The organism is Sulfolobus tengchongensis, assembly GCF_036967215.1.
GTDB lineage: Archaea > Thermoproteota > Thermoprotei_A > Sulfolobales > Sulfolobaceae > Saccharolobus > Saccharolobus tengchongensis_A.
Map to the genome: position 1 here is coordinate 210172 of NZ_CP146016.1, position 56837 is coordinate 267008.

General features: G+C 34.2%; 65 protein-coding genes (2 of these 65 only partly in view). 37 read left to right on the forward strand and 28 right to left on the reverse strand.

All coding sequences use genetic code 11. The features are described 5' to 3' along the window. A protein-coding gene (locus tag V6M85_RS01185) for a hypothetical protein (RefSeq protein WP_422398131.1) crosses the window boundary here: on the forward strand, positions 1–262 show its 3' portion. Its footprint begins 242 nt before the window's first position; 262 of the gene's 504 nt are visible here — the last part of the coding sequence; its start codon lies beyond the left edge, outside the window; it ends in the stop codon at positions 260–262. 38 nt (positions 263–300) lie between these two features. Beyond that, on the forward strand, positions 301–1062 hold the full coding sequence (locus V6M85_RS01190; RefSeq protein WP_338601953.1) for a CoA transferase subunit A: 762 nt from the start codon (positions 301–303) through the stop codon (positions 1060–1062). On the opposite strand, the gene V6M85_RS01195 is transcribed toward V6M85_RS01190, so the two are convergent. Then, on the reverse strand, positions 1037–1771 hold the full coding sequence (locus V6M85_RS01195) for a CoA-transferase subunit beta (protein WP_338601955.1): 735 nt from the start codon (positions 1769–1771) through the stop codon (positions 1037–1039). The two genes, V6M85_RS01190 and V6M85_RS01195, sit on opposite strands and share 26 nt — an antisense overlap. A gap of 38 nt (positions 1772–1809) precedes the next feature. Between V6M85_RS01195 and V6M85_RS01200 the strand changes: the two genes are divergently transcribed. Beyond that, a complete protein-coding gene (locus tag V6M85_RS01200; RefSeq protein WP_338601958.1) occupies positions 1810–2127 on the forward strand; it encodes a hypothetical protein in 318 nt (105 codons plus the stop codon). Here V6M85_RS01200 and V6M85_RS01205 read toward each other — a convergent pair. Next, on the reverse strand, positions 2109–3041 hold the full coding sequence (locus tag V6M85_RS01205) for a tRNA (guanine-N1)-methyltransferase (protein WP_338601960.1): 933 nt from the start codon (positions 3039–3041) through the stop codon (positions 2109–2111). The genes V6M85_RS01200 and V6M85_RS01205 overlap by 19 nt on opposite strands. Next, positions 3038–4108: a VWA domain-containing protein gene (locus tag V6M85_RS01210; RefSeq protein ID WP_338601963.1), complete on the reverse strand. Its 1071-nt coding sequence runs from the start codon at positions 4106–4108 to the stop codon at positions 3038–3040. The genes V6M85_RS01205 and V6M85_RS01210 overlap by 4 nt, the downstream gene beginning before the upstream one ends. Before the next feature lie 54 nt (positions 4109–4162). Here V6M85_RS01210 and V6M85_RS01215 point away from each other — a divergent pair, with 54 nt between their 5' ends. The 3 genes from V6M85_RS01215 to V6M85_RS01225 are packed head-to-tail and all read left to right on the forward strand — an operon-like array spanning position 4163 to position 6731. Continuing rightward, entirely contained in the window at positions 4163–4768 is a 606-nt protein-coding gene (locus V6M85_RS01215) for an FHA domain-containing protein (RefSeq protein WP_338601965.1), read from the forward strand. After that, the gene (locus V6M85_RS01220; RefSeq protein WP_338601968.1) at positions 4765–5574 is read left to right on the forward strand and encodes a metallophosphoesterase; all 810 of its coding nucleotides are present in this window, start codon (positions 4765–4767) and stop codon (positions 5572–5574) included. Before V6M85_RS01215 ends, V6M85_RS01220 begins: the two co-directional genes overlap by 4 nt. A gap of 11 nt (positions 5575–5585) precedes the next feature. Further along, a complete protein-coding gene (locus tag V6M85_RS01225) occupies positions 5586–6731 on the forward strand; it encodes a VWA domain-containing protein (RefSeq protein ID WP_338601970.1) in 1146 nt (381 codons plus the stop codon). On the opposite strand, the gene V6M85_RS01230 is transcribed toward V6M85_RS01225, so the two are convergent. The 3 genes from V6M85_RS01230 to acnA all read right to left on the reverse strand — a co-directional run bounded on the left by V6M85_RS01230 (position 6718) and on the right by acnA (position 11525). Further along, positions 6718–7269: a hypothetical protein gene (locus V6M85_RS01230; protein ID WP_338601972.1), complete on the reverse strand. Its 552-nt coding sequence runs from the start codon at positions 7267–7269 to the stop codon at positions 6718–6720. The two genes, V6M85_RS01225 and V6M85_RS01230, sit on opposite strands and share 14 nt — an antisense overlap. A 436-nt stretch (positions 7270–7705) precedes the next feature. After that, on the reverse strand, positions 7706–8974 hold the full coding sequence (locus tag V6M85_RS01235) for a DUF402 domain-containing protein (protein WP_338601975.1): 1269 nt from the start codon (positions 8972–8974) through the stop codon (positions 7706–7708). Continuing rightward, positions 8958–11525 (reverse strand): aconitate hydratase AcnA, encoded by a 2568-nt coding sequence (acnA, locus tag V6M85_RS01240; RefSeq protein WP_338601977.1) that lies wholly within the window; start codon positions 11523–11525, stop codon positions 8958–8960. Before acnA ends, V6M85_RS01235 begins: the two co-directional genes overlap by 17 nt. 133 nt (positions 11526–11658) lie before the next feature. Here acnA and V6M85_RS01245 point away from each other — a divergent pair, with 133 nt between their 5' ends. After that, complete coding sequence (locus V6M85_RS01245; protein WP_338601980.1) at positions 11659–12387, forward strand: hypothetical protein; 729 nt, start codon at positions 11659–11661, stop codon at positions 12385–12387. 34 nt (positions 12388–12421) lie between these two features. Beyond that, the gene (locus V6M85_RS01250; RefSeq protein WP_338601983.1) at positions 12422–12886 is read left to right on the forward strand and encodes a DUF2258 domain-containing protein; all 465 of its coding nucleotides are present in this window, start codon (positions 12422–12424) and stop codon (positions 12884–12886) included. On the opposite strand, the gene V6M85_RS01255 is transcribed toward V6M85_RS01250, so the two are convergent. Continuing rightward, positions 12887–13189, reverse strand: coding sequence for a hypothetical protein (locus tag V6M85_RS01255; RefSeq protein ID WP_338601986.1), 303 nt, complete (start codon positions 13187–13189; stop codon positions 12887–12889). Between the two features lie 55 nt (positions 13190–13244). Between V6M85_RS01255 and V6M85_RS01260 the strand changes: the two genes are divergently transcribed. After that, positions 13245–13565 carry a hypothetical protein gene (locus V6M85_RS01260; RefSeq protein WP_338601988.1) on the forward strand — a complete coding sequence of 107 codons (321 nt, stop codon included), beginning with the start codon at positions 13245–13247 and terminating at the stop codon, positions 13563–13565. Here the strand turns inward: V6M85_RS01260 and V6M85_RS01265 are convergent. Together V6M85_RS01265 and V6M85_RS01270 are read right to left on the reverse strand one after the other, a co-directional pair. Next, the gene (locus V6M85_RS01265; RefSeq protein WP_338601990.1) at positions 13553–13738 is read right to left on the reverse strand and encodes a TRASH domain-containing protein; all 186 of its coding nucleotides are present in this window, start codon (positions 13736–13738) and stop codon (positions 13553–13555) included. The genes V6M85_RS01260 and V6M85_RS01265 overlap by 13 nt on opposite strands. Positions 13739–13762: 24 nt before the next feature. Continuing rightward, positions 13763–14146 (reverse strand): helix-turn-helix domain-containing protein, encoded by a 384-nt coding sequence (locus tag V6M85_RS01270; RefSeq protein ID WP_338601992.1) that lies wholly within the window; start codon positions 14144–14146, stop codon positions 13763–13765. 432 nt (positions 14147–14578) lie between these two features. Here V6M85_RS01270 and V6M85_RS01275 point away from each other — a divergent pair, with 432 nt between their 5' ends. Together V6M85_RS01275 and V6M85_RS01280 are read left to right on the forward strand one after the other, a co-directional pair. Continuing rightward, the gene (locus tag V6M85_RS01275) at positions 14579–14899 is read left to right on the forward strand and encodes a hypothetical protein (protein ID WP_338601994.1); all 321 of its coding nucleotides are present in this window, start codon (positions 14579–14581) and stop codon (positions 14897–14899) included. Between the two features lie 4 nt (positions 14900–14903). Further along, positions 14904–16031 carry an MFS transporter gene (locus V6M85_RS01280; protein ID WP_338601997.1) on the forward strand — a complete coding sequence of 376 codons (1128 nt, stop codon included), beginning with the start codon at positions 14904–14906 and terminating at the stop codon, positions 16029–16031. On the opposite strand, the gene V6M85_RS01285 is transcribed toward V6M85_RS01280, so the two are convergent. Together V6M85_RS01285 and V6M85_RS01290 are read right to left on the reverse strand one after the other, a co-directional pair. After that, complete coding sequence (locus V6M85_RS01285) at positions 16024–16347, reverse strand: hypothetical protein (protein ID WP_338602000.1); 324 nt, start codon at positions 16345–16347, stop codon at positions 16024–16026. The two genes, V6M85_RS01280 and V6M85_RS01285, sit on opposite strands and share 8 nt — an antisense overlap. Continuing rightward, positions 16337–16759, reverse strand: coding sequence for a glycine cleavage system protein H (locus V6M85_RS01290; protein WP_338602003.1), 423 nt, complete (start codon positions 16757–16759; stop codon positions 16337–16339). The genes V6M85_RS01285 and V6M85_RS01290 overlap by 11 nt, the downstream gene beginning before the upstream one ends. A gap of 53 nt (positions 16760–16812) precedes the next feature. Between V6M85_RS01290 and V6M85_RS01295 the strand changes: the two genes are divergently transcribed. From V6M85_RS01295 to lrs14, 3 genes are all read left to right on the forward strand, one after another. Then, the gene (locus V6M85_RS01295; protein WP_338602006.1) at positions 16813–17310 is read left to right on the forward strand and encodes an HAD family hydrolase; all 498 of its coding nucleotides are present in this window, start codon (positions 16813–16815) and stop codon (positions 17308–17310) included. Between the two features lie 521 nt (positions 17311–17831). After that, positions 17832–18182, forward strand: a complete 351-nt coding sequence (locus tag V6M85_RS01300) for a hypothetical protein (protein ID WP_338602008.1) — start codon at positions 17832–17834, stop codon at positions 18180–18182. Between the two features lie 78 nt (positions 18183–18260). After that, positions 18261–18638: an HTH-type transcriptional regulator Lrs14 gene (lrs14, locus tag V6M85_RS01305; RefSeq protein ID WP_338602011.1), complete on the forward strand. Its 378-nt coding sequence runs from the start codon at positions 18261–18263 to the stop codon at positions 18636–18638. 18 nt (positions 18639–18656) lie between these two features. Here lrs14 and V6M85_RS01310 read toward each other — a convergent pair whose 3' ends face one another. Then, positions 18657–18821, reverse strand: coding sequence for a YHS domain-containing protein (locus V6M85_RS01310; protein WP_338602013.1), 165 nt, complete (start codon positions 18819–18821; stop codon positions 18657–18659). Between the two features lie 47 nt (positions 18822–18868). On the opposite strand from V6M85_RS01310, the gene V6M85_RS01315 reads away from it, so the two are divergent. Further along, complete coding sequence (locus V6M85_RS01315) at positions 18869–19129, forward strand: sulfurtransferase TusA family protein (RefSeq protein WP_338602015.1); 261 nt, start codon at positions 18869–18871, stop codon at positions 19127–19129. On the opposite strand, the gene V6M85_RS01320 is transcribed toward V6M85_RS01315, so the two are convergent. Continuing rightward, complete coding sequence (locus V6M85_RS01320; protein WP_338602017.1) at positions 19112–19447, reverse strand: helix-turn-helix domain-containing protein; 336 nt, start codon at positions 19445–19447, stop codon at positions 19112–19114. The genes V6M85_RS01315 and V6M85_RS01320 overlap by 18 nt on opposite strands. A gap of 32 nt (positions 19448–19479) precedes the next feature. Next, complete coding sequence (locus tag V6M85_RS01325) at positions 19480–19944, reverse strand: CoA-binding protein (protein ID WP_338602019.1); 465 nt, start codon at positions 19942–19944, stop codon at positions 19480–19482. A gap of 107 nt (positions 19945–20051) precedes the next feature. Between V6M85_RS01325 and V6M85_RS01330 the strand changes: the two genes are divergently transcribed. Genes V6M85_RS01330 through V6M85_RS01350 form a run of 5 tightly spaced genes read left to right on the forward strand, consistent with a single transcriptional unit; the run spans position 20052 to position 24860 of the window. Next, positions 20052–21086, forward strand: coding sequence for a lipoyl protein ligase domain-containing protein (locus V6M85_RS01330; RefSeq protein ID WP_338602022.1), 1035 nt, complete (start codon positions 20052–20054; stop codon positions 21084–21086). Then, the gene (locus tag V6M85_RS01335; RefSeq protein ID WP_338602024.1) at positions 21083–21976 is read left to right on the forward strand and encodes a radical SAM protein; all 894 of its coding nucleotides are present in this window, start codon (positions 21083–21085) and stop codon (positions 21974–21976) included. Before V6M85_RS01330 ends, V6M85_RS01335 begins: the two co-directional genes overlap by 4 nt. Before the next feature lie 7 nt (positions 21977–21983). Further along, the gene (locus V6M85_RS01340) at positions 21984–23039 is read left to right on the forward strand and encodes a radical SAM protein (protein ID WP_338602027.1); all 1056 of its coding nucleotides are present in this window, start codon (positions 21984–21986) and stop codon (positions 23037–23039) included. A gap of 2 nt (positions 23040–23041) precedes the next feature. Further along, positions 23042–23878, forward strand: a complete 837-nt coding sequence (locus V6M85_RS01345; RefSeq protein ID WP_338602029.1) for a hypothetical protein — start codon at positions 23042–23044, stop codon at positions 23876–23878. After that, positions 23823–24860, forward strand: a complete 1038-nt coding sequence (locus tag V6M85_RS01350; RefSeq protein ID WP_338602031.1) for a histone deacetylase family protein — start codon at positions 23823–23825, stop codon at positions 24858–24860. Before V6M85_RS01345 ends, V6M85_RS01350 begins: the two co-directional genes overlap by 56 nt. On the opposite strand, the gene V6M85_RS01355 is transcribed toward V6M85_RS01350, so the two are convergent. Then, on the reverse strand, positions 24825–26084 hold the full coding sequence (locus tag V6M85_RS01355) for a DUF1641 domain-containing protein (RefSeq protein WP_338602033.1): 1260 nt from the start codon (positions 26082–26084) through the stop codon (positions 24825–24827). The genes V6M85_RS01350 and V6M85_RS01355 overlap by 36 nt on opposite strands. A gap of 47 nt (positions 26085–26131) precedes the next feature. Here V6M85_RS01355 and V6M85_RS01360 point away from each other — a divergent pair, with 47 nt between their 5' ends. Continuing rightward, on the forward strand, positions 26132–26467 hold the full coding sequence (locus V6M85_RS01360) for a hypothetical protein (protein ID WP_338602036.1): 336 nt from the start codon (positions 26132–26134) through the stop codon (positions 26465–26467). On the opposite strand, the gene V6M85_RS01365 is transcribed toward V6M85_RS01360, so the two are convergent. From V6M85_RS01365 to V6M85_RS01380, 4 genes are read right to left on the reverse strand one after another with little or no spacing between them, the layout of a single operon-like run. Further along, positions 26436–26993 (reverse strand): thioredoxin family protein, encoded by a 558-nt coding sequence (locus tag V6M85_RS01365; protein WP_338602038.1) that lies wholly within the window; start codon positions 26991–26993, stop codon positions 26436–26438. The two genes, V6M85_RS01360 and V6M85_RS01365, sit on opposite strands and share 32 nt — an antisense overlap. Then, positions 26990–27334 carry a hypothetical protein gene (locus V6M85_RS01370; RefSeq protein WP_338602041.1) on the reverse strand — a complete coding sequence of 115 codons (345 nt, stop codon included), beginning with the start codon at positions 27332–27334 and terminating at the stop codon, positions 26990–26992. Before V6M85_RS01370 ends, V6M85_RS01365 begins: the two co-directional genes overlap by 4 nt. Continuing rightward, a complete protein-coding gene (locus V6M85_RS01375) occupies positions 27321–28658 on the reverse strand; it encodes an NAD(P)/FAD-dependent oxidoreductase (protein WP_338602043.1) in 1338 nt (445 codons plus the stop codon). The genes V6M85_RS01370 and V6M85_RS01375 overlap by 14 nt, the downstream gene beginning before the upstream one ends. A 12-nt stretch (positions 28659–28670) precedes the next feature. Further along, positions 28671–29072 carry a DsrE family protein gene (locus V6M85_RS01380; RefSeq protein WP_338602046.1) on the reverse strand — a complete coding sequence of 134 codons (402 nt, stop codon included), beginning with the start codon at positions 29070–29072 and terminating at the stop codon, positions 28671–28673. Between the two features lie 159 nt (positions 29073–29231). Between V6M85_RS01380 and V6M85_RS01385 the strand changes: the two genes are divergently transcribed. The 10 genes from V6M85_RS01385 to V6M85_RS01430 all read left to right on the forward strand — a co-directional run bounded on the left by V6M85_RS01385 (position 29232) and on the right by V6M85_RS01430 (position 37075). Then, complete coding sequence (locus V6M85_RS01385; RefSeq protein WP_338602049.1) at positions 29232–29663, forward strand: DsrE/DsrF/DrsH-like family protein; 432 nt, start codon at positions 29232–29234, stop codon at positions 29661–29663. Positions 29664–29675: 12 nt separating this feature from the next. Continuing rightward, on the forward strand, positions 29676–29918 hold the full coding sequence (locus V6M85_RS01390) for a sulfurtransferase TusA family protein (RefSeq protein WP_338598535.1): 243 nt from the start codon (positions 29676–29678) through the stop codon (positions 29916–29918). 69 nt (positions 29919–29987) lie between these two features. Then, positions 29988–30830, forward strand: coding sequence for a 4Fe-4S dicluster domain-containing protein (locus V6M85_RS01395; protein WP_338602051.1), 843 nt, complete (start codon positions 29988–29990; stop codon positions 30828–30830). A 234-nt stretch (positions 30831–31064) separates the two neighbouring features. Continuing rightward, a complete protein-coding gene (locus V6M85_RS01400; RefSeq protein ID WP_338604522.1) occupies positions 31065–32375 on the forward strand; it encodes a heterodisulfide reductase-related iron-sulfur binding cluster in 1311 nt (436 codons plus the stop codon). A gap of 57 nt (positions 32376–32432) precedes the next feature. Next, positions 32433–33539 (forward strand): CoB--CoM heterodisulfide reductase iron-sulfur subunit A family protein, encoded by a 1107-nt coding sequence (locus tag V6M85_RS01405; protein ID WP_338602054.1) that lies wholly within the window; start codon positions 32433–32435, stop codon positions 33537–33539. Between the two features lie 43 nt (positions 33540–33582). Beyond that, complete coding sequence (locus V6M85_RS01410; protein ID WP_338604525.1) at positions 33583–34266, forward strand: hypothetical protein; 684 nt, start codon at positions 33583–33585, stop codon at positions 34264–34266. Next, a complete protein-coding gene (locus V6M85_RS01415) occupies positions 34253–34945 on the forward strand; it encodes a 4Fe-4S dicluster domain-containing protein (protein ID WP_338602057.1) in 693 nt (230 codons plus the stop codon). Before V6M85_RS01410 ends, V6M85_RS01415 begins: the two co-directional genes overlap by 14 nt. Further along, the gene (locus tag V6M85_RS01420) at positions 34942–35859 is read left to right on the forward strand and encodes a CoB--CoM heterodisulfide reductase iron-sulfur subunit B family protein (RefSeq protein WP_338602060.1); all 918 of its coding nucleotides are present in this window, start codon (positions 34942–34944) and stop codon (positions 35857–35859) included. Before V6M85_RS01415 ends, V6M85_RS01420 begins: the two co-directional genes overlap by 4 nt. Positions 35860–35881: 22 nt before the next feature. Further along, on the forward strand, positions 35882–36532 hold the full coding sequence (locus V6M85_RS01425) for a hypothetical protein (protein WP_338602062.1): 651 nt from the start codon (positions 35882–35884) through the stop codon (positions 36530–36532). A gap of 36 nt (positions 36533–36568) precedes the next feature. Continuing rightward, positions 36569–37075: a hypothetical protein gene (locus V6M85_RS01430; RefSeq protein WP_338602064.1), complete on the forward strand. Its 507-nt coding sequence runs from the start codon at positions 36569–36571 to the stop codon at positions 37073–37075. 253 nt (positions 37076–37328) lie between these two features. On the opposite strand, the gene V6M85_RS01435 is transcribed toward V6M85_RS01430, so the two are convergent. The 5 genes from V6M85_RS01435 to V6M85_RS01455 all read right to left on the reverse strand — a co-directional run bounded on the left by V6M85_RS01435 (position 37329) and on the right by V6M85_RS01455 (position 45186). Next, complete coding sequence (locus V6M85_RS01435; protein WP_338602066.1) at positions 37329–38462, reverse strand: MFS transporter; 1134 nt, start codon at positions 38460–38462, stop codon at positions 37329–37331. A gap of 35 nt (positions 38463–38497) precedes the next feature. After that, positions 38498–42319 (reverse strand): protease pro-enzyme activation domain-containing protein, encoded by a 3822-nt coding sequence (locus V6M85_RS01440; protein ID WP_338602069.1) that lies wholly within the window; start codon positions 42317–42319, stop codon positions 38498–38500. A 182-nt stretch (positions 42320–42501) separates the two neighbouring features. Beyond that, positions 42502–43617 (reverse strand): OFA family MFS transporter, encoded by a 1116-nt coding sequence (locus tag V6M85_RS01445; RefSeq protein WP_338602071.1) that lies wholly within the window; start codon positions 43615–43617, stop codon positions 42502–42504. A 38-nt stretch (positions 43618–43655) separates the two neighbouring features. After that, the gene (locus V6M85_RS01450) at positions 43656–44369 is read right to left on the reverse strand and encodes an ABC transporter permease (protein WP_338602073.1); all 714 of its coding nucleotides are present in this window, start codon (positions 44367–44369) and stop codon (positions 43656–43658) included. After that, positions 44359–45186 (reverse strand): ABC transporter ATP-binding protein, encoded by an 828-nt coding sequence (locus V6M85_RS01455; RefSeq protein WP_338602075.1) that lies wholly within the window; start codon positions 45184–45186, stop codon positions 44359–44361. The genes V6M85_RS01450 and V6M85_RS01455 overlap by 11 nt, the downstream gene beginning before the upstream one ends. Positions 45187–45303: 117 nt before the next feature. Here V6M85_RS01455 and V6M85_RS01460 point away from each other — a divergent pair, with 117 nt between their 5' ends. Further along, entirely contained in the window at positions 45304–46590 is a 1287-nt protein-coding gene (locus V6M85_RS01460; RefSeq protein WP_422398109.1) for a TrpB-like pyridoxal phosphate-dependent enzyme, read from the forward strand. Between the two features lie 19 nt (positions 46591–46609). Continuing rightward, entirely contained in the window at positions 46610–47707 is a 1098-nt protein-coding gene (locus tag V6M85_RS01465; RefSeq protein WP_338602079.1) for an MFS transporter, read from the forward strand. On the opposite strand, the gene V6M85_RS01470 is transcribed toward V6M85_RS01465, so the two are convergent. Both V6M85_RS01470 and V6M85_RS01475 read right to left on the reverse strand, forming a co-directional pair. Continuing rightward, complete coding sequence (locus tag V6M85_RS01470) at positions 47704–48744, reverse strand: arginine deiminase family protein (RefSeq protein ID WP_338602081.1); 1041 nt, start codon at positions 48742–48744, stop codon at positions 47704–47706. The genes V6M85_RS01465 and V6M85_RS01470 overlap by 4 nt on opposite strands. Before the next feature lie 39 nt (positions 48745–48783). Next, entirely contained in the window at positions 48784–49203 is a 420-nt protein-coding gene (locus V6M85_RS01475) for an SRPBCC family protein (protein ID WP_338602084.1), read from the reverse strand. A 146-nt stretch (positions 49204–49349) separates the two neighbouring features. Here V6M85_RS01475 and V6M85_RS01480 point away from each other — a divergent pair, with 146 nt between their 5' ends. Further along, on the forward strand, positions 49350–50159 hold the full coding sequence (locus V6M85_RS01480) for a hypothetical protein (protein ID WP_338602087.1): 810 nt from the start codon (positions 49350–49352) through the stop codon (positions 50157–50159). Positions 50160–50306: 147 nt separating this feature from the next. Here V6M85_RS01480 and V6M85_RS01485 read toward each other — a convergent pair whose 3' ends face one another. Both V6M85_RS01485 and V6M85_RS01490 read right to left on the reverse strand, forming a co-directional pair. After that, the gene (locus V6M85_RS01485; protein ID WP_338602090.1) at positions 50307–51473 is read right to left on the reverse strand and encodes a hypothetical protein; all 1167 of its coding nucleotides are present in this window, start codon (positions 51471–51473) and stop codon (positions 50307–50309) included. A 183-nt stretch (positions 51474–51656) separates the two neighbouring features. Beyond that, positions 51657–53108 (reverse strand): PQQ-binding-like beta-propeller repeat protein, encoded by a 1452-nt coding sequence (locus V6M85_RS01490; RefSeq protein ID WP_338602092.1) that lies wholly within the window; start codon positions 53106–53108, stop codon positions 51657–51659. A 188-nt stretch (positions 53109–53296) separates the two neighbouring features. On the opposite strand from V6M85_RS01490, the gene V6M85_RS01495 reads away from it, so the two are divergent. The 3 genes from V6M85_RS01495 to V6M85_RS01505 all read left to right on the forward strand — a co-directional run. Then, positions 53297–54670 (forward strand): TldD/PmbA family protein, encoded by a 1374-nt coding sequence (locus tag V6M85_RS01495; RefSeq protein WP_338602094.1) that lies wholly within the window; start codon positions 53297–53299, stop codon positions 54668–54670. Further along, positions 54663–55889 carry a TldD/PmbA family protein gene (locus V6M85_RS01500; RefSeq protein WP_338602097.1) on the forward strand — a complete coding sequence of 409 codons (1227 nt, stop codon included), beginning with the start codon at positions 54663–54665 and terminating at the stop codon, positions 55887–55889. Before V6M85_RS01495 ends, V6M85_RS01500 begins: the two co-directional genes overlap by 8 nt. Positions 55890–55972: 83 nt before the next feature. After that, positions 55973–56837: the 5' portion of an acyl-CoA dehydrogenase family protein gene (locus V6M85_RS01505; protein ID WP_338602100.1), read on the forward strand. The gene runs 227 nt beyond the window's last position; 865 of the gene's 1092 nt are visible here — the first part of the coding sequence; it begins with the start codon at positions 55973–55975; its stop codon lies off the right edge, out of view.

Here is a 56837-nt window from a genome sequence, read left to right on the forward strand (position 1 = left end):
TGTAATATTTACTTATCCGTTTCCTTTTAGGGATTCCTCATTTGATTCCTCAATAATTTTTGAGATCTTTGACCTTGATATTATTAGAGAGGTACATAGAGTTGTAAAAAAGGGTTCGAGAGTGTATTTAGTTTTACGAGATAAGTTATTTGGTGGTGCCGATCCCTTAGATGGTTTAAAAAAGTTGTCGAGTAAATTTAAAATAGTAATGGTTAAGGAGAAAGAAGGTTTCTGGATAGTTGAAGGAATGAAAATTAAGTAAATTAAAGATTATATATCTCCGAATTGTAAATTATAACTATGGATAATAAACTTGTTAGTATGGAAGAAGCTGTGAAATTAGTAAGAGATGGGGACTCTATAACAATAAGTGGTATAAGTATACATAGGAATCCCATGGCATTTATATACGCATTAGTGAGAGAAGGGGTACGTAATTTATACTTCATAGATAGAGAACCAGGCTTTGGACTAGAAGTCTTACTGAAGTACGGCATGATAAGAAAACTGAGAGTAGCTATGTCTACCTTAGAGTGGTTCTCAGGCATTCCGGTCTATTTCAGAAAAATGATTGAAAATGGAGAGGTTGAAGTTTTAGAAGATACGTGTGGTGCATTTATTGCAGGCATAAGAGCTGGAAGCTTCGGTGTACCGTTTATGCCAGTAAAAGGTATAATCGGCTCTGATCTAATAAGAATTCATGAGAGAGAAGGCACATGGAAAGTTATAGAAGATCCTTTCAATGGAGAAAAGGTAGTTCTGGTTAAAGCCATTAACCCAGACGTTGCCGTAATCCACGTAAATAGGGCGGATGAGGAAGGGAATGCCGAAATTCTTGGGCCATTATATGAAGATGAATATAAGGCTAAAGCATCTAGGAAGGTTATTATAACAGCAGAGGAGATTGTAGCTAAGTCTTACTTTTATGGGAAAAGGCCAACTATAAATGGGGAATATGTTACTGCAGTTGTTCATACGCCAAGAGGTGCAGAGCCCACTAGCATGTTTCCACTTTATGATGCGGATTACGAGAAAATTATTGAGTTTCTAGAACACTTCTGAGTTTATAAGGATCTATGCTATTTATAAACTTCACATCTTCATCTGTCAATTCTATTACTCTTTCACTGTCTTTTCTATCTACTTGAAATTCTGTATTTTCAACTATTTGATTATATGAACTGAAAGGATATACGGCATCTATGTACCATTTCCTATTCCCTCTATCGTAACTCAGTATTCCTAAATTTGTAACTAAAAATACCTTATTGTTTGAGAATTTAGCCGTTCCACTAATAAAATCTACCTTTTTCACTAACGATTTTTTAGAGTGCCTTAAGTTCCATAAGATGGCTTTTCTCACTAGAGGTAATATGAATGCAGTCGCAGCACCGCCAGGCAATTTAACTTTTGGATTTTCATAACTCCCTATTGCAGTTAAGTTAACATTAGTCTCTTCATCTATCTGAGCTGGGCCTAAAAACATTACATCAAGTTTCCCTTTTTGTGCTAAGTCAAATGAATCCGCAGTTATCATCACTGGAGATGACTCAACGAAGAATGGATCTCCAGTTGATGGAGATAGCTTAACTTTAACGGGATTTGACGCTTCTGCAACACCTAAAATTCTTATCTTTTTTCCGTAAAGATCCCTAGCCATAAACGTTCCTATTAAAGCTGGAATTGAATTTAACCCAACATACACTAATTCACCATCTTCCAACAAAGTTGATATGGCTTTTATTACGTAATCTATGCTATAGCCTTTCATAAATAATTTTAAGTTCCCACACGATATTAAAAATATTGATGACAAAGGTTTACAGAGTAAATGATTATTATGTAGCTGGAGTTGAACATGTAATTCAAGGATATTTTCAAGATGTAGTCTTTATATATAGAAATAACAATAATTGGGTAAGTGTAAGTGCTGAAAGATTCAGAACGGATGATCCAAGTCTAAATAAGGTAAAAGAAGCTGTGAAATATGCTACACATGAGGAAGATTTGAAAAAGGCTATAGAGGAGCTCAGAAGTAGCGGAATTAAAATAGAAGAGGTTAAGGAGATACCGTTTCCCAGGAAGCTGATTGAAGGAAGGAAGAAGATTCAAGAAGAGTTTGATTGATCCTTAAATTTGCTTTTCTTTAATGCTAGATTGAATAACTTATCGTTAACTTTTAACCAATTTTTTAAATTACTAATACTCTCTTGATCAATTTTTTCTAATCTGTTTAGCTCTCTGACCAACCTATTTACTTTATCTGCATTAGACTGTGATGATATTATTGCCTCTTCTAATCTAAGTCCATTTATAACCTTTAATAGTATTTCTACTATTTTATTTATCCTATCTGGCACACCTACTACTGAATCCCTTAATGTAATCTTGACTTGTGGTAAATCTAGATAGTCATATCTTCTAGCCAGCTCAGAGGTAGCATTTGTGAGTCTTCTTCCCTTATCTACTATTCCGCCTATTATGAAGAATCTAGAACCCCTTATTATTTCTTCATTAGCAACTACGTCTCCATAGGGATTTAAGACTATAGCCCTTTCCTTAGGTATATGATCAATAGTTTCTACTTTGTTCTTTCCTTCTAGCTTTAAAGAGTAGTATACATGAGCGAACTTTAGATTGTAATCGCATAAATATTCTCTAATAGCCTTTACTGTCAATTGAAGTTGTTCTCTTAAGCTCGTTTTCTCCTCATCAGTTAATACATTTGATAATCCTAAATCTATTATAAATTGTGGTTCGGACGGAATAATTTCATTAGGTACTCTTATTTTTCCATTTTTTAATACAACGTAATTTGTTTTTTCAGTACCATTACCCTTTAGCACCTTTATTTCATTTTCGTTAGCTACAACTCTCCCATAATCTTCCCTTTCAACTATACCATAATCATATATTATGCTGTTTATTGCAATTGATTGTAGATAGCCCGTTCTAAAGAATTTTCTCAAGGTAGTCAGTTTTAACGACTCAACTCCGAAGTTGTCCTTCAGATATTTTGCGAATATTTTGCCTAATATCATTGTCGCATCTTTCTTGTTACTTCTGATAAATCACTCTTTTTATCAGAACCTAGTTTCCTTGTCTCTTCTATTAGTTCTTTTCTTTTAGTTTCCTCAGCTACTTTTTTGAGCTCGTTAAGAATCTTAGTAGTGTCATTTCCTCTGTATAACGCCTCTGAATATTCTCTCAGTAGTCTATAATATTTTATTTCAAGTAGAACGTCCTTATCAATGTGACTTTCTGCAACTTGAGAAGTAGATCTTTGTAATATTATAGCTTTAGATGAAGTTTTTCTTTGATTATCTACGGGATCAATGTAGTCTGCAGTAAACGTAATTGTGAATGGACTATTACCAGGAGGTATTGTGAGAACACCGTAAACAGGGGTTAACTTATCCACTATAGGTATTCTTATTGGGAGATCATAATTAAATGGTATAAAGCCTTGGGGAACTGTCAATTGTAAATTTGTAGCGTATGTTGAGATAGATCGTTGATTTTCAAAAATATCTTGTAATTCAGAAATATTTTCTATGTGATAAAATTTCCCAGCTGACTTGTCTGCTAACTTTTTAAGTATATTTTCATTGTAATCCCTTCCTATTCCAATTGTGATTATCTGAGTATTTTGCGGGACTTCAAGCTTTTCATAATCTTTAACGTTTCTTTTATCTGTAGGTTTACCATCCGTTAGCATTATTATTTTTGTAGGAACCTGCGATTGCTTAGCTAAGTTAAGTGCAAAATTAATTGCCTCATGAAGTCTAGTCGTATATCCTTTCCCAACTTCAAAGTTTATGAGCGCTCCGCTAGGTCCTTGATACTTTACCTCTGGATGATTAGAGAATAAAATTATTGTAACATAGTTCCCGGAAGGCAAAGTAGATAAAAGCTTTTGGGCTGATTGTACTGCGGTATTAAGCTTCTCTCCCTGCATTGATGGGCTATTGTCGATCATTATGATGTAGTGTATATTGCTAACTACGGCGTTTTGGTGAGGAGTAATATATATAACGAAGCCTACCTCAGTTGGTTTGTCAGAGTAAACGTAATTATGAGTTTGTTTTACGTTTAATATGATAGTCATGCTTAAGATATTATAGTAGAAATTTTTAAGTACTATGACACATTTTATACAAACATGACATGGAAATGCACCGTTTGTGGATATGAGAATACAGATGATACTCTATTCTGTATTAAATGCGGTGCTAAAAGAACAGAACAATCAGCAGAACAAGCACCTGCAGTTCAGCAGACCGTTGAACAGCAACCAGTATCACAGTCTTCAGAGCAGCCAGTTCAGCAACAACCAGTATTGGAACCTCAACAAGTCAATACAGAACAAGCACCTGTTCAACAACCAGAACAACAACTCATGTCTCAATCAGTAGTCTCACAACCGGTAGCAACTACGGCAAACAAGTACTATCTTATGTTTATAAATACTCCTAATCCGGCTTTTAATAAGACAAAATTACCACTAGATTTCGATATATTTCCTTCTATTTCGATAGGTAGGAGTCCAGAGAACGTGGTAGTTATTCCAGATCCTGAAGTATCAAGGAGGCACGCAGTTATAAGCTTAGAAAATGGGGAATTATATCTAGAAGATCTTAATAGTACTAATGGTACCTATGTGTATGACGGAAAGGTATTTCAGCCAGTTAAGGGAAAAATAAAGATCCAAGTTAATTCCATCATAAAACTGGGTAACAACACTGTAGTGAGAATTGTGGGAGAATGATGAATTTAGAGGAAGTTAAGAATATTGTAAATAATGCACTTGAGGTTTTAAAATCAAAGTTTGATTCCCCTTTTGTGGGAGAGATAAAAGTAGATGGTACTGTGATTTTCGTTGGGGATACGCACGGAGCAATAGATGTGAGTAGTAAGGTCATTTCTGATTTTGCTGAAAAAGCTGATCTAGTTGTATTTTTAGGCGACTATGTAGATAGAGGAGAAGATCAATTAGGTAACTTGCTATTGATTTTACGTAAAATGATAGAGAATCCCAACAAGTACATTATTTTAAGAGGAAACCATGAGAGTCCAATAGCTAATGAATATTATGGTTTTAAAAAAGAGATTGCAGAGAAATTAGGAGAGGAAAATTATAGTATGTTTGTGGACCTCTTTTCTTATATGCCTTATGCAGTTGTAGTTAATGATTACTTTTGCGTTCATGGCGGTTTAGCCATTGGTTTGGAAAAAGTAGAAGAGATAAGAAAATTACCTAGGCCAGATGTTAATCCAGACGATCCGTTAGCTTTCCAATTATTGTGGAACGATCCTAGAGAAGGACTAGAAGATCCAGACTTCTTACCCAGTACGAGAGGAGAAGGTATATATTTCTTTGGTGAACGTATTGTCAATAATTTTCTAGAAAGCAATTCTTTGAAAGGGATAATAAGGGGTCATGAAGTAGCAGATGGATTTAGGATTGATATGAATGGTAAAGTAATTACAGTTTTTTCTAGTAGATATCATAACATGAGAGCTGGTGTTTTAGTTATGAAAAAAGATGGTAGTTTTGATTATATCTATGTTTAGGTGGTGGGAAAATGACTCTCTCGTTAAGAGTAGATACAAGTCATAAATATTCATATAATGCAGATGTTAGATATATCTTTAAGGTATTATTGGTACCAGAGAAGTTGGGTTCTGCTACCGGCTTCCATTACATAATTGCTTTAGATACTAGTGGATCGATGTCCGGTTACAAAATAGAATTAGCCAAACAAGGCGCAATAGAGTTATTTAAACGTATTCCTAAGGGTAATAAGGTTTCCTTTATCACGTTCTCATCAGAAGTTAAGACCATTAAAGAGTTTGTAGATCCTCTAGATCTATCTAATGAAATAATGCAAATAGTAGCTGGCGGGCAAACAGCACTTTATACGGCGATTTTAACTGCGAATAATTTAGCTAAGAAGTATCAGGTACCTACATATTTATTACTACTAACTGATGGAAATCCAACAGACGAGACTAATATGGAGAATTATCTGAAGATTCCCTACTATGAAAAAATGCAGGTGTATTCGTTTGGAATAGGGGATGATTATAATGAGCAATTGTTACAGAATATTAGCGATAAAACTGCAGGTGTGATGTATCATATTTCAGATGCTAATGAAATACCTCAGAAATTACCCCAGAAAGCAGTAACGCAAATAGCTGCTAAGAACGTTACTGTTGATATAGTGTCAGAAGGTAGTATCAAACTCTTAAATTATTCCTCGTCCCCAGTAAAGGTAAATGGGATTGAAAACGTTGTAAAAATATTTGGCGAGACAATATTACCTGCAAATTATGAAGGGAACTTTTTAACTGTGAAGGTAAATTATGAAGATCCTGTCACCAATAAGCAAGAGGCGTTATTACAAGTAGTTCAAATAAAGAAGGCTCCGGATCAGAATACGTTTACATCGGGTATAAACACTGACTTGATTAGTGAATACAGATACTATGAGTTGTTAGACAAGTACGCTAAGCAAGTTCAAGCAGAACAGCTGGTTGAAGCTACGAAGACTTTAAGTCAGTTAAACGAAATAGCTCAACAAACTAGGCGAATAGATTTTATTGAAACTACTAGAAGGTTGTCACAAGGCTTAGAAACTACTAAAAGAATTGGTACCGTGGAACAAACTAAGAGATTGTCTAAAGAAGTTACTAGTGAGGTCACTAGGAAACTTAGGGAAGGGTAATAGCATAATCTACATCTAAGATCTTTGCACTACTCTTTTCTTTATACTCTACGCCGTCAATAACTGTGGGTAGGTTAGTTACTGTAATATTGTAAATTTCTTTTAAGTACTCTATTAACTGGTTAATTAAATCATTTCTATTAGATGCTATAACTGGAATATCGTTAAAAATTAACATCCTATAAGGTTTATCGTCTTTTAATCCTAGAAAGTATAGTCTAGCCATTAGTACGTTTAGGTCTTTGAAGGATTTCTTAAAAGCCTTTAAGGCAATCAGAATTTTTTCACTCCCTTTAAGTGAATATAATGTTTCATTATTTTTTTCTATTCTTATGGTATATTTATAATTAGGATAAAAATTGAAACTAAATCTTGGAACACTAAATATTATTAACTCACGCAAAATATTGTTATTTATATCTAATGAGAGATAAGCTGGAAATTCATCTGCTAATGACTCTATGAACTCATATTTAGTTATTATATAATTAGTCTGGGTTGTGATTAGTGATGATATATCAATTCCATTAAGTTTCATATGAATACTCTCTATTCGGTAATATTTAATTATTTCTTATTTAACGTTGATAGTTTTGAACAAAAACCTAATTTATCATTATATATTTTCCTGGTAAATTGAATAGTTTTTAATCTACAACGGCAGTTAACTTATAGAACTTTTTAACTTTTGTTCTATTTTAGATATGCCTTTAGAAAAGACCTTTACGAAACTTAAGTAAGTAATAGGAGTTAATGGAAAAATTTCCCTAATACCTTAAATTAAAGGGTTGCATAAGTTGTCTAAGTAAGTTAGGAATATGTAGTTAAATAGATAGCTTCTTGATTAATGAAAGAAATTAGCGTTCTAGTACAAAATGAAACAGTTAGTCGTTTTTCCTAATAACTTGCGCTTAGGTATAATGGAATGTTACTAGATGCTCCCTTTTTATTTTTATAGTATCGGCTTAATGTAATTAAAGTAGCTTATTCTGCTTAATCTGCTCTATCAAATAGCTAACTATCTCTTTAGTTTTATTAATCAGAGAAGGTGGCATATAAGCACTCTTTTTATGGAACTCATCCTCATCTAGCACTAATACTTCAGAGTCTTTGATAGCAATGTCTATTTCCAGATCCAAGTATCTTATCTTTCCCCTTAATAACTCTGGTGGCGTTGAAATATTGATGTAGATTCCTTTAAGGGAGTTGTTTATATTATAATATTTGTGGATCTGGTACCATTTATCAGAATTATATTCTACTATGTCGTAATCCCCATCTTCTATAGTTTTTCCTATACCATCTAGGACTCCATTTCCACTTAATTCACGTCTCAGTAAAATTCTATATCCGCCCTCACTAACCTGTTTTTCTATCACTTTACCTCCCTTTAAGTGAATGGTTCTTCCATCAACTTTAACATGCTCTATACTCATAAAATCCATAATTAAATCTTCTAGGAGTTTTATTGGTTTTTCATTACGATCTTCAACTAAATCAACCTCCTTGTTATAACTTAGTTTTAGCATATGATGAAAGTTTATAGTGTTTATAACTTCTCTCCTAACTTCATCTAGATATAACTTATCTGGTAATGATAGGGTTATTAAATAGAAATCCTCTCCTTGTTCCTTAAAATCCCTATTTTCGAACTTTAATAATAACTTCTCTAGATCTTCCTTCAGCTCATCTAGAGTTGCGTATTTAGCATTACTTCTCCACTTAACGTTATATCCTTTTCTATTTAATGGCTTACTTAAAGCTAATAATCTCAGCTTATCATATTCATCCTTTATATACTCTGAAAAAGTCGTTATTCCCTTTCCTCTCCAGAGCATTGCATATTTACTCACAGCTTTTACTTCACTTACTATTATCTTACCATCATAGGGCGGTTTTATAACTAATCCTTCTCTTATACAAGGCTCTACCTTGAAATTCATGTAAGTACAGTTTTCATCTACATCTATTACTGAATATAGCTTAACTGGACTTCTCAATATAGACGAATATTTGAAAATATTTAATAGATCATCATGATTAACTCCATTTCCCATTATGATTAATTTTCCTCTATCTTCTTCGTAATCTTTTATTGTAATATCAGCAGGAACATTTTTGACTTCTTGCATAAATCTTTCTGCTATCTGAATTGACTGTTGTACTATCTCATAAGATAAGGAAGAAAAAATTAACGTTAATGCAGTAGCGTAAATTCCTCTTATTCTAACTTTTCCTTTCATGTTCTAAGAATTTCTTAAGCACGTAATTTAATATTCCTCCTTCTTTGACATATGTTAGTTCCACATTGTTATCTATCCTAGCAAGGCCTTTAGTAACTATTTTCTCTCCATTGGGCTTTACGAATTCTATCGTCAATTCCTTCTTGGGTTTAAGATCCTGAATACCATAGATATTAACGGTTTCGTCACCTTTTACTCCTAAACTTCTCCAATCTTGGATTTCTATAGGGATTACTCCCATCGCTACTAGGTTACTTCTGTGGATTCTTTCAAAGCTCTCGGCTAATACAGCTTTCACTCCTAACAATTTGGTTACTTTTGCTGCCCAATCCCTAGAACTACCACTGCCATATTGTTTTCCAGCTACTATCACTAATGGAACTCCTTCCTTCTTATATTGCATTGCAGCCTCGTATACGCTCACTATTTTTTTGTCTGGAAAGTGTATAGTGTACCCACCTTCTTTTTCAACTAGAAGATTCTTCAATTTGGGATTAAAGAATCCTCCCCTTAACATGACCTCATGATTTCCTCTTCTAGCTCCATACGTGTTTAGATCTGTAACTCCAAATTGTTTTAAATACAATCCTGCAGGAGAATCTGGTGTTATTGGACCAGCAGGAGAGATATGATCAGTTGTTATCTTATCCCCTAATAGAAGTAAAATTCTCGCATTCATTATATCTTTCAATTCCTCTTGTTTTTCCTCAGTATACCATGGTGGTAGTCTTATATATGTGGATCTCTCATCCCAGTTGTATACGTCTCCTTGAGGTGTCTTAAGAGAATTCCATAATTCATTACCTTCAAAGATATTCGAATTCTTCTTATATAATTCCGGCTTTAATGCAAGATTCATATATGCCTTTATCTCCTTTAATGATGGCCATATATCTCTTAAATAAACCGGTTTTCCATTTGGATCGTACCCTAATGGTTCATTATAGAAGTCAATGTCAATTCTTCCCGCAAGCGCATAGGCTACTACTAAAATAGGAGAAGCTAAGAAAGTTCCTTTTAGTAATGGGTTTATTCTTCCTTCGAAGTTTCTGTTCCCGCTTATTACTGCATACGCCTCAATGTTGTTTCCCTTAATATCTTCCTCAATATGTTTAGGTAATGGCCCAGCGTTACCAATGCATGTTGTACATCCAAAACCTACTATGTGGAAACCTAAAGCTTCTAGATATGGTAACAATCCAGTTTCCTTTAAATAGTCTGAGACAACTGGTGATCCTGGCGCAGTACTTGTTTTAACGTAGGGAGGAACTCTTAATCCTAATTCCACGGCCTTTTTAGCTAATATTCCAGCTCCTAGCATCACAGTTGGATTAGATGTATTTGTACAGCTTGTAATTGCGGCTAGTACAATGGCATTGTCCTCAATATATTTGCCTTTCTTTTTACTTTCCTTCTTTAATTTACTTTTTACATCTTTTAGACTTATTCTTTCATCTGGATTTCTTGGTCCTGCTATTGACGGTTCAATTTTACTTAAGTCAACTTCTACTACGTCACTGTATCTTATTTTCCTAGAATCGTCGTAAAATAAACCTTGTAACTCTGCGTATTTTTTAACGAATTCTCCATCTCTGTTCGTAAGCGTAAGATAACTTACCGTAACATCATCAATTGGGAAATATGCTGCAGTAGCACCATATTCTGGAGCCATGTTTGCTATTGTTGCCCTATCTGGTACTGATAATAGGGATAATGATGATCCGAAGAATTCCACAAATTTCCCTACTACGTTCTTTTTCCTTAATAGCTCGGTTATGTAAAGTACCACATCTGTCGGTGTTACTCCTTCTTGTATTTCGCCAGTTAACCTTACGCCAATAACTTCTGGTACATTGAGATAGTAAGGCTCTCCTAAAAGTACTGCCTCAGCTTCTAATCCTCCTACTCCCCATCCTAATATCCCTAAACCTTCAATCATTGTGGTGTGGGAATCGGTTCCAATTATTACTTCTGGATACGCAGTTAGTAAACCCTTTACTTCAGATTTAGCTACTACGGTACTCAAGTACTCTAAATTAACTTGATGTATTATTCCCTTACCTGGAGGAACTATTCTCAGATTTCTGAATGCTCCTTGAGCCCATTTTAAGAATTGGTACCTTTCAGAATTTCTCTCGAATTCCTTTTTCATATTGAATTCCAATGAATAAACTGTTCCATAATAGTCAACTTGTACTGAATGATCTATAACCAAATCTGCAGGAACTACTGGGTTTATTATTTTAGGATCTTTTCCCAATTCCATTACTTTATTTCTCATTGAGGCAAGATCTACTAATAATGGGACTCCAGTATAATCTTGCATCACCACTCTCGTTGGCATAAAGGCTAACTCTTGACCAACTTTCCACTTTGCTATATTTTCAAGATCCTCCTCTGTAATTTTATTGCCATCAAGGTTTCTATATACGTTTTCTACCAATATTTTTATTGAGTAAGGTAAGTCACTGATCTTATAACCTTTTTCTTCCAATTCTTCTAATGGGTAATAGTATATTTCTGATCCTTTGTACGAAAATTTACTTGGCATATATAAACATGTTAGCTTGGAGCAAAAAAATTAATTTATAAAATGATTGTAGTATCTAGTGTTATTTTCGTCGAAATAATTAAAATATTGTCACTCCATAAGTATAAAGACGTTTTTCTCGTAATATTAAATTGTGAGCCAATTCATAGAAATCTGCAAGAGAACAAAAGTACTAGCTTATTTTGGATCTTATGTTAGGCAAGATGATTTTGTAGATAATGTATCAGACATTAATATATTTGCAATAACTAATGATAAAAGCATATTACTGGAATTAGCTAGTCTAGGATATTCTCCAATAGTACTCTCTGAAAGCAATTTTATAGACCTCTGTGAGAAAGGTGATCCCTTATGTTATTACTTACTTTATGATTCTAATGTTATATGTGGAGAATTTCCAAGAAATGTTAAATTTAATCTAAATAATTTCACTTGTGAAAGGATACGAAGATCAATCTTTGCCTTTTTATCTTTAGCTGTTTCCGCTTTCTTCAGACAAGATGAAATTTCTGCTCTTTCCAATTCTTTTAGAGCTCTTAGAAATGTAATACAGTGGAAATCGTGTACGAATTTAAACAAAATACCAATAAGAATCAATGATCTTAAGGATAAATGTGAAGAATTGAAATTATCAATATGTAATGAATTCTCAGATATAATATTAGTTAGAAGAATGAAAGAGGCATTATCTCTTTGGAGCCTTGATAAGGTAGCTGAAGCCATATGTCGTGAATTTAACATGGAATGTGTAAAACCATCTAAAATTTTACAATCAGTCAAGAATCCATTACAAGTTACATACAATCAAGATGGTACAGTTATAGTGAAGGACTCTTCAGGGAACGAGGCTAAACTATCATAAGGTTTTTAACTGTAAAATAATAATATAATAATTGATGAGCGAAGAGATTAACCGTGATGTAGAAAGAGCTGAAGAATATGAGCAAACTACTAGCAGAGTATCAGCATTGGGAAAAAATAGGTTCGAATTAAGTACTGGTCTTATCATAGCTGCTAGATATGCGGATAAACTGAGGAGAGTCGCTTTAGTAGCTTTCAGCAAAATAGCGCCAAAAGATGTTATAATCAGAGATATAAGTGAATTGAATAAGCAATTGTATACAAAAATTGTAGAGGAAATGAAGCTAGGTAAACTAGATGTTATAAGAATAATGGTAGATGCAGAATACGATGAACAGAGACAGAAGTTAGTTTTCACTAATGTTAGGATAATCAGATATCTTACTGAAGATCAGTGTACAGATAAATATAAGAGTCTAATCAGTGAAAACGAGCAGTTGAAAAAAGAGATTTCTGAGCTGAAGAAAAAATTAGAGGATATATTATCTGCTCTAAAGTGATTATCCTTTTATTATCCCTATTATGAACCCTATTATGAATGCTAATGAACTATATGGAATTATAGATTTAAGTCCTTCAGCATTTGAAAGAATATATGGTAACTTAGCTGATAGACTATGTAAGAAGTTTATAACGTCTTGTGGCGATATGTAACCTACCGCAATTAATATTATAACTATCGCAAGCACTATGAGACCTATCTGTATTATCTTTCTAATTAACAACCCTATTAACAATCCTAATAAAAATGCAATTACGAGTGATATTATTCCACTGGTAGTCAATGCTGGTAGTGGTAGCATACTGAAGATAATTTAGATGAACAAACTTATAACTTTGTATGGAGTAGCAAGAGGTATGAAAGTTGTTAAATATCATTTGAAGGCTAAGATTGAAAAAGCCGGAGTTGAACCTATTACTCTTGAGAGGAGATTCAGAAAGCTCGTTAACGCAAGAAAATTCATAGATGAATTAGTTAAAGAGGACGATGTAAAGTGCACTCCATTAAATAGATCCGAAACTTTGTTGACTAAACAGTGTGAGGGGACTCAAACTAAGTACTTTTTTGAAATCACCATAGAAAGAATCAAAAAGCCAAAAGCGAAGGAAGAGCAACCTAAAAAGGAAGGAGAAGAGAAGAAACAGCAGCAAGAAACTACTTCTTCTCAGTCCCCATAATGTATTCTAGTTTCTCTTAACCATTTTCTGAAACACGATTTGGAACAAAATAGATAGGCTTTATTTTTATGTACCAAGATAAATTCAGCATATTCAACTTCCTTGCCACATTCCACGCAATTTCCAAAATTAGGAATAGACAAAATTTGTCTTATTGACTTGAATTCAGCCATATAAAATAGATTGTTTAAAAAGGTTTAAATGACTACTTCTAATGCAGTATGTTTTTGTAGGGTTTCCTTCACTGTGCCTGCTAATTTTTCTAGGTCATTTTCTAACTTTCTGTACAGTTTTTCCTTTTCTACCCAGTATATGTAGTTTGGTCTTCCTTTTCTTTCCTCCTTTTCAGCTTGTGCTTTTTCCCTTTGTATAAGGCCCTTATCAAGTAAGTTATTAAGGGCTTTACTTATGGATGCTTTAGTTACGTTTAATTTCTCAGCTAAGTCGTCAGTAGTCATTTTACCATTCTGTAGTAATACGTGTAGTACTTCTACATCGCTTTTAGATAGACCATACATGAAAGCTATAAAATCGTGTATATCTACTTCTCTTCCATCAGGGAACCTAACTTTTTCTGCCATTTTCTTTTCACCATATATTCATTTAACTAACTTACTTAAAAAAGCCGTGTATATCCAATTATACATTTGTATATAAATGTGGACAAATGTTATTCAGATATACTAAATATAGGGATAATATCGTAGTAGCAAAATATAAGGTGCTAACGTTCCAAGGATATTTAATTATTATATCTAAGAGAGCAGTTTCTTCCAAAATATATTGTAATCGAAAGCTTGAAAATCCCTCTTCATAAGTTAGGAACAGCTATAGAACCATGATTGTTCTTAGAGATAACGATAATTAATTTCCTCAGAATTTTAGTCTAAAAAGTTAGTAGACTACGTTTTAGATCTCATGATTGATTATGAGTTTTCATAAATGCCGTTAATCTACTTTTATAAAAGTCAATTATAAATACTGTTAAATATTTTCATACAGAATATTCTCTTATGAAGAATCTAACTTACTGTGAAGATGGTTATTTTACTGTTGTACCTGTTCTAAAAACAGCTCTAATATTGAAGTTAGTTAATAAAGGGTTACAATTGCGAGAGGCATGTAAATATGTAAATATGTCCATAACTGCTTTCGAGAGGCATAAGAAAAATGATGTAGAAAAGATACAGAAAATAATTGAAGATAAGGAAATTAGTGATATGATTAACTCGCTAAGTACTAGAATTATAAATAGAGAGAATATAGACTCATTAACATTCTGTTTACTTTGTAGTAAAGCACGAAGGCTATTTAATTTACCACCATGTTTTTAGAATTGTGAAAGGTAAATTAATTATCTTCATTTCATCGCTCTCATTTTTTCTTTCATATTTCTCAAGAGTCACCTGGAGTATCGTCGCACCGTTTTCGACGTTAAAGACCACAACTACAGAGGATAGTATAATATTTGCGTTATTTTTCTTCGGCTATATACTAGTTCAGATTCCCTCAGGTATTCTATCAGACCGCATTTCGGCTAATATCTTGCTTTCTCTCTCACTATTGGGTATATCTTTAACTTCGTTTATCTCTGCGTATTTTCCTTTACTGCGAGTAGAGTATATTGCAAGCTTCTTCATGGGTTTTTCTGCAGGCTGGATATATCCGATCACGGTGAAATTAATTACTACATCGTTTAGTGGCAGAAATTTACCAATTGCGATGAGCATTTATAGCTTAGCGTGGCCATTATCCATTGTAGCATCAGGTATTATAATACCCTTTTTGGCCACGGCTCTCGGGTGGGAGTTTTCATTTTATTTCATAACTCTACTTTCCTTAATTTTAATAGTTCTAACACTTACTCACCTCCCTTCTCTAAAACTGCCCAAAGAACGCTCAATGGAATTCAGAAATATAGTTAGGAATAGAAATGCGCTATTCATATCAATTGGGGGTTTCATGTTTTATTTAACATATTGGGTTCTTGTGCTTTATCTTTATAAATATCTACTTATTACGATTAGAAATGCGTATTTAGCAGGGCTTATATACTCCTTTACAGCATTGGCAGGCGTTCTTTCCACCATTTTAGCAGGATATATAATAAACTCTTTTGGAGTAAAGAGAACGTTCTTGCTATTCGTAACTTTTTATAGCATTTCTCTTCTTTTTATTTCATTTTCCAATAATATTTTAGTTGCAAGTATAGATGCCTTATCCCTAGGTTTATTCAGATTCATCATAACTCCCACTAGCTCTACAGCATTAGCAATAATAGGTGGAAAAGAAAGAAGCGGGAGTGTAACTGGTTTCGCAAATTTTTTCTGGCAGTCTAGCGGTATATTAGGCTCTCTTATAGCTCCTCTTATGATAAACTTATTTTCATATACATATTTGTGGATTTTTGTTAGCGGGATCTCTTTACTTTCTTTAGTATTTTATTATAAACTTAAATTTATGTAAGATTATCAAAATTTATACTCATCCTTTCAGCCTCGGCAGATGCTAATGTATCAAGTATTTTCCTCATATATGCTTTTACGAAATAATAGACTTTATATCTTCTAAATATTTCTTCCTCTCTTTCCACTACTTGGTTCAAGTAATCTTCTGGTAAATAGCTAACTATTTTGAATCTTTGCCCGTTAACTTCAATTTCATTAGGAACACTTAAAGTTGTAACTAGTAATATTTCATTTCCACTTATTCCAGCTAGATAAACATAGAATTTATCTACTTTCTCAAGTACTTTTAGTAAGAGCTCTTTATCATCTGACAACTCTTTTTGCCTCTTCTTCGAATTGTTTATATGCATCTTGAATGGTCTTAAAGACATTCCTAATTACATCCATATCATTAACTCTAATCTTGACTATCCAGCTATCATAAGGTCTTTGGTTAATTAAAGAGGGATTTTTTATCACTTCCTCGTTTACGTCAATAATTTCGCCTTCTATTGGTAATCTAAATTTGCCTATCCATTTTGCACTCTCTAAAGAGAATAATATACTTCTGCCGTTTACTTTCTCACCTTTCTGCTTTACCGTAATCTGGAATATCTTTCCCGCCATGTACTGTCCTAGATCAGTTACGCCAATGCTAACAACACTATCACTTTCTATTCTTACCCAGACGTGTTTCTCTGGATCGTAAAGTAGGTCATCAGGAAAGGTGAAACCTAAGATCTTCATAATCTATTTGAGATATTTTTAGGCTTATAAACTTTATTTAGTAGAACATAATTATGGTTAATTTTGCCATATGGTTAGACGGTGTAATTTTAAAGATTGACTTGACTGATCCTCTTTATCAACAATACAAGGGATTTAGTGTTAATCTACCAATCACGTATGATGTCTTTGAGGATTGGCTACAAGTATATGATGAAATTATTAGAGTGGATAATTTTGCTCTACTTTCTCCCTATGATGAAATATCAACAGAAAATATACTAAATAGGATCAATTTAAAACCAAAATACGTTATAGTTAATAAAGGAAAGACAAAACCATCACCAGAACCATATAAGTTATTAATTAATATTACAAACTGGGATCCTTTAGAGACAATAACATTAGCATCCTCTCCTTTAGACCTATTATCGGCAAGATTTTTCGATTCCAGAATTAAAGTAGTGTGTATAAAGAGATATTATGAATGTTCTAAATATTCTCCTTTCTTATATTCTATTAGTTTAACTGATGCACTAGCCTCACTGAAGAGGCTTAAAATTCTAGTCTGATCCATGTATAGTTTTAATAAGTTAATATATTATGTTTTTAACCTTTCGTTTATGGACTTATAGGGTTAATCCGGATCAAAAATTTTATGAAAAACATGTTTTCTAGTGAATTCTGATTTTATCTTAGGATTCAGAACGCAGAAACACCTATCATGCTATTGAAAACAGTTTCCATATAAGCGTTAAATTTGAATACTATGAGCCCAATTTATTTTAGTATCCCATCCTAGGATGTGGATGGTTAATTCTCTAGTAGTAGCGGGGGAAAGGAAGTCAAAACATTCAGTTTCCCGCTAAGAGGATTTAGAATGATGATTGGGTAATCGTGACTTCGATGAAATCCAAGCCGGCTTCTTTCGTCGGGTTTGAGTTATACAAACCCGACTATTTTATATGAGGTTGAGAGTTGAATATGAAGTATGAGATTCAATTACAATGTGAATTCTGCTTTCTCCCTTATGAGTTTGGAGAAGAAGATCTTTTTAATTAAACTTATAATTTATGAATAAAAGATAAAAATTATGTCGCTTGAAAATGAGGCTAAAAAATTAGCTGCAACTTATGCCAGATGGTTACGTAATCCTGAAGATGCACTTTTTGGAAAAGATGGAGAGGGTGTTGTTCTTAAAATTTATAAAAAAATGAAACAAGCTAAAGATAAGAATGAAATAAAGGAAATATTAAATTTAGAACAATACGCTATGGAAAAGACAACTTTTAATGATATGTCTAGATTTATAAGCGAGCTGTTAAACAAGATAGAACAGATGGATGATCAATCTGCATTGAAATTTTCCGTAGAAGTTTTTAGATATTTTCAGATAGCCTTAGCTACTAAACTTAACGATATGAATAAGGGTTTGTGGATGTAGAAATTCCAAAAAATCACGTTAACTTTTTTTGCTAAAATAAGGAAAGATTTATATATACGTTTTTTCTGATATATTCATATGCAAGTAGAGAATATAAGAGTTAGACTCCCGTCTGGGAAAGAAGTTGGTCTAGTAGACGCTCTTAATTTCTGCTACGATCTCTCAGATACTGACTTTCAAGTATTAAAGACGTTGTTAAACAGTGGTCCTAAAACTGAAGATGAGTTAGCAGATATGCTTCATTTGAGTAAGGCATCTATAAATAGGTCAGTTAACAAGTTAGTTTCATTAGGTTTTGTAGAGAGGGTAAAGGATTCGTCATCTAAGGGCGGTAGACCTAGGTATATCTATAAGCCAATGGATGCAGATAAGATAACTGAAAAAATTTCTAATGATTTTAAGTATTGTGCTGATTTATTCTCAAGTGTGATGCCACAAGAATTAAAAGGCAAGTAAGTTCTTTTCTTATTTAATTTATTGGCTTTTTTTACATTTGAATATAAAATTTTCTGGGTCCCTTAAGAAAGCTAACATACATATTTCAGTATCAAAGTAGTATTTAACATTGTTATAATCAGTTGTATAAGGGGTGCACTCAGCTTCAAATAATCTGTTACAAACCGGGCATACAACCTTCATGGCGTTAAAAATAAATTTTTTATCTTTATAACGTTAATTCTTTGACTATGAGCGAAGAAATGGATTTAACTTCCCTTGAATGCCCAGAACCTTTCATGAAGGTAGTAGGAAAGCTTATGAAGATGGAAAGGGGGGAACTTAAGATAAAGTATAAGGATCCTAAATGCAGAGATATGTTATTAGAAGCCATGAAGCTAATGAATTGTGAGGTTTTAGAGGATTTACAACAAAATGGTATATATTTCATGCACATTAAAAAAGAAAGTTCTGATAAACCTAGAAAGCTTGAACTAACTGGAGGTTGCTGATAAGATCTTTGTCGCACAATTAGTCAAATCTTGTTTTATTTTATCATCAACATTATGTATTATTGCATATAAATAGCGAGGTCTTCCTATCCTTTTTCCTTCTTCTCCATCTTTATTCCTAACTACTAACCCTATTTCTATTAACTTCTTTAAGCTATTTTCTACAGTAGTTTTACTGAGCTTCATCAATGAAGCTAATTCCTCAGCGGAAATTGGTCTTCCAATCTCAACTAACTTAAATAGACATTCAACGTCAGTATCGGATATCTTATAACAGCACCTCACAACCTCTTTACTTTCTGAAAGTTTTAAACTCATAAATCTATTTTATCTTTTCTAGTATTAAAACTTTAACTACTTTTTAAGGATGATACTGGAGGAGGATTGCCCTCACTTTTTATTTTCTTCATGTATTCCTTATACATGCACCTATCTTGGATTACTATAAGCCCAGCTTTTCTAGCCTTCTCAGCGGCCTCATCATTTCTGATTCCTTCCTGCATCCATATTACTTTTACATCACCGACTTTCTTTACTCTTTCCAAAACTTGATCGACTATTTTAGGTACTTCATTTGATGGTCTAAATATTTCCACGACCTCTACTTTATCTGGAACGTCAAGAATTGATGGGTAAGACTTCCTTCCCAATATCTCATTGGCTGACGGATTTACTGGTATTACATTGTATCCATGCTCTATTAAGAACTTAGGTACTTGGAAAGCTGGCTTTGATGGATCTTTTGAAAATCCAACAGTTGCTATATTTTTGTATTTGAGCAGAACTTCCTTTATGATCTCTTCTTCATTCTGCATAATATTTACTATGATTTGTTGCCTTTTAAATTTGACTCAGTTGATTTAATGTTTTTCTAAGATTTAAGAGCCAAATTTTTATATTAAGTTAACTAAAACTTCTTAGAATGCAAGAATTTAGATTTTTAATCGAGCGAAATAATCAAGCTTACATATTAGCGGGAGAAGAAGCATTACTTACTTCAATAGTTAATGGAGCTCAACCAGTTGTTAGATTTGTTATATTTGATCCTCCTGCGGTACTTGTTGGCTATCACCAAGCAGTAGATCAAGAGGTCAATATAGAAGAAGTACGAAAGAGAAATTGGGATATTGGTAGAAGACCTACCGGTGGAGGTACCATCATAATGGGGCCATGGCAGTTAGGGTGGGAAATATACGCAAGTAATGATGTTCTAGGATATACGCCAGAAAACGCTATAAAATATGGTGCTAAGGGAGTGATAAAAACTTTGGAAAAATTAGGTATAAAAGCATCGTTTAGACCAAAAAATGACGTTGAAGTTAATGGAAGGAAGATTTCAGGCATTGGAGCGTTTTCGGAGGGGAGATATGTCGCAGTCACTGGTACGCTATTACTAGACTTTGATGCAGACGCAATGATTTCAGTACTTAGACTGTCATCTGAAAAACTTAGAGATAAGCTAGCCAAGGACTTTAAAGATAGACTAACGTGGATTAATAAAGAGTTAGTAAAACCAATAGATATGGAGGAATTAATAAATATTGCCAAAGAGTCATTCGCAGAAGCGCTTGAAGTTAAATTATTAGACAGTAACTATACTGAATTAGAGAAAAAAAGTATAAGTGAGTTAGCCTTAAAGTACTCTTCGCCAGAGTGGATATTCAATTTAAGAAAGCCATTAATTGGGGATGATATAAGATATACGGAGAGGAAATTTCCTGGAGGTTTAGTGAAAGTTCAGATAAAGTTGACTGGTAGGAATTTAATAGAGTCTATAATAATTACTGGCGATTTCTTTATTGAACCAAGAACTGCAATATATGATTTAGAAGCCAGATTAAAGTGGAGCAGAATTGAGGATATAGAACGGGAAGTTAAAGAGTGGTTTAGAAACGTGAGTACGATAGGCATAACTGAGGAAGATCTCATAAATTTAATTAAAGAGGTGTTAAAATGAGACCATTATTCTTTTATGCACCAAACCTAAAACGATATGAAACAGACTTTTTGGATTCTAAGAAAGGATGGAAAGCATTATCAGTAACTGGAACATATTGTGCGTTTAATTGTAAGCATTGTGGAAAGAGGGTACTAGAAACCATGATAGATGGCTCTAATCAAGCTAGACTTGAGGACGAGTTAGTGAAAGCAGTAATGAGAGGAGATAAGGGAATCATATTATCTGGTGGTTCTTCTATAAGAGGTGATGTTCCAATATGGCGATATTCTAACACATTAAGAAGATATTCTGAGAAATTGACTATAATTGCTCATACTGGTGTAGTTAAGAGTGAGGATATAGCAATAAAATTTAAAGAGAGTGGCGTCAAGATTGCACTACTTGACATGGTTGCTGATAACGAGACAATTAGAGATGTATTAGGTCAACCATTTACTGTTGAAGATTACCTTAATTCCTTTAAGTATCTAAAGAAGGTCGGAATAAAAATAGTTCCACATGTTATCTTAGGGTTAAGTAAGAGAGGTATAAAAGGTGATTTAGAAGCAATAAAATTACTTACAGAAGTTAATCCAGACGCTTTAATAATCGTAGGTCTAATGCCTTTAATGGGAACAGAGATGGGTAACTCTACGCCTCCGACACCGGAAGATATGATAGAGGGGTTAAAGTTGGCTAGGGATACATTTTCTAACATTCCAATAAATTTAGGTTGTGCAAGACCTAGAGGTAAATCTTATATTAAAGTCGAAAAGTTTGCAGTAGACTATGATATAGACGCAATTGCCTTTCCGGAGGAAGAGACTTATGAATACGCTAAAGGTAAGAGAGAAATATTCTTAAGTAGTGCATGTTGCGGTAATGTAGTTATAGATATATTAAGGTGAAAGCTTTATGACCCTTCGTCTAGTTTCTAGTCCAGATTGGGTAAGATTAAGTTTCGGCGCAGATATGGTTCTAGGTTTTTCTCCCGGGATATTTTTGAAGGGGGCTCTAAATACTACAATTAATTTACTTCAATACTACCCAGATGGATGCAAAGCTAATTGTCTATATTGTGGTCAAGCTAGAGAAGTTGCTAATGGACCAGAATGTAAGACCTTAATAAGAGTAGAATGGCCACTAAGGCCCTTAAATGAAGTAATAAAGAGAATATATGAAAGGCAGGGTAATCCAGAATACGGTCTTCAAAGGATATGTGTAGGACAACTAGCTCATCCTAGAGCTTCCCCAGATGCCATAGAAATAACAAGGAGGATTAGAGATGCTGGCATAGAATTACAAATCTCAGAATTAGTTACTGCAACTTACACGTTTAAACATCATATGATAGAGATGAGAAAAGCTGGAGCTAATATGATAGATGTTGCAATAGATGCTGCTAGTGAAAGATTATTTGACGAATTAAGAGGAAAGAAAGCGAGGAGCATGCACTCATGGAAGAGGTATTTAGAGGCAATAGATGAAGCCGTTGAAGTATTTGGGAAAAAGAATGCAGGTATTCATCTAATAATAGGGTTAGGAGAGACGGAAAAAGAAGCTATAGATCTTATGTGGTATGCACATACTAGGGGTGCTAAGATTTCGCTTTTTGCATTTTATCCAGAAACTGGTACTCCTATGGAAAATAAGAAACCAGTTCCAGTTAATGTTTATAGAAGAATGCAAATAGCTAGATGGCTAATTGAAAATGATATTGTTAATATAAGCTCATTTAGGTTTAATGAGAGAGGGGAGTTAATAGATATTGAACTACCAGACGATATAACTTTGGACGAGATAGCACCAGCATTCATGACTAGTGGTTGTCCCGGCTGTAATAGACCATATTCTAATGAAAGGCCAGGTAAGGTATTAAAAAACATTCCCTGGTATCCTAGCAAGGAAATGGCTTTACGTGCAGTTAAAGCGTCAAGGTTGGAATCATTGATAAATAAATTAGCGAGATAGCAATGTACATACCAGATGGTTCCTTAATAAGCTATTTTTCAAGTGGGTTCCCCGCACATATAAAGGTAAAAGCCATAGATTTATCTTCTCCGAATTTTGAAATGTTTTATTCTCCGGTAGAGGGTGAAGTAATAGATATCGTACGATTTAACATAGGAAGACCAAATGTTTTTTCTAAAACAAACTATGATTACATGATACTAATTAGAAATGGTAACAGATTGATAAAGATTCTTCATGTTATGCCTTTCATAGAAAAAGGGGAATACGTTAAAGAAGGTCAAATAATAGGAAACTTTTTAGAAACCCCCTATACTGGGGGTGATTTTCCTCATGCCCACATAGAAGGTATCCCAGTAAGGTTACCTAAAATTTCAAAATATAATGAATCTAAAATTGGGATTGTGTATAAGAAAAACAAACAGTTTTTCGATGTTATAGTAAAAGATTATGCGGAAGCAGGCAAGTTAAGAGGATTAGGATGTTGTGGAGGGCTGTTAAATGCGAGTTTACCTTATGCTTGTTATGGAGGAATTATTGGAGGCTATAGGGAGCCTTTGAAGCTTTATGGATTGAACTTAGGATATGTTAGAGTCAAGCGCAAAACATATGTATTGTTTGAAGGAAGGAAAGGCCTTTTAAGGAGATGGGAAGAGGAGGCATCTTTTAAAGTTTTATCAAATAAACCAATTTGTGGCTTTACATTTATGGAAGCAGTATTATCTTACAGCGGATATCCAATGGTTAGATTCTTTCTAAACGATTCAAATCTAAATGAGGGTGATGAAATTGACTTATCAGAGTTTATTAGGAATCATCTGGGATCAAAAATTTACTGAGATTTCTTTTTCCCACCCTATGATTAGAGAAGTTTCGAAAGCAAGAATTAGAGAATTTATAAAATTAGCTAAGGAGAAACTTTCATTTATAGAAATAAGACCTACACAGGCTAATGAAGAGGATCTATTAATGGTGCATACCAAGGAATATATTAACCTACTCAAGGAAAGTAGTAAGATTCCCTTCATGGGCTTCCTAGATCAAACTGACACGATCCATTATCCTGGAATATTTAATGATATTTTACTCGTTTTAGGCGCTTCATTAACTGCAACTAAATGGTCTAAATTTTATGACTATGTTTATGTTCCTTTAGGTGGTTTTCATCATGCGATGCCGGATAGAGCTATGGGTTTTTGCCCAATTAATGACGTTGCTATAACTGCCTTGAAATTATTGGAAAAAGGAGAGAAAGTTGCTATCATTGATGTCGATGCACATCACGGTAATGGGCTTCAATACATTTTATATGATAAGCCCATATTGAAAGTGAATATATACGCTTATGATGGTTATTTCTTTCCTGGAACTGGTAAGGTTCAAGAAATAGGAGAGGGAAAAGGAAAGGGCTACAATATAAATATTCCCTTACCTCTTGGTTCAACTGACGATGTTTTTGAGAAAAGTTTAGAGATTCTAGATATAATTGAAGATTATTATAAAAATCCTTCTTATATTCTAGTTATTGCTGGAGTGGATGGACATAAGGATGATGAGCTGAAGTCTCTAGAATTTACCACAAATTCATATAACCTTTTAGGTCTTAAAATAAGAAGGCTTAAAAAATATTCGAATATAATAGCTTATGGCGGAGGAGGTTACGGGAGGTTATCTGCACTAAGCATGGTTTCATTCTTAGAGGGCTTGATGGGTAAAAAGACATCATATGAGCCAGTTACTTTTTCAAATGATAAAGAAAAAATAGAGAAAATAGAAAAAATCATTTCAAGATTTAAAAGTTCTGCCTATCTCTTTAGCTAATTCTATCATTAATCCTAAAGCATAGCCAGCGTCTTTATCGCTCCCAATTCTCAATAGTTGCATTGTTCCAGCTGGTTTTACGTTTGGTATATCATTAATCCACGCTTTAAACGCTTTAGAGAACTTATCCATTACCATTACTAAACCGTTAACGAATTGTGGATCTGACAGAATTTCTAATAACTGCATTAGTCTATCTAAACTACCAGATTTCTGTAGTTCAACTAATTTATTGGTCAATGTGAGTAGTGAGTTGACATCTATCTGGGTTAGTGTCTTAACTGTTTTCTCATCTGTTAACTTCTTTAATAATGGCATTGCAGACTCTAATGCTCCAAGAGTCGATGCTATGTCGAACTGTTGAATAATCTTTATTGCCCTATCACTAGTTAACTGTTTCATCATTGGCGTTAAGGCTTCTAGGGCATTAAACATGGAGTCTAGGTCTAGGTTTTGTATTAAGTTGAGAGTTCTTTCGCTTGTTAGTTTTTCTATTATTGGCCATAGTGCTTGTATTTTTGGTAACTGGTCCATTCCGAATGAGATTATTGTATTTATTAGATCAGCCTTCTGAACAGCATCCATCAGCGAAATACCTTGTTCGAGTAAGTTGATTAATGTGTCAATTTGTCCTTTATTATACATCTCATCCATTATAGTTGCAAGTTTGTTCAAAGTCGGTGTCATCTTAGAGGCTACGTTAAGTAATGTGTCAATATCCAAACTTTCAATTATCTTTACAGTTTTCTCATCTGCGAATTTCGAAAGAATTGGAACTAACCTCGAAGTACTATTAATCAGAGAATCATAATCTATTTGATCAAGTATTTTTAACGCCTTTTCGCTTGTAAGCTTCTTAATCACTGGGGTTAGTTTCTCTAATGCAACGAGAGACGAATCTATGTCAATTTGCGTTAAGAGTTCTATTGATCTTTCGCTTGTTAGTTTTTCTATTATTGGCCATAGTGCTTGTATTTTTGGTAACTGGTCCATTCCGAATGAGATTATTGTATTTATTAGATCAGCCTTCTGAACAGCATCCAGTATTGAGATAGTTTGGTCAAATAATGATAGTACGAAATCTACTTGTCCCTTCTTATCCATTTCTACTATCTTATTAGTTACCTTCTCTATTGCGGGTAAAGCATCAACTATTTTAGACAACTTGTTCAAATTTTCCGGTTTTAATAATTCCTCAAGTGGGTCAATTGTTGTTGTACTCATTTTGTTAAACCCTAAATTAATTAATCTGCCGTGTTTATATATTTAATATGTTTGCAGTTATCTCGCCTAGTGCGTTTAACAAACTAAAAGAGCTTATTAATATAGGTAAGAAATACAAATTAGTTATTACGACATTAGGAGTTTCTTTTGCAATAAAGAATGGTATTGATATTGACTATGCCCTGGATAATGGTGTGATAGTCAGAGCATTCTCTCATAAACCACCTAAAGTAGGAGATTTGCCTCTATACGAATCTGAAGCAATAATGGTTGCCCTAGAACTGAACGGCATACTTATAGCTGAAAATAGAGACGTTTTGGCTAAGGCTAGAGAGCTAGGCGTCAATGCGACTACTCTTGAAGAGCTCTTAGCATCATTTTAAGGATAACAATAGAAGGAAATCCACCTGGTATTTCTACACGGCTATTAAATACTATCTTAGGTACGCTCAAAACCCTATACTTTTCCTTTTCTTCCTCATATTCTGTAACATCGTAGATTTCTAGCTCAACATTTTCATTTATTTGAGCAACTTGATATAGAAACTCAGCCGTAATTGGACATTTAGTGCAATCTGGAGTTACGAAAAGCTTAACGTTACCCTTAATCTTCTTAGCTAATTCTAACTCCTTCTCATCTAAATTGACCACGTTATTAGAAATTCTAATTAATGAATTAAGAAATGGCCATAACTCGTTTACTATGGGTATCCCGTAATATGTGAAGTAAATTCTGTTGTCCTTAATGACCTTCGCAAAGGGTCTGTTACAGTCCTGGATTGTTTCTACGTTAACAAAATCTTTAAACTGATAAAACAATTCCTCTCCTTTACACTCTTGTATCTTTATATTTCCTTCTTTCGCCTTGATAGCACTTAGATATTGCTTGATAACGTAATCATAGCTCATAAGAAGTACCTCAAACTTTCTATACCCTCTAATGCCTTAATAATTGAGTTTTCTAAATCTTCTCTATTTTGAAACTTCTTAATAATATATATTGTTGCATTATCTAGTTTATATTCCAGTGGAGCTCCCAATCCTTGAGAGATTCTGGAAGCTCTAGCATACCTTATCCCCATTCCAATAAGATCATCTAAACTCTCCCTACCTGTTGGCAACGGTATAGGTAGAAATATAGTTAAATTTTCAATAAAAAACTCGTAATTGTCCATTAGTATTCTCTCCCTCTGTCCCTCAATAACTATTGTAAATCCCTTTCTTTTTAAATAATCCTCAAGTTTTGTCATTTGTTCTCCTATACCTATCTACGTCCATATCAAAAAAGCCCTTTGCTGTGTTAACTATCGCCTCAGATAGCGATGGATGGACAAATGGCATTAAGGCCAAATTTTCAACTTTAATTTTACTGTTAATTGCTAATGTCAGAATATTAATCAACTCTTCAGACTTATCCCCAATTACCTCTCCGAAAACTATCTCGCCATTTTTATTTATTCCTATCTTGACATAACCATCTCTTATGCCATTGATTATTGCCCTAGTCGTTGCATTAAAGTAAAAAATCGAAAATTTATTAGCATCTTTCTCCTCGCCTACTATACCAACTTGAGGGTCTGTATATAATACTTGAGGTATCTTATATCCATTTATTTTATGTAGGAGAGATTTTTCATCCATTATATGTAATGATGCTACTACTGCGTCAAAAATTGCAGAGTGAGCGGTTTTTCTTTCCTTATTGGTAACGTCACCTATTGCATAAATATTTCCCTTTGCTTGTTTGTATTCATTAACAATCACTCCACATTCATTAGTATATAAGCCAATTTTTTCAACACCCTTTGGAAGTTGTGGCTCTCTGCCAGTGGCATAAACTATTATCTCCCCATGAAACTCTCCCTTGTTAGTGAAAACTCCCTCGCCATGTATTCTATTAATTTGCACATTCTCTACTAAATTGACTCCATCAAATTCTAACGAATCTCTAACTGATCTTCTAGCGTCCTCTGAAAGATTAGGCAATATTGTAGCTTTAGATAATAATGTAATGGTTGAACCTAGTCTGGAGAAGAACTGCGCTATTTCCACTCCAGCGTAACCTCCGCCTATAATCACCATAGATTCTGGTATTTCATTCAAATTAACCGCTTCATCTTCACTAATAGCATACTCTATACCCTTTATGTTGGGTATTTTAGGCTTAGATCCAGTTGCTATAATTAGTTTGTCAAATTCTACGACTTTTTCATTTATCTTTATTTCATTAGGTGAAATAATTTCAGCCTCTCCTATTTCTGTTTCGCCACCAGCATCCTCAATAAGTTTTTTCCCCGCATTTGAAAGATATTCTACTATCTCATTTCTCTTCTGGAGAGCGTTTCTATATTCAACTTTTCCTTCTAATCCTAAGTAATAGGCAACCTCTTTGAGCCTAGTCAACAAAAAAGTTACATCAAAAAGAAAAATACTTGGAACACAGCCAGAATTTACGCATACGCCCCCAAACTTCTTCTTCTCTATGACTAATGTTCTTTTACCCTTTCTTGCTAATATACTTCCTGCAATATAGCCTGCAGTCCCCCCACCTATTACCACGACATCGTATCTCATGCTAGATCATTTTTAGAAGAATAGTGTCCTATCAGCATCCATTGTTAAATCAATTAGTGTTGACCCGCCTACTAGTTCTACACCTTCTACTACATCATCTTCTTTCATGTGGCACATATCCTTTAAACTTTGTATGCAGACGTACATTTTTACTCCATTATCTTTTGCCATGTCAAAGAATCGGATAAATGGATTGTTACCCTTTTTCCTCTCTTCCTCTTGCCATTTCTTATCCAATAGTTTAGGCCCCTTTATCATGAAGAAAACTGAGGTTTCGTATTCCATTGAAGCTGCTATTGATGCCATAAACAAGGGTGCGTAAGTCCTATCTAAATCTTCTGGGCCATGTGTAACAACAATCAGTATTTTCTTTTTTTGTTCTTCTTCTTGGCTTTGAGTCTGAGCCTGGGCCATATTTTATTACCCAATTATAACTTCTTAAAGAACTTACTTAAATTTTTTATTAAACCATTATTCTCTTCTAATAAATGGTAGAAAATACGAAATAATTAAAATGAATGAAAAGGATAAAGCTTAAATAACTTTAACGTATAAATAGAAAATGGTGAAAAAGTGACTGAAGAAAAGAAGAAAAAACTCTCTATAATAGTCTTTTCCGGTACCATAGATAAATTAATGCCAGTGGGCATTCTTACGTCAGGAGCAGCAGCATCTGGGTATGAGGTCAATTTATTCTTCACATTCTGGGGATTACAAGCAATTACAAAAAGGAGCTTAAATAGCCAGCAACCACCCCAGATTGATAAAAACTACGAGCAAATGGGCCCGGTAATGATGCAAAAGATGCGAGACATGAAATTCCCAATGTGGCATCAACTAGTTCAACAGGCCAAGGAAGTCGGCGAAGTTAAAGTTTTTGCTTGCTCCACAACTATGGAATTCTTTGGTATAAAAAGAGAGGACCTAGCAGAGTTTGTAGATGATGTAGTAGGAGTTGCTACATTTTTAGATAGAGCAGAAGGGGGAATAACATTATTTATTTAAGGGGTGAGTATTATGTCTCAAGAGGTTAGGATTGCTAAGACGTTAGATGTTAGGGGTATGTATTGTCCTGGTCCAGTTTTGGAGACTGCTAAGGCTATTAAGCAGATTAATGTGGGTGAGGTTCTTGAGGTTTTGGCTACTGATCCAGCTGCAAAACCAGATATTGAGGCTTGGGCTAGGAGGACTGGAAATCAAATAGTTGACATACAACAGCAAGGAGGAGCGACAAGAATATTAATAAAAAGAATGAAGTAAGTTAAGCTAGAATTCTTTTTTAACAAAGTTTATAAGTATCTAATTCTTCCTATTTAATTGTGAAAAGATATGGCAACTAAGACTATATTGCCCCCTTTACCAGACGATCCTAGATTCTTAGATATGTCATATGAAGTTCAAGATTCGCTACCGGAAGAGGAAAGAAACTTATTAAGCAATCTTAAACCTGAAGAGAGGGAACTAGCAATAAAATTCTGGGAGGCAGTAAAAAGTGATTTCAGGTTTAATGAGTATTTAAGAGGTTGTCTTAACTGCGGTGTTTGTACCTCGTCATGTCCAGCTGCTAAGTTTTATGATTTCGGCCCAAGAGAAATGATACAATATATGATGAGAGATTCTGTTGATAAAATATGGGAGTTTGTAAATAAGAAAGTTTGGGCTTGTGTTCAATGTTATACATGTTCGATGAGATGCCCATTTAATAATGAAATTGCAGGTTTAATAATGTTATTAAGAGAGTATGCGGTAAAGTTCGGACTACAATCTGCTAAAGAAGTATTAGCCCCTTACAGAAGAGTGTTATTGACAGTGATCACTATGGGAAATCAAGTTACCCCAGATATGATTCAGCCAGAGGCCTTCCCAGACTGGGGACCACAAGCGGTAGAAGAGTCTAAAAACATGGACGTTTATAGAAAGGCAGTTCCGGTTGATTTGTTGCAGAGGACTGATATAGGTTGGCATGCTTCTTTACAAACTGCAGTGGAGATGATGACTATATTCATTGAGGCTGGAGTTCTGGATTCGTTAAAGAACGTAGATAAGGATTTATATGATATGATAATGGATATTTACGAGGAAAGGAAGCAACAATTAGAGGAAATTAAGGAGAAATGGGAGAAAGGAGAATTAAAAGAAGAGGATCTTCCAGATAGCTGGCTTGAATTATAATTTTTTTAAAAAATATCTTTAGTTTGTGTAAAGTCTATTACTATTTAAACTGTATAAACTGTACAATAAAACTGCATGAACTGTATATTAAAACTATGAGTGAGTTGGTTCAATCTGTAACTAACGTTTTTACCTCAAATTGCGAAAAAAATTATATTTATCCTATCATATTGTTAGAAAGAAGTTTTATAATAAAGTTTATAAATCTGAAATATCTAATATAAATAAGGTGAAATTTTGAGCCAAGAGGAGCAAATAGAGAAGGCTGTCCAAGAAGCTTTTCCCATGTCTGATTCAATAGATTGGAATGAGGTATACCAGAGGATAATTTATAGGTATAGTACACCTCACGGTTTACAGCATGTTAAAGAGGAGATGTATAAACTAGAAGACAAGGGAGAGATCATAATTCATCATGTAAAACCTTACAATAACCCAGTTGATGCTCAGACTCTAAATGGATTTCCTAAGAAAATACCCACAACTAAATTGTGGCATCATAAGAGTTGCGGGCAATGTGGGCATATTCCCGGCTATCCCACCTCAGTCTTTTGGATGATGAATAAATTAGAGATAGATTACTTAGATGAACCACATCAAACCTCATGTACTGGATGGAATTATCACGCTTCTGGAGCATCGAATCCAGTAGCCTTAGCTGGAGTATATGTAAGGAATATGTGGAGAGCGTACGAAACTGGATACTTCCCGTTAATACATTGTGGAACTTCATTTGGTCATTATAAAGAAGTAAGAAACATGATAATTCTACATAAGGAAATAAGGGACAAGTTAAGGCCAATAATGAGAAAGTTAGATATGGATATCGTTATACCGGAGGAAGTTGTTCATTACTCTGAATGGTTATATGTAATGAGTAAGAAGGCTGCGCAACAAAAGAAGTACAATTTAGATAATATAAAAGCCGCAGTACATACTCCATGCCATGTTTATAAGTTGGTTCCAGAAGATACCATTTATGATCCTGAAGTTTATCAAGGAAGAAGACCTGCTGCACCTTCTGGAACTGTACAAAACTTCGGCGCTAAGCTAGTTGACTATTCTACATGGTGGGATTGTTGTGGATTTGGTTTCAGACATATTTTGACTGAAAGAGAATTCAGTAGAAGTTTTGCACTATTTAAGAAGGTTATACCAGCGGTAGAGGAAGGGAATGCTGACGTTTTTGTCACTTCAGACACTGGATGTGTTACTACATTGGATAAAAGCCAGTGGGCTGGAAAGGCTCATGGCTTCAATTATAACTTACCAGTACTGGCTGATGCACAGTTTGCAGCTTTAGCGATGGGAGCAGATCCATATATAATTGCGCAAATTCATTGGCATGCAACTGATGTAGAGGGTTTCTTAAGGAAGATAGGCGTGCCAGTAGATGACTATAAGGAAAAGTTCGTTCAGTATCTGCAAGATTTAAGGGAAGGTAAAGCAGAGCCTCAATATTTATATCCAAAGCATAGGAAGATTGACTTCTATCTATCACTTCCAGATAGAGTAAAATGGTATAAGAAGGATACGCCAAAGTAAAAAGAGTAAAAGCAAACTTTTTTAAATTTAATTTACTTAATAAAAGGTGGTGATTAAGTGGCAGATAAATCTGTTATGGTTATAGGAGCCGGACCTGCAGGTCTTTCTGCAAGTAAGGAGTTAGCTAACTTGGGAGTTAACGTTATTCTCGTAGAAAGAGAAGCCTTTCTAGGTGGAACTCCAAAAAAACTTAAGTATAGTTTATTATTCCCAGAGTTAAGACCAGCTTCCGAGGTATTAGATCCATTAATTAAATCTGTTCAAGAGAACGGCAACGTAAGGATTCATACTGAAAGTATAGTGGACTCTGTAAAGTCAACATCTGATGGTTTCGAGGTAGGTATAAAAGATAAGAAGGGACAGATAAAAGTAGAAAAAGTTAACGCGATAATTGCAGCTTCTGGTTTTGAACATTTCGATTCAAGAAGAAAATATGAATATGGTTATGGGATAATTCCTAATATCTATCAAATATCTGATATAGAAGGAATGCTTCACGATAATAAGCTAGTAACTACTAAAGGTACCCCTCCAAAAAGAGTTGCTATATTATTATGTGTGGGTTCTAGAGATGCAACAGTAGGAAATACGTACTGTTCTAGGGTATGTTGTGCCATTTCAATAAAGCAAGCTATGGAAATTAAGCAAAGGATTCCAGATGCTATAGTGCATATCTACTACATGGATATAAGAACATATGGATTAATGGAAGATAAATTGTATTGGAAAGCACAATTAGATTATAGGATAGGATTCATCAGAGGGAGAATTTCGGAATTCATGAGAGGTCCAAATGATACTGTGATAATAAAAGGAGAAGATACAATGAATTTGAATAGGGCATTAGCAGTACCCTATGATATGGTTATACTAGCTAATGGCATGGAATTAGGATTAGGTTCTAAACAAGTGGCTAAGGTATTAGGATTAGAGCTTGAAGAACATGGTTTCGTTAAGCCACTAGATCCAGATAGATTGCCCGTTCAATCAACCAAAAAGGGAATATTCTTAGCAGGAGCAATTACTGGACCTAAAACAATATCCGATTCCATAACTGAAGGGTATGCTGCTGCCATGAAAGCTTATGAATATGTCACGCATGGGATATGGGAAGAATCTGATTTTGGAAGGAAAACTGAAGAAATGAAGGTGGTACATCATTAACACTTTTTTAAATATAGATTATGTGAGAGATATCTTTAATGCAATGTTAGCTAAGGATGTGAATAACACAGTTAGGGGTAACCCTAAAGAATCCTTATCCGTGATAGTTAAAGCAATGCAAATGAAGAGCAATTTTTTAAGCTCTTTAGAAATAAACTCAACTGAAGACGCTAAAAAATTATTTGATGTAATATTCTACGCTAAGAAGCACTACAGCGAAGTCATGTCAAATAATGGTCTTGATAAGGTGAAGTTAGCATTTCAGTCCCTTAAGAACAGTAATCTCTCTTATAACGATAGAGTAAAAATGTTCTCATCTCTTAAAGTAAGTGAACCAGAAGACATTGAAGACATGGCTAAAGAAATAATTCATTTTTTAGAACCTGAAAAATATCCATTATGGACTAGATGGATATGGAATCCGGTAAAGAACACTGGCTCTATAACTTATATTTTAAAGGATAATACAAGTCTCAAGAGTGAAAACGAATTCTTTGAAGCAGTTTCAGAATTAAAAAACGTTCTTTCAATTTTTGGGTTAGATTCGCCTACCTACTATTATACTTCAATTTTTTTGGTGTATTCATATGTTAGATATGTCGATTACGCAACTTTACTAGCTGTGGATAGAAAGGGAGGTGGACTTTATCCATCTCACCTTTCTACCACAGCTATGGTTTTGGGTTTAAAACCCTTCCTCAAGGTGATCCAACTTGCCAATTCCTGAAATAGAAAAACCCATAATTAAAGGTCTTATTCAAAAAGATAAAGTAATAGTAGACGGTGTAGAGTTAGATGGAACTTGGAATGCGTTCATGATAGAGCGAACGCAGACAGGTTACGATCCTACAGTATGGGATGAAATAGCTAATACTTTAGAAGGAGTTACAATAAGTGCATGTTGGCAATGCGGAACCTGTACATCTGGATGTACAATGAGGGAGTATGATCCAAACTATAGTCCAAGAAGGTTCATAGATTTGGCCAGAAAAGGCGATAAACAAGCTCTTATTGAACTTCAAGATTCGCTTTGGAGATGTGTATCTTGTCAAAAGTGCACTCACAGATGTCCTAAAGGCGTTCTAGTAGAGGAGGTTGTACATTCTATTCACCATTATTTACTGAAACATGGATTAGTTAAGAAAGATCCTGGTACAATTTTTGACGAGTTATTCCTACAAACCGTAATCAAAAACGGTGGAAGGATCTCAGAATTAGCATTAGGTGCGGCTGCGGCAAAAGCTGGTATGGTCACTCTAAGTCTAAAGGACTTAATTAACATGAGTGCGGCTATATTAAAAGGTGGTCTAATAAAAGACTTATTAAAACCAAATAAGGTAAAAGATTGGGATAGAATACAAAAAGTATTAGAGGAAGCTATGAAGGAGGAGGTAGTTCCAGAATGACTTTGCCTACACCTTATGGTAAAGTAGCTTTCTATCCTGGTTGTGCACTTGATGGATTAGGTAAAGCTTATGACGTTTCATTAAAGTTAGTGGCACAAGATCTGGGAATTCCTTTAGAGAGGATTGAGGATTATAATTGTTGTGGTGCGTTAGAGGTAAAGAATGTAAATACGATGGCTGGAATACTATTACCTGCAAGGAATTTAGCATTAGCAAGAGAAATGGGAGCGGATGCTGTAGTTTCCGCTTGTCCAGGCTGTCACTATTCCTTATCTAGAACCCAATATTATCTAACTAAATACCCCAAATTAAGAGAAAAGACTAATATGTACTTAGAAAAAATGGGTACTAAGAATTACGATCTTAAATTAATGCTTGTTCATGCAGTGGAATATGTTTATAATACAGTAGGAATTGAGGCGATAAAAGCTAAGGTCAAGAGACCGTTAACAGGATTAAAAGTAGCTCCATATTATGGTTGCCTATATGTGAGACCAAAATCGTACACATTAGCAGGATATATGAAAATAAGGGATGATCCAGAACGGCCATTCTTCATGGACGAGATACTGAAAGCATTAGGTGCGGAGGTAGTACCATTTGAAGCTAAAACTATGTGTTGTGGTGGTCCACACGTTTACTCAGACGCTGAAGTTGCAATACATCTGGAGGCAAGAATACTAAAGGAGGCTAAGAGGAATGGAGCTGAAATATTAGTAACCGATTGTCCATTGGGTCATGTGGCTATTGAGACTAACATGGAGAAGATAGCTCAGAAATATGGAGAAGATCTTAGAATGCCATTAGCGTACTTCTCACAATTGGTAGCGTTTGCATTCGGTCATAGCCCAGAAGAGGCATTACTCACAGCAAATATTACTAACCCAATGTCTATACTCAAAAGATATTTGTAGTCTTTTTCCAATTTAGATATTAATGTACTTTTTCATAGACTTTAATACTCATTATGGTATAAGGTTGTATAATTATTTAAGAGAACCTAAACTAAAGGAAGATGATATAATAATAGGAAAGATCGTTCTTAACCCAATTTACAAATATTCTTGTGATTGTTGCGTAGATGGTTTTTATCAACAGTATCTTTGGAGAAAGTCATATACGTTACAACTTGGAATATACAATCCTAGGTGCAGAGTTCCGCCACAAGTAGAACTTATTAGACAAGTTGAAAAGGGTATAATTGGTGTAGTTTTACATCCTAAGCATCATAATTTTTCTTTATTGCATCCTTCACTTAGTTTTGTTTATAAATTAATAGAAAAAAGAAATCTACTACTAGTTATATATGAACCCAATTTTGAAGAGCTAATTGAGCTATTAAGTAAATATACTTTTAACGTTGTACTGATTAATACTAAATACGTTATTAACGATGATAGAGTCTATTATGTAGTAAATCATAATTCTACAAATATCGATCCAGTAAGAAGTATCTATGGTAGTGATTCGCCATATAATTCCCTTGATTTAATTGAAAGTGCGAGACTATTTATTCAGAATTACGGATATGACGAGAGAGTAACATACAAGAATTTCGTTAGACTAATAAATGAGATCAGCGTTTAAGGTTTATACCATTGTTTTGAAAATCTTATTATTGGAATGTGTGAGTTCAAAGTAATTAAATCGGAAAGACCTATAAATAGTTCGGGCAAGGCCATTTTAGTTGACTATTATGATTTCGTAAAAATAAGCAACGATAGAATAATGAATGTATTAGCTAAAGATTCAAGAGAAGGATATAGTAAAAGTTATTATTACTATATTAGGGATTATTTAAATAAATTGAGAATACTAAAGGAGAACATGATTAACGTGAAAGCCGTTTTTCCATTCGAAAACTCTAAAAACGCAATAAATTTTAGAAGAGGAATTATCTATGTAACTAATGATAAGCAAATAATTTATATGAACTTACACTCAAATATCTATACTAATTGTGAGAACTGTGTTGCAAAACCTTTCTGTACTTATTACTTATCAAAAATAATAAGTGAAAACAGGTTAAAAGTTAGCGTAACTAAAAGCAATCCAGCTGAGGGTTGGGAGAAGGCAATATCTTCTTTACAATCTAAATATGTGAAGGCAAAAGTAATTGAACTAACATGAGATTTTTATTACACTTTCCTACGTTTGCTAATCTCATATGTTCTGAAGGGTTATTAAATATCATGAACTATTTGGATTGCAAATAGATAGAGGGAAAAACTCTTTTCTACAGCGCATACATATTAATGTTATAGATGATGAACCCAGCTCACTCGATTAGATGAAGATGGGTACGAACGCTGAACGACAAATCTAAAAATTGAGTAAAAGGTGTCTCTTTCTAAACTAGATCTTTTTATAGGAAGTCAATGGACTATTTTCTTATGATTAAACTTAGTACTAACGTAAAGGATATCAGTGACATTATTGACGCGAATACATACGCATAAGTGTAACTTATCTGATATAATAAGCCCATGATTACATTGCCGAGGAATATCCCTATACTTCTCCCCGCCGACAAATAGCCCATACTCTCTCCGTAGCTTTCTGATTTCACTACTTTAGATATTATTGTTGGTTCGAAAGTTTCTGTGGAAGCTACGCCAATTCCCATAAGGAAAGACAATGGATATAATGAGGCTAAGCCTATTCCGGACAAAAATGCGAAACCCAGTGAGGAAATAGCGCCTATAAGATATCCTAAAAATGCTAAACTAGTTAGTTCACCTAAGTTAACTTTTCCAAATAGATATCCAAATAATGATGAGGCACCTAGGAAAACACCATAGGCAAGTATCCCTAAATAGTCTTTACCAGTAATTTCTGCAGTTGTAAGTATAGGGAATCCAAAACTGTATTGGCTAAATCCAAAGAACATTGTGGAGAAAATTATAGTCCAAAACACCTTTTTATTGCTGATCGATTGTATGTTCTTCTTATTATCATTTCTCTTACCCGCTTTTACTCTACTTAAAAACAACGTAGATATAACGAGAGGAATTGATGTGAATAAAAGAATGGTAAATATTGGGACGTGAAGATATAAGAGAATTGTAAGATAGACTATAGCTAGCAACGCACCTGCGATATCTAATGAATGTAGGATTCCGAACGCTTCTGATCTTTCCTGAGGTGAAGTTACCTCTGCTAACATTGCTCTTCTAGGAGGAGATCTAAAATTCCTAAACCACCATCCTATCATGAAAAATAATAACGCTTGAATGTAGTCTCTTGAGAGACCCATAAGTGATACAAATAAGATTAAAGAATTTCCAATTATAGCTATCTTTTTTCTCCCAAATCTATCGCCCAATATGCCTCCAAGATAAGCCATACCAGTCCCAAGACCATAATTTAACGCCTCTGCTAAACCATACAAAGGTATGGGTGCTTTAAATATTATCACAAACACAATTGGAAATGAAGCTACTACTGCCTGATACCCTAAATCAGCGAAGAATGCCGAAAATGAGATCTTAAGAACCTCATTTCTATTTTTTATCATACAAAAAGAGAAAGAGAAAAACTATTAAAAAACTTTTATCTTCTTCTCATAACTAATGCCATAATAGCTAAAATGATTGCAATAATTCCAATACTGAGCGATATTATCTGGTAATCAAATAAGGAAGTCTTTAGCGATGTCAAGCTTGTACTTACGTTACTTAGTTGATTAGATATGGTTGTTATTTTTGAGTTTACGTTAGTGTTCAAGTTAACTAAGTTATTTTCGAAATATAAATATGTACTATTACTAGCACTTAAGCCATCGTTTTGTATTGCAGAAACAGTCAAGTTGTATCCTCCATCTGGATACTTCGAAGTATCTATAGTGATTACGTGCGTTCCATTATTAGCAAATGTTGCGATTAAATTTCCATCTAAGTATGCGTTAACTTCAGCAATATCTTCACCTATCACGTTAACTGTAATGTTAACTGTTCCAGTCAGATTACGTGATGGCGAGGATATAAATATGGTTGGTGGCATTGGATATATGTTTTTTATAGGTGTGTTTGTAGGTATAAGTTTTGAGTTAATTACCTTTATTCCATTAATGCTTCCTCCTATTGTATATAGTGTTGAATTGTAGAGAGTAATATTTTCTGCAGATGACTGAATAAGAAATACTGTGGAATTATAGATCGTTACTCCGGATACGTTTCCGTCTATAATTTTCACGTTGCTATTGATTACCGTAACGTTATTAAATATATCATCTAACAGATTACCATTGCTATTGATTATTCTCACATTAACTAAGTTAGCATAATAAGGTAAGCTCTCACTTAGAGTTTGGTCCTCGATTAAGGTATAAGGTAATACGTTAATTGAGTAAGCACCGCTATTGCTGGTACTTGTTGGACTTCCGAATGCTGAAATACCAGTAATTAGTACTTTGAAAGGCGTTCCATAATATCCATTACCAGCTAGGTAAGTTAAGTTGCCAACGCTTAAAACAGAAGGTAACGTAAAATTACCCTCCCATAATCCAATCACGGGATTATACCATAATGGTATCTGAACGCTTTGAATTTGCGGAGATGTGTATTCGAAAGACAAGCTTTCTGGGTATACTGTAGCACTAAACATTCCAAAAGTAATTTCCTTACTACCATTAGTTATATTAGCGTAAACGATAACGTTTTGTCCTTCAAAAGCGTATTTTATAGATTTTATTATAACGTTAAGTTGATTTGATACGTAAATCTGACCGTAATAAAATCCTTGTATAGTAGTATTTAATGAGTTAGAGTAATAGTTAGCAAAAAGCAACACATCATAAAGACCACTCGTTACATTCTTAGGTACATATAAATAACCATAATAAACTCCACTTTCATTTAATGGTATATTAGTCTTACTTACTATCATTCCGCTTTCACTTACTAGTTCAGCTGTGATATTGCTACCGTAGAGTACATTTTGAAAAGTACTTACTGGTAAATTAACTGGAGGTATAATATTTCCTGTGATTATTATATACTGCCCTGGGGCAACACTACCCGGTTCAGCTAAAACTTGTGGAAGTATAAACAGTGATTGCATGTATATTCCATTTGTGAACGCATCGAATCCATAAGCGTTAGTAGCCTCAATTAACAAGTCACCTGCGCTTAGGTTAGATGGTAAATCAATTATACCCACTCCATTCTTTATAGACAAGTTCAATACGTCAATGAGAGTGTACTCGTTATTAGTAATATTGTAAGAAAATATGTCAAGTGTAATATTAGTTATACCAACTGGCGCTTGGAAAAATGAATTAGATAAACTGATTCCTAATTCCGCATTTCCTAGCTTTGTGTATACTGGGGTGAACGGCATAGTGTAACTGAATGTTATATAGTACCCTGAAAATATCTCATAATATCCAATCCCTTCTATTCCTTTGGTTGTATTGCCCATTACGTAAATGAATAGAATTCCGCTAGCATCCTTGGGTAATATTGTATACCCAACCCACAATTTGCTAAGTGGATTATAAGTCATATTGAAAGTAGTTATATTTCCCAGGTAATTCTCCACTACACCTTTAAATGAACCGTATTGAACCGTGGTTCCGTTGGGATAGGTGATGTTTGCAGTAACTAAAATCCGCTGTCCTGGGTATAATTGTTGTGGTGGTACGGAAGGTATAGATGTATTATACACGCTTACTACTACACTTAATTCTTTACTAGTTAAGTTAGTTGGTAATAGTTTAGCAAAATATCCTACATTAATTGTACCATAACCAGTTACCAAATTATAACCATAGCTGGCTGTCCAAGGAATATTATAACCAAATGTTATTGGCTGTATTGCTTTGCCATAATAGTTTTCTGCCATATAGCTAAGAACTGGGTTAAGTAAACCTATCCTCTCATGGGTATAACTCTCAATTGTAGCTAAAAGTCCAGCGATCAATGGAGAAGCCTCACTGGTTCCACCAGTTATTCCAGTTTGATTGTTCGGAAAGATTACGTATATTCCGGGATATACATTAGCATTAGCTGAAATTTCTGGAATTAACTTACCATTTGGATAAGTGCTTGGAGTTTTTAATCCCCATTGATACCAAGGTTTAGGCTCAACTATACTCACACCACCAGTAGATCCACCGTAATTTACATTATTTGGTACAAAACCGTAATTTGACCAAGCTGTCTGATAATATGACCCATTAGGAAATTGTATGTATGTAGTTGTTCCTCCAACAGCTGTTACAAAGGGTGATGATGAAGGATATCCAACAGTACCAAGGGGACCGTTACTGTAACCAGAACCTCCCGTATCACCTGAACTAGCTAGAAATGTTATTCCTTCTGCTGATCCTAACGCGTAGTATTCGTCACTCAATACAATGCATGAATAAAATGAAGCTCCATTAAATATTGAAGAGAAAAGAGATTCCGGTATGCTAAAGCTCTGCGATAATACGTTAACGTTATCTTGATTCACAATATAGGCGATTACTGCAGATAATGGAATATCTGGATTTGCAATATAAAGTATCATATTTGCCTTCGGCGCCATAGCATGTGCAACTTCAACATCTAAGCTAATTTCACCAGCCCAACCAGTAAGAATACCTAAGTTGGGATTATAGGGTCCTATAGGAATTATCGTGAAGTTAGGAGGATTAGGTAAGCCAGTAATCTTATCGAAATAAGCCAATTGTTGTATTATGTAAGGATCTCCGTAAAAGTCCAATATTCCTATTGTAGTATTTTCTCCCTGCGTAGGTATTGCAGTTACGTTGTAAACATTCCTCAATGCAGTAGGCCAATATGCCTCGATAGGAGAAGTCATGTTTACTTCTTGTTCGAGATTTCTTATCGTGTTCTCTGTAATTAATGTAGATGGATGAGCTAGGAATAATGCTGATATATTGCTAGAATATACGTAAGCGTTTATCTTAGGATATCCATAATTAGTATAATATGTAACTGTACCATTGGAATATACTGCAAAATTAGTTCCGAAATACGTCTCAACTTGCTCGACTGTTCCCTTTACGACTATAACAGAATCCAAAGCAGTAAACAGTATTTGAAATCCATTATTTTTCACGTAGTCTAAAATTTCATTATACTGAGCAATAGGTAAAAATAACTCTCTAACTTGATCCTCGCTTAGGAACTTATGGTACAATGGGGAATTAGGGTTCGAGACTGCATTTGCATAATAATATAATAATCCTAAATTTTTAAGGGGTATAAAGATTGTAACTATTACCTCTTGATTAGTATTTAACGTACCTATTTTCGAGAATCCCTTTATTACTAATGGCTGCTCGTAAATATTTGTCATTGATATTGAAAATAAAGGGATTATTGAAAGTAAAAGTATTGAGAGCAAAAATAGATACTTTATCATGTATAACGGTAGATTTTTAATACTTAAATTTTTTTCGTTAGTACACTGATTAATGTACTGGTGTCTTTTGATTATTTTACTAATAAGAAACTGATGAATAGAGCTATCCCAAATGGTCTAGCTCTATCTGGTATTATTGATTAGAGTATTACTTAACGAATAGTTGATAATTAAAGAAAAAATTATTGGACTTTTCTCATTTGCTTAGTAAATAAAAGCGGTAGTAATGCTATCACACCTATTAAACTACATGTTAAAGTATATATTTCAGATATCTGGAGACCTATAGTATATAATATTGCAAACACTACACTACCTAGAGCTCCACCTAACGCCTTACCAGTGTATAGTATTCCACTGTTCACAGTCGAAAATCTAGTTCCAAATATTTCAGTTGACACGTTAAAATACAAGGTTATCATGGAACCTCCTGCAAGACCTATGAGTATAGTAGAAACTGGAATCTGACCTATTATTATCATTACACTGCCAATTGTCAGTATTATGTTTAATAGCAATACAGTTCTCAAGATTCCCAATCTATCAGCTACATAACCGAAAAATGGCCTTAGTCCCCCGCTTAGCAATGGCAATATTGAAATGAGAGTTATCAATTCTTGTTGTGGTAAATTCTTACCCAATACTGGCAATTCAGAAGACATAACTGTTAATGGTACTATAGCAGTTACGAAAGATACATAAATAAGCCAGAATTTTACGCTTAAAATTGCTTGTTTAGGTGTTTGGCCAGTTAATTTAGGTGGATAATCCGATAGGTATAACAATATTGGGAGTAGTATTATCTCAACTAGTCCTATTGTTAATGTTACTATTCTGTAATTGTTTGCCATTGCTATGAATGGGTTTGCTATTGCAGAACCTAGACCAAATCCCATGGAAACTATTCCAGTGGCAAAAGCCATTCTGTCCCTAAACCACTTCATGGCTAGATTAGCTGCTATCCCATAAAGTATTCCCTCACCTATACTACCTACTGACCAACTTACATAGAACACATAAACGTTAGGAGAAAGATATGTTCCTAAAAATCCAATTGCTGATAGAATCGCTGAGATGATACCTATCTTTTTTGGTCCGTCTTTATCGGCAAAATGTCCTCCTACAGGCTGAAATCCGGAAGAGAATATGCTAAATAGTGTGAAACCTAAAGCTATTTCAACTAAACTAACGTTAAAACCATTTTTCAAAAGTGGTTCTAGTGCATTCCATGAGTATTGATATAAGGAATTGAAACACATTACGATGAAGCCAATAATAAGATACTTGTTCTTGTTCATAAAGACAAATGCCTAAATTTGGTTTAAAAAAGTTAGCGTTATTGTCTTTTTATGACATATCTATTTAAGATAACGAAAACGAAACCGAAAACAACTGTTCCTAAGCTCCATAATAAAGAGGTTGGGCTACCTATAAATGCATTATATAGAGCTTGAGATACATAAGTTGTTGGCTCTATAAATGTGAGATATCGATATGGTAACGGTATAAATGTTACTGGAAAATATACTGGGGCGAAGAAGGAGAGAACGAAACCAATTATTGTTGAGTACTGATTAACTGCATATATATTTCTAATTCCTAAACCCAGTGTCATTCCAAGCATTGATGCCATAAATAATGAAGATATTAATCCGAGGATTAGATAGGGGATAGATCTTATTTCTACATGCAGAAAATAACTTCCAAGAATTAAAATTATTGGAACCATTACTAGAGTGGCAATTCCGTTACTTAGAGCTATACTTATCGCGTAAAGCTCTCTAGGTATACCAGTAGCTATCATTAGAGAAAATCTTCCAGCATTTCTTTCAAAGGCAAGTGATTGTGCGACTGAGGTTAGAACACCTACGGAAATGTAGAAGGTTATAGTGCCAGCGACGACATAAGGTGTTAGAGAGTGTATGGAAATATATCCAAATACCAACATAAACCCTATTGGAAATAATATAGAGAAGAATAGGAATACTGGTAAATACGCTTTTATCATTTTGAACTGCATTATAATTAAATTAATGAATTCACTCAGCATTCTTCATCACTTGGAGATAAATTTCTTCTAGGCTTGGCATTCTCACTTCGAATTTGCCATTTATGGACATTATAAGTTTTTTAAGTTCCTCTTCTCCCTTGACCTTATAAACCTTGCCACTAGCGTAATCTGTAACTTCATACCAATCTGCGAACTTTTCCTTAATTTGCGTAGGTGTACCCTCTACAATTATTTTTCTGCTTAGGAAATATATTCTATCAGCTAGTCGTTCAGCCTCCTCAAGATAATGTGTAGTAAGTAACATACTCTGCCCCTCTCTTTTCATATTAAGTAAAATCTCCCATACTTCTCTTCTAGCTTCAGGATCTAAACCTGTTGTAGGCTCATCTAAAATCAGCAGTTTAGGATTATTTATTAAGGCCATTGCTATCAACGTTCTCCTCTTTAGCCCACCTGACAGATCTCTAGCTAAGGTATTTCTCTTATCTTTCAAATCTAATTTTTCCAATAAGATTTCTCCTCTATTTTTTATCTCATCTTTTGGTACGCCCTTTAATCTGCCCATATAATATATGTTATCCCATACTGTTAGATCTCCATACGGTTCACATTCTTGTGGTATAACCCCTAGTAGCTTCTTAATGTGTCTATCATTAGGTCTTTTTCCAAGAACTCTTATTTCTCCTCTTGTTGGCGTCAGTTCACCGTATATTTGCTTTACTAAAGTAGTTTTACCAGCACCATTAGGACCTAATAGAGCTATTATTTCGCCTTCTTTTACAAACATCGTAATATCTTCATTTGCTATTAACTTTCCATAAGCTTTCCATACTCTATTCACTTCAATAACGTTCATAAATCTTCTTAGTATTATGTCCTTTTAAATTCTTTGTAAATTAGAATTTATAAAACATTACAGTAAAACATAGATTATATTAAACCCTTATAAATCTCATTGTCTAAATAATTGCCTATGGGAAAAATAAGGATAGACCTACCCCAAGATGAGATACCAACAAATTGGTATAATATTTTGCCAGATCTTCCGGAAGAACTTCCACCACCGATAGATTCAACTGGAAAATCATTGGAATTGTTGAAAATCGTTTTACCGAGTAAGGTGTTAGAGCTCGAATTCACAAAGGAGAGATACGTTAAGATACCAGAAGAGATTTTAGAAAGATACCTACAAGTCGGGAGGCCAACTCCCATAATCAGAGCTAAAAGATTAGAGGAGTATTTAGGAAATAATATTAAAATATATTTAAAAATGGAGAGTTATACATATACTGGTTCTCATAAGATTAATAGTGCATTAGCGCATGTTTATTATGCTAAGCTAGACAATGTAAACTTCGTTACTACAGAAACTGGAGCGGGTCAATGGGGTTCAGCAGTTGCCTTAGCTTCCGCATTATTTAAGATGAAAGCTCATGTTTTCATGGTAAGAACTAGTTATTATGCAAAACCCTATAGAAAATATATGATGCAGATGTATGGTGCTGAAGTACATCCCTCACCGTCAGACCTTACTGATTTTGGAAGAGAACTGTTAGCTAAAGATCCTAATCATCCTGGCTCCTTAGGTATAGCGATAAGTGAAGCAGTAAAATACGCTTATGAACATGGTGGTAAATACGTAGTAGGAAGTGTGGTAAACTCAGATATAATGTTTAAGACTATTGCAGGAATGGAAGCGATGAAGCAAATGGAATCTATAGGTGAAGATCCAGATTACATTATAGGCGTAGTGGGCGGAGGATCAAACTACGCTGCATTAGCATACCCCTTCTTAGGTGAGGAATTAAGAAGAGGTAAAGTAAGGAGAAAATATATTGCTAGTGGTTCGTCAGAAATTCCTAAAATGACAAAAGGTGTTTATAAATATGATTATCCAGATACTGCAAAATTATTGCCAATGCTAAAGATGTACACAATAGGATCGGATTTTGTGCCACCTCCAGTATATGCAGGTGGATTAAGATATCATGCAGTAGCTCCAACACTCAGTTTACTAATGTCTAAGGGTATAGTAGAGGCTAGAGATTATTCGCAAGAGGAATCATTTAGATGGGCTAAGCTGTTTTCAGAATTAGAAGGATATATACCAGCTCCAGAGACCTCTCATGCCCTACCTATATTGGCTGAAATTGCGGAAGAGGCTAAGAAGTCTGGAGAGAAGAAGACCGTGCTAGTAAGTTTCTCTGGACATGGCTTACTAGATTTAGGAAACTACGCTTCAGTATTATTTAAAGAATAGTAATTCCCTTTTTTATCTTGTGAAAAAAGCTTTACTAATAGTAGTAGGAAGTTTACTACTAACTATCTCCCAATGGTATGCATTCTTTTTGGTTTCACAGCTTTCATTTATTATATTAAGTGAGCTTATTGGGTCGATAGTTTTCATGACTGGTTTTATAACTAGGGCTATGGGGAGTGTATTTTTTGGTCATATAGGAGATAGGATAAACAGAAAAACTGCTCTCATTCTAACGGGCATCATCCTAATTATCTCATCTATTCTCCTTACATTTTTTCCAAATACGGTGTCATTATTAGTTTCAAGGTTATTGCAGGGATTTAGTTTAGGTGGAGAATGGGGAGGAGCTAGTACAATTATTGTTGAAATGTATTCTAGCTATAAATTTAGGGGGTTTATTGCGAGTTTCATTCAGTTAGCAGTTCCAATTGCGGTGATCTTATCGTCGTCTACAATTATTCTAATTCCAATTGATAAATGGAATTACTCCTTTATTATCATTATAATATTATCTATGATTTCTCTTATTCTAGTTAAGGACATGGATTCTGAGCTGGTAGTACCATCAAGAAGTAAATTACCTCTCTTAGAGGCAATAAGAGATGACTGGAAAAATATCTTAAAGGCAATAGGAATAAAGGTTACAGAAAGTGCTATTTTTTACATATTCACGTCATTCATTTTTGCAGAATCTAGCCTAACTAGGAGTATAGCATCAATAGTTTTACTATCAATATCTCTACAATTGTTCTTTCTACCATTTTTTGGTTATTTAAGTGATATAATAGGAAGAAAAATGGTGGTAGTTGTGGGATTAATAATTGCAGTTTTAGGAATTTTCTCATTTTTCTTCTCAGTTGCTTTAGGGGAAATCTTATTTTCAATTTCAGATTCTGCACTATATGCTCCTCAATCCTCTATATTTACTGAAATATTTGATAAGAAATATAGGGTAACTGCTTCCAATTTATCTTATCAGATTGCAAGTGTGTTGGGAGGTGCTCTTGCACCTCTTCTTATTAGAGAAACCAATTCTCAACTAGTTATAATAGTTTATATATGTATAACTCTTATATGCGTACTTCTAATAAAGGAGACTAAAGGTGCAAGTGTTTAATCTCTTCGTATAATTGCGGTCATGCAATGAATACCCCCAGCTCCCCCAGTTAGGTTTGAAACCTTAACTTCTATCACATCTAGGCCTTCCTTTTCAAATTTTTTATTTGCAGGATTTTTAGGCGAAATTATCTTCCCATCATCAATTGTAAGAAAATTAGTGGCATATTTACTTGCTTCTTTTATATTTACACTAATCAAATTGAAGCCCTTCTCTTTCATTATATAATCATATAATGTAGTTATATTTACTAGTTTATTATCATAATATACTTCAACTTTACTTTCTTTCATTAATTCTTCTACACCAACTACTGAAGCAGAAGATGCTACGTTAAAGAACGTATCTAAATGAAAGAACTCGTTCTTAGTCTCATAAACCACACCAATCTCTTTTCCGTCTAGCAATTGGGACAACTCCTTTACACCATTAATATCACTTCTATTTCCAATTCCAACCAAAACAAAATCTCCCATGGGGTAAAAATCTCCACCTTCCAATTTTCCTGTTTTTATCTCATTATATTCTATACCTAATGCCTCCCAAAATAACTTAATGACCTCTATCTCCTTTTCTCTTTGATGAGTAAACATCTTTCCTATGATAACTCCTTTATGGGTAGTTATCTGTTGATCCCTCATAAAGTACAAATTAGATAAAGGGTCGATAAGTGTCACCTCTAAATGAAGACCCCTTTCTCTCTCCTTATATTTAAGTAAAGGTCTTAAGATTAGCAATTCTACTAGGAACTCTGGATCATCACTTCCGACTTTAACCTTATCCACTACTTTATCTTTAAATTTTTTATCGTATTTTATCTTTTTTATGAGAGTTTGCTTAAGCCTATATATTACTATCCTCTCCTCTTTTAATGTTCTTCTAAGTGTATCATGCTCTTTTCTAGCTTTATTCCATTTGAATTGTCTAGCATAGAGAAATGAAGAAGAATCTAGGAGTCCAAACATTACTTCTAATCCTGGCTTATGCATTGCTATCTCTCTTAGCTTATTCCATTCCGCATTAGCATAAGCTCTCATTAAAATAAGATTAATATCTTAATGTATATAAGCTAATTTTCAAGTGTTATCTACAGTCCTTATTGCGTCATTTAATATCCTCTCTAGTGCATGTTCAGTACCCTGCATAAAATGATTCTTATTCCAATTTTCAGATAGCCTTAGGAGACCACTCATCCTGACTCTCCATTCAGAGATAATTTTTCCTTTAAAAACCTTAACCTTATTATATCCCCTTATTGGTCCATCTAAGTATTCAAAAGTTAGGGATTTCTCGTTCTCGTCAACAGTTATTCTTACTCTACCATTCGAGGGGAATGCGAATCTGATTTTACCTTCATATATATTTTTGCTTACTTCTTTCACGTCTAACTCTCTAACTCCCCTCCAGTACTTTGGGATCGAATTTACATCTCTTACAATTGTCCAAACCACCTCTTCTGGGAGTGTAAAACTCTTCTCTATGGTAAATTCTATCATTAAAAACTCTTTATTTGCCTGGCTTAAAATGATTTTGCAATCGAGAGTTTTCTACGTAGTGTGAAAAGTGATAGTTTATTTGTTTTATTTCCAAAAAATTAGATAGTTAACGAAAAATACTTAAACATAGTATCTAAAAATGTACTATGTATCTGATTGCAACCGATGACGGACTATTTAGGCTTAATGAGAAAGATCGAGAAATAGAGAGACTGACGCAAGGTTACTCGGTTAATGATGCCATATTACCATATATTTGCTCTTCAAGGCAAGGAGTGATAGTAAATGGTGAGACTATAATAAATGAAGGATGTTGGAGATTATGGAGATATATGGGCGCTGTCTACGCTTCAATAGAGGGTCCAAAAATTTATGAGATTAAAGGTGATAAGAGGGAAGTTAATTTAATACTAGATTTAACAAATGAGGCTAAAGAATTAGGCTGGGATTTCCCCTACGGTCCGCCTCACATCACAGATTTCGCCGTATTTAAAGGTCAAATAATAGCTACAGTAGAAGAAGGCAATCTCTTAGTAGGTGATTCAATAAGGAAATTGAGGCCGATAGAGTTCATCGCAGACATGCATAACCTTTTGGTTAAAGGAGATAATTTATTGATTGCTGCTGCTGACGGTTTATATTTGACTAAAGATTTAATTAAATTTGATAAACGAATTAGTGGATATGCTCATGGCATTGAGGATCTAGATGATATCGTTGTAGGGCATATAATGGCATATGAGCCATTGATTATTTCTAAAGATGGAGGAGTAAACTGGGACAAATTACCCATAAGATTGCCTAGACCTACATTCGGTGTGACTGCAATAGCTAAAGTAAATAAGGAAAAAGTAATTTACTCAACGAACTCTATTTATGAGATTGATATCCTAAGGTTAGAATCAAAGAAGATAGTTGAAGAAATACCGTCAACTAGGAGAGTAATAAAGATGTAAACCCTTATATTATGTCTCCTATTTTCTTTTTTTGACATTTAGATTTGTAAGGATTAAACTTTATGGCTGTAGAGGAGTCTATAACACATTAACTATACTAATCGATGAAAATATCTCTCAAACATACCTTACATGCTAAGGATATTATTAATAGTTTGGATAACGTGAAAAATAGCTCCTTATAAGTAAAGAAACCAGATAAAGCGTACCTAGCTTTCCTCTTAATTTGAGCTTATTTAAATATTCGCCTTTAGTCTCCTTATTTTTATATAAAATATAATCTACTACTCTAGAAAAAGGAATTTTGGTTACTTTCTTATTATGTAACCATATATTGTATAGAATTGAATATACGTCTTCAGAATTCTCCTTCGAAAGTAGTGGAATGATTATTGCTTTATACTTATCGAGCTCCCTAAAATTCTCGATATCAGTAAAAATAGTTGGATAGATGAAATTCTTGTTTAATTCTTTAATTACTTCTGATTCGATCTTTAATATACAACTTCCTGCTTTAGAGCTTAATACAGGAGACCGCCAATTATTTTCATTCAAACCTAATACTTCTCTTATTTTTGATAGGTTAAAAGCCATGGCTGAGATTACGCTAATCTGTGAAAAATAAACCTTGCCATAATGTGAGCTTAGTTCTAAAAGATTTAGTACGTCTTTCTCATCTCCATAAGCTAACAGGTCATTAGAGATTAGATTCACATAACCATGAATAGATTGAATTTTCAATTCTTCCTTTATGACACTAATTGGTATTTTCCTATCCTTTCTCATTACTTCTACTTCAGCCATGGCTGATGGCCCCTTTATAGGATAGAATCTATCGCTTTCAGTCCCTTGGATGATCTTAGAAGTACTATTCTCATTTAAAACCTTAGGTAATGTAATTTCAGCCTCACCAATTATTACGTGGTCAATCCAATCCTCATTTACGACTTCCCATGCTCCTGGACCACCAGCTAAAACTTTTATATTACATTTCTCTTTGAATCGCTTTACAATTCTAGAAAATTTTCTAAAATAATATGAGTAATTTAGCTCTTCATGAAATATGCTAACTAGTCCCTTAGAAACTTCTGTAAGCCCAAATGGGTCATTAACATAAATCCCAATTAGTTTTTCTTTACATACCAGATTATCGTTTAGTTTCTCAGGCGGTACGATGCGAGATTCTACAATTATTGCTTCTACTTTTCTTAATCCATAAGGGGGATATTTTCTTCCTTTTATAAAACTGGGTAGAAGTCTTAATGGCAAAGGTGGTAATGAGTGAAAAGTAGAATAGTCTGAAGTTAATATCATGTATAAGAGGATAAAAAGGTTATTGTATTTAAACTTTGAGGGGAGGGAGTGATTATAGATTTTTACGTTTACTCGAATAAGGTGAGCTTTACCACTACGCCTTAAAATCGCTTGTTGTTTCATATTCAAGTATTATAAAGGTAATTTCGTTATTTGGTGCGACATTAAAAATATTTATTTGGTTCACTCGAATATTGACTGTAACGGTATTGTATCAATTACCCCATTTATTCCTACTAGAATTATGGAGTTAAGAGTCACTATAATATTACCGGGACCAGGTTGTACTGGTGTTATTATCTGCTTAATTAACTCACCTTTGAGATTAAGTATGTACAATGTTCCATGAGAATTCTGGATCAGAATTAAGTTTCTTACAATATCTACATTACTAAGAGTTGGTCCAGTTTTGAATGTCCATAGGATTTTTCCGTTAGTGAGATTAACCGCATATAAGATCCCTACTGGCGAGTCGTGGAATACAATTCCTCTGTAGATTACTGGTGGTGGAGATTCTAAATTTGGAGGTATTGGTGCGTTTCCTTCATTTAAGGTCCACAATATTTTCCCATTGCTTGAGTTCATAGCTATTAGAATTTCATACATCGAGAAATTGCTATTAAGATGTATTGTGAATGAGGTCACTACAATTCCATTAGAATATGCGGGAGATGAGTCATCAAGTCCTCCTAATGCACTATTATTGAAAACTTCCGATAGATTATCATACCATAAAATCTTGCCATTTTGTGCATTTATTGCCCAGAATACATAGGGATGTGCTGAACCAAAGTAAATTACGTTATTAGCTAGTACTGGAGAACTCATACTGACGTATGATTGTATATTATCACTCCATACTAGTTCTCCATTTGAGATATTTAGTGCAAACACTTCTCCATTACCGTTAGCTTCTATTATCATTCCATTATAATATACTGGCGTTGGCATATCTTCTCCTAGAGTAGTGAAGTTCCAAAGTATCCTTCCATTACTTATATTAATGGCTTCTATTGCATTTTCACCGGTACCTCTTACTGTACAGTTAATAAATTGATTATTACCTAGACCTACAATTAAAATACCGTTAATTATAATTGGCTGTGTCATGATCTGATTTTGAAATTCCTCAGACCATACCACGTTTCCATTACTCAGATTTACTGCGTAAATACATCCAATATCATACATTAATGTTCTAGTTGTAAGATCCATTGGTCCAGATGTGGTCACAATAATCAAATCGCCATATATCGAAGGCGGGACTATTATCGCTCCAGTAACATTCAATATGAAATATCCACTCTTGACTGGCACAAAATATATATGCATTGGGTCTTCTTCGAACATTACAGTGTTTCTGTAATATTTGAACGTGGATTCTGGTATAGATTGAATGACATACGGTTTGGCGAAAGAATTATTGGGTAAAGCTAATGTTTTTACAGAAGTATTAGATAATGTGAGAGACGTAGAAGTGGGAAGGCTATCGTTTATATTTACGCTGTTTTTCTGAACGTTCTGTGTTACTGTTCTGGTTACTATGTTAACCTTATCTAGGGTGTTTATGATAAGCATTGATAACATTATAATTGTAAGTATTAAAATTACTCCAACTATTCGATATCTAATCATATATCGCCTTCGAATTAAGGAAATATAAACTTTATCGTAAGTACTTGTACAAACACTGATTTAATAATACTTATCTTGATGAGATTTTGAACCAGTTATTTAAGGCTGGGAGAAGACTGGAATTTAATTGATATTCTTACGAATTATAGTTGGCTAATCTTTTTATTTTGCCGTCTCTATTTCATAATATGGACGATGTAGAGCGTATTTATAACGTCTACAAATATCCCTATGTAGAGGTTCGGAAAAGTTCAATTTCTACCTTTAGTATGTACTTTCTTAATGGTAGATTAATGGGTTCATTTAAATTTAAGGATGAAGGATATGCAGTAAGATATTATAAAGATGGCTTATTATATTTCATATCATCTAGTAACCCTGATGATTTAGTTAATCCTAAAGAATATAAGATAGAAGGTTGGGAGAGTAATTTTGACAATTCTGAACCTAAGGATGGAACTTATGAGGTAAAGGAAGGTAAACCATTTGACTTGATGTCAATCGATGAAAAGATTAATTATTTTAAAAATCTGTACGAAACTGTAAAAGGTTATAATTCACTTTCGAGCATTTCTTTCTTCTATAACGAAAGTATAGAAGAAAAGGAAATAATAGTTAATGGTTCGCATATAAGGGGGAGAGTACCTAGGCTTTATGTAGGGATGAATCTTGTAATTAGGGAAAATAATAGGACAGCGACTGCTTTTTATGAGCTCGGGGGTAGCGGAGGCTTAGAAGTTTTAGATAGAATGAACTTAAGTGAATTCTTAGCAGATAAGATTAGGTCTGTAACTCAAGTCTTATCTAAAGGTAAGAGTTATGGTGAAAAGGTTACTGATGTTATTCTAAGTAATATGCTAACTGGTATAATGGCCCATGAATCAGTTGGTCATCCATTTGAAGCTGATAGAATATTAGGCAGAGAATTCGCACAGGCTGGTTTAAGTTATTTGGCTGAGATGAAGGAGGGCAAGATAGGTAGTGATGTAGTTAATGTTATAGACGATCCCACAATCCCAGGTAGTGGCGGTTATTATACTATAGATGATGAAGGTGTTGAAGCTAGGCCTAAGTATTTAATCAAGGATGGTAAGATTAACGAATTCCTTCATAATAGATTTAGTGCGGGTAAATTTAATGTTAAGAGTAATGGTTCAGCTAGAGCAGCTAATTTCGATAGGGAACCCTTAGTTAGAATGTCAAATACCTTCTTTAAGCCTGGTAATATGTCATTTGAGGAACTATTGGAGGATGTAAAGGAAGGTGTGTATATAAAGAGTTATATGGAGTGGAATATTGATGATTTGAGATTAGGGCAACGATATGTTGGTTTAGAGGCATATGAGATAAAGAATGGTGAAATAGGCGATCCAGTTCTATTCCCAGTTTTTCAAGGTAAGACTCCGGATTTATTGAAAGCTGTAGATGCCGTAGATAATAGTCTTGTTTTTTATCCGGGAACCTGTGGTAAGGGGGACCCAGATCAAGGTATACCAGTTTGGCTTGGGGGACCTAACATGAGATTAAGAAATGTGAGGATTAAGGTGATGGGAAATGAATGAAGAGATTGTAAAATACGTCGAGGAAATTAAAGGAGAAGAAGTTGGTCTATTAAGAGTCAGAACTAGAAGTATAGTAATAAAAATTGTGGAAAGCAAGATAGCAACAATACAGAGGATGAATAATGAATATTACTTTTTAGCATTGAAGAAAGGAAATCTTGGATTTATAGGAAGGATAAGTAACTTAAAAGAGAAGCCGAATTTAGTCCCAATGGATTTCTATCCAATAATGACTGAAAATGAGAGGGAATACAAGTTAATAAGAAACACTAACGTGTCTTCACTATTTGATGATCTATCTCCACTTTTATCCCTTATTGAATCTGAGTATCCACTTTATGGTATAATATCTGTTGATGATATCGAGAGAGCTCTAGTTACATCTAAAGGGTTTAACGGTTTAGAAAGTAATCAAAGTATTAGCGGGTACTTCAGAGCCAAAAATAAGGAATACAGTGGACAGTGGGCCTTTTCTTCAACAAACTTTTCTCCATCATTAGTTAAAGATAGCATAAAAAAGGCCAACGAGTTAGCGTCTATTACGGGGAAATATGAGATCGCAGAAGGTAAATATAATGTAGTTCTCTCACCATTAGTTATGGGAAATCTAATGGAAAGTGTAGCCAGAATGGCCTCAGGATTTGCAATAATGTCTGGGATGTCTATGTTAAAACCTGGAGAAAAGGTCGGATCAGAGAAGTTTACGTTAATGGACACTCCTAAAGAAGATAGACCTAATTCATGGGGATTCGATGATGAGGGAACATTCACCTATAATAAGCCAATAATAGAGGAAGGAGTATTCGTTACTCCGTTACTAAATAATGAACTGTCTTCAGTCTTTAAGTCGTCTACCACTGGAAATGCTGGGTGGATATATCCTTCAGCTTGGAATTTAGAAGTTAAGGAAGGAAATGTAGGTTATGAATCATTACTCTCTGGAAACGTTGTTTTCATTAATAATGTGTGGTATACTAGATTTCAGAATTACGCTGAAGGAGATTTTTCAACAGTTGCCAGGGATGCTACAGTGGTTTATAAAGATGGTAAACCTGTCGGAATAGCAGGGAGAGTGAGGATAGCTGATAATTTAAAAAGGATTTTACAAAATATAATGGAGTTGTCTAAAGAAAGATACTCTGTAAGATGGTGGGACGCACCTATGCAAGGAGTTTATCCATACGCTCTAATTAAAGACGTTAGGCTTAGTATTGCGTAGATGATGAACCGTGTTTCAGCCAATAGGTGACGAAAACCCTGGTTCTGAATAATTTTTATATCTTATAATCGTTAATTTTACATGTGAATGAGGAAGAGTTCAGAAGTAAGTTAAGAGAGTGGATAAATAATAACGCACCACAATCGCTAAGAGGAAGAAAAATATTATTTGAAACTGTAGAATTTGATAATTACGATGAATTGAGACTTTGGCAAAGAAAACTAGCTGAAGCAGGTTATTTGGGCATAACTTGGCCTAAAGAATATGGTGGACAAGGGTTAGATCCAATTTACGAAGTAATAGCTTATGAGGAATTTATAAGGGCTGGTTTGCCATATGGTAGAAGTTTGGGTTCTATTGGTCTAATGGTTGCTGCACCAGCTATATTAAAACACGGAAGCGATGAGCAAAAGAAGAAGTACTTGCCAAGGATTCTAAGAGCCGAAGATATATGGTGCCAAGGTTTTTCTGAACCTCAAGCTGGCTCAGATTTAGCGTCAATTAAAACTAAAGCAGAAGATAAAGGAGATTATTTTATAGTTAATGGTCAGAAGATATGGAGTAGCTATGCTCATTTAGCTGATTATATGATACTCCTAGCGAGAACTGGTGAGGATAGGTACAATGGTTTAACCATGTTTATACTTAATATGAAGCAAGAAGGGATTAAGGTTTCGCCAATTCATCAAATGACGGGGAAAAGTGATTTTAATACGGTTTATTTCAATAACGCTAAAATTCCAAAGGAGAATATCATTGGTAAGATAGGTGAAGGTTGGAAAGTTGCCATGACTGTTCTGAATCATGAGAGATTTACTTTAGGAGTAACTATGCTATTTACGTCAAAAATAACATTAGAAAGTCTAAAGAATATTAAGGGATTGGAGGAAATAGAAGATGAAGTTGAAGGTCTAGAAGCATTCTATCAAAGACTTTTAGTGAAGCTAA

Excerpts from the sequence above, each read along its gene's own strand:
- V6M85_RS01270 (WP_338601992.1), bottom strand. The coding sequence starts at position 14,146 with ATGGCAGAAAAAGTTAGGTTCCCTGATGGAAGAGAAGTAGATATACAC.
- V6M85_RS01500 (WP_338602097.1), top strand. The coding sequence starts at position 54,663 with ATGAATGAAGAGATTGTAAAATACGTCGAGGAAATTAAAGGAGAAGAA.
- V6M85_RS01220 (WP_338601968.1), top strand. The coding sequence starts at position 4,765 with ATGATGAATTTAGAGGAAGTTAAGAATATTGTAAATAATGCACTTGAG.
- V6M85_RS01490 (WP_338602092.1), bottom strand. The coding sequence starts at position 53,108 with ATGATTAGATATCGAATAGTTGGAGTAATTTTAATACTTACAATTATA.
- V6M85_RS01290 (WP_338602003.1), bottom strand. The coding sequence starts at position 16,759 with ATGAAGATCTTAGGTTTCACCTTTCCTGATGACCTACTTTACGATCCA.
- V6M85_RS01335 (WP_338602024.1), top strand. The coding sequence starts at position 21,083 with ATGAGACCATTATTCTTTTATGCACCAAACCTAAAACGATATGAAACA.
- V6M85_RS01420 (WP_338602060.1), top strand. The coding sequence starts at position 34,942 with ATGACTTTGCCTACACCTTATGGTAAAGTAGCTTTCTATCCTGGTTGT.
- V6M85_RS01315 (WP_338602015.1), top strand. The coding sequence starts at position 18,869 with ATGAGCGAAGAAATGGATTTAACTTCCCTTGAATGCCCAGAACCTTTC.
- V6M85_RS01350 (WP_338602031.1), top strand. The coding sequence starts at position 23,823 with ATGAAATTGACTTATCAGAGTTTATTAGGAATCATCTGGGATCAAAAA.
- V6M85_RS01295 (WP_338602006.1), top strand. The coding sequence starts at position 16,813 with ATGGTTAATTTTGCCATATGGTTAGACGGTGTAATTTTAAAGATTGAC.
- V6M85_RS01230 (WP_338601972.1), bottom strand. The coding sequence starts at position 7,269 with ATGAAACTTAATGGAATTGATATATCATCACTAATCACAACCCAGACT.
- V6M85_RS01360 (WP_338602036.1), top strand. The coding sequence starts at position 26,132 with ATGTTTGCAGTTATCTCGCCTAGTGCGTTTAACAAACTAAAAGAGCTT.
- V6M85_RS01215 (WP_338601965.1), top strand. The coding sequence starts at position 4,163 with ATGACATGGAAATGCACCGTTTGTGGATATGAGAATACAGATGATACT.
- V6M85_RS01395 (WP_338602051.1), top strand. The coding sequence starts at position 29,988 with ATGGCAACTAAGACTATATTGCCCCCTTTACCAGACGATCCTAGATTC.
- V6M85_RS01200 (WP_338601958.1), top strand. The coding sequence starts at position 1,810 with ATGACAAAGGTTTACAGAGTAAATGATTATTATGTAGCTGGAGTTGAA.
- V6M85_RS01300 (WP_338602008.1), top strand. The coding sequence starts at position 17,832 with ATGTCGCTTGAAAATGAGGCTAAAAAATTAGCTGCAACTTATGCCAGA.
- V6M85_RS01410 (WP_338604525.1), top strand. The coding sequence starts at position 33,583 with ATGTTAGCTAAGGATGTGAATAACACAGTTAGGGGTAACCCTAAAGAA.
- V6M85_RS01195 (WP_338601955.1), bottom strand. The coding sequence starts at position 1,771 with ATGAAAGGCTATAGCATAGATTACGTAATAAAAGCCATATCAACTTTG.
- V6M85_RS01445 (WP_338602071.1), bottom strand. The coding sequence starts at position 43,617 with ATGAACAAGAACAAGTATCTTATTATTGGCTTCATCGTAATGTGTTTC.
- V6M85_RS01460 (WP_422398109.1), top strand. The coding sequence starts at position 45,304 with ATGGGAAAAATAAGGATAGACCTACCCCAAGATGAGATACCAACAAAT.
- V6M85_RS01225 (WP_338601970.1), top strand. The coding sequence starts at position 5,586 with ATGACTCTCTCGTTAAGAGTAGATACAAGTCATAAATATTCATATAAT.
- V6M85_RS01255 (WP_338601986.1), bottom strand. The coding sequence starts at position 13,189 with ATGCTACCACTACCAGCATTGACTACCAGTGGAATAATATCACTCGTA.
- V6M85_RS01275 (WP_338601994.1), top strand. The coding sequence starts at position 14,579 with ATGAAGAATCTAACTTACTGTGAAGATGGTTATTTTACTGTTGTACCT.
- V6M85_RS01455 (WP_338602075.1), bottom strand. The coding sequence starts at position 45,186 with ATGAACGTTATTGAAGTGAATAGAGTATGGAAAGCTTATGGAAAGTTA.
- V6M85_RS01310 (WP_338602013.1), bottom strand. The coding sequence starts at position 18,821 with ATGAAGGTTGTATGCCCGGTTTGTAACAGATTATTTGAAGCTGAGTGC.
- V6M85_RS01345 (WP_338602029.1), top strand. The coding sequence starts at position 23,042 with ATGTACATACCAGATGGTTCCTTAATAAGCTATTTTTCAAGTGGGTTC.
- V6M85_RS01205 (WP_338601960.1), bottom strand. The coding sequence starts at position 3,041 with ATGATATTAGGCAAAATATTCGCAAAATATCTGAAGGACAACTTCGGA.
- V6M85_RS01190 (WP_338601953.1), top strand. The coding sequence starts at position 301 with ATGGATAATAAACTTGTTAGTATGGAAGAAGCTGTGAAATTAGTAAGA.
- V6M85_RS01260 (WP_338601988.1), top strand. The coding sequence starts at position 13,245 with ATGAAAGTTGTTAAATATCATTTGAAGGCTAAGATTGAAAAAGCCGGA.
- V6M85_RS01210 (WP_338601963.1), bottom strand. The coding sequence starts at position 4,108 with ATGACTATCATATTAAACGTAAAACAAACTCATAATTACGTTTACTCT.
- V6M85_RS01340 (WP_338602027.1), top strand. The coding sequence starts at position 21,984 with ATGACCCTTCGTCTAGTTTCTAGTCCAGATTGGGTAAGATTAAGTTTC.
- V6M85_RS01480 (WP_338602087.1), top strand. The coding sequence starts at position 49,350 with ATGTATCTGATTGCAACCGATGACGGACTATTTAGGCTTAATGAGAAA.
- V6M85_RS01425 (WP_338602062.1), top strand. The coding sequence starts at position 35,882 with ATGTACTTTTTCATAGACTTTAATACTCATTATGGTATAAGGTTGTAT.
- V6M85_RS01265 (WP_338601990.1), bottom strand. The coding sequence starts at position 13,738 with ATGGCTGAATTCAAGTCAATAAGACAAATTTTGTCTATTCCTAATTTT.
- V6M85_RS01430 (WP_338602064.1), top strand. The coding sequence starts at position 36,569 with ATGTGTGAGTTCAAAGTAATTAAATCGGAAAGACCTATAAATAGTTCG.
- V6M85_RS01250 (WP_338601983.1), top strand. The coding sequence starts at position 12,422 with ATGAGCGAAGAGATTAACCGTGATGTAGAAAGAGCTGAAGAATATGAG.
- V6M85_RS01370 (WP_338602041.1), bottom strand. The coding sequence starts at position 27,334 with ATGACAAAACTTGAGGATTATTTAAAAAGAAAGGGATTTACAATAGTT.
- V6M85_RS01495 (WP_338602094.1), top strand. The coding sequence starts at position 53,297 with ATGGACGATGTAGAGCGTATTTATAACGTCTACAAATATCCCTATGTA.
- V6M85_RS01485 (WP_338602090.1), bottom strand. The coding sequence starts at position 51,473 with ATGATATTAACTTCAGACTATTCTACTTTTCACTCATTACCACCTTTG.
- V6M85_RS01380 (WP_338602046.1), bottom strand. The coding sequence starts at position 29,072 with ATGGCCCAGGCTCAGACTCAAAGCCAAGAAGAAGAACAAAAAAAGAAA.
- acnA (WP_338601977.1), bottom strand. The coding sequence starts at position 11,525 with ATGCCAAGTAAATTTTCGTACAAAGGATCAGAAATATACTATTACCCA.
- V6M85_RS01450 (WP_338602073.1), bottom strand. The coding sequence starts at position 44,369 with ATGCTGAGTGAATTCATTAATTTAATTATAATGCAGTTCAAAATGATA.
- V6M85_RS01435 (WP_338602066.1), bottom strand. The coding sequence starts at position 38,462 with ATGATAAAAAATAGAAATGAGGTTCTTAAGATCTCATTTTCGGCATTC.
- V6M85_RS01375 (WP_338602043.1), bottom strand. The coding sequence starts at position 28,658 with ATGAGATACGATGTCGTGGTAATAGGTGGGGGGACTGCAGGCTATATT.
- V6M85_RS01390 (WP_338598535.1), top strand. The coding sequence starts at position 29,676 with ATGTCTCAAGAGGTTAGGATTGCTAAGACGTTAGATGTTAGGGGTATG.
- V6M85_RS01235 (WP_338601975.1), bottom strand. The coding sequence starts at position 8,974 with ATGAAAGGAAAAGTTAGAATAAGAGGAATTTACGCTACTGCATTAACG.
- V6M85_RS01355 (WP_338602033.1), bottom strand. The coding sequence starts at position 26,084 with ATGAGTACAACAACAATTGACCCACTTGAGGAATTATTAAAACCGGAA.
- V6M85_RS01320 (WP_338602017.1), bottom strand. The coding sequence starts at position 19,447 with ATGAGTTTAAAACTTTCAGAAAGTAAAGAGGTTGTGAGGTGCTGTTAT.
- V6M85_RS01330 (WP_338602022.1), top strand. The coding sequence starts at position 20,052 with ATGCAAGAATTTAGATTTTTAATCGAGCGAAATAATCAAGCTTACATA.
- V6M85_RS01475 (WP_338602084.1), bottom strand. The coding sequence starts at position 49,203 with ATGATAGAATTTACCATAGAGAAGAGTTTTACACTCCCAGAAGAGGTG.
- lrs14 (WP_338602011.1), top strand. The coding sequence starts at position 18,261 with ATGCAAGTAGAGAATATAAGAGTTAGACTCCCGTCTGGGAAAGAAGTT.
- V6M85_RS01365 (WP_338602038.1), bottom strand. The coding sequence starts at position 26,993 with ATGAGCTATGATTACGTTATCAAGCAATATCTAAGTGCTATCAAGGCG.
- V6M85_RS01470 (WP_338602081.1), bottom strand. The coding sequence starts at position 48,744 with ATGAGAGCTTATGCTAATGCGGAATGGAATAAGCTAAGAGAGATAGCA.
- V6M85_RS01440 (WP_338602069.1), bottom strand. The coding sequence starts at position 42,319 with ATGATAAAGTATCTATTTTTGCTCTCAATACTTTTACTTTCAATAATC.
- V6M85_RS01325 (WP_338602019.1), bottom strand. The coding sequence starts at position 19,944 with ATGCAGAATGAAGAAGAGATCATAAAGGAAGTTCTGCTCAAATACAAA.